Origin of the sequence: Cellulosimicrobium cellulans, from assembly GCF_006539945.1 — a bacterium.
Classification (GTDB): domain Bacteria; phylum Actinomycetota; class Actinomycetes; order Actinomycetales; family Cellulomonadaceae; genus Cellulosimicrobium; species Cellulosimicrobium cellulans.
In genome coordinates, this window is the sequence record NZ_BJNZ01000025.1 from 1 (window position 1) to 57,671 (window position 57,671).

Genomic DNA, 57,671 nt, shown 5'->3' on the forward strand with positions numbered 1-57,671 from the left:
CCGCTCCGTCGGCGCCGGCCGCGGCGAGCGCGTCGCCGAGGACGCCGAGGCGCGCCTGGTAGCCCGAGCCGCGCTGGAGGGCGACCAGGTCGTCCCACCCCTCGACCTGCGCCCCGTCCGCGCCGTCGGGGGCGGGCTGCGGCGTCGGGCACGCCCATGCGCCGTCGGCTGCGCGCTCGGTCGCGACCTCGGCGAGCTGCCCGGCGGAGAGCGCGAGCCAGCCGCCGACGGTGCAGCGGCTCGCCGCCCCCGTGGGCTGGGAGACGCCGCCCGCGCCCGCGCCGTCGGTGAGCAAGGCGTGGAGGGTGGGGGTGGCCGACGACGTGACGTCGCCCCACGTGACGCCCGTGGTGCCGACGACGACGATCGGCCGGTCCGTCGCGATCGCGTCCGAGCGGGTCACCGAGGCCTCGCCGCCCGCCGGGGCGGCGCTGGCCGCCGGCCGGAGCCCCGACGAGGCGAGCACCGTCGAGGCGAGCAGGAGGACGAGCAGGAGCCCACCCCCCACGGTCGCGAGCATGGTCGGCATGCGCCGGATCCCCGGCTCGGGCACGGCCCGCACGGTCTGCGGGGGCGCGGGGCGCGCGAGGAAGCCGGGGACGATCATCGCGGTCGCGACGACCACGACCATGACCGCGATGATGACGCCCGAGTCGTTGAGGACGGAGCCGACGCCCGCGACGACGACGAGCGCCACGACCAGCGGGCGCAGCAGCGGCCAGGTCTCGTAGGCCCGCGCGACCTCCGGCAGGCGGAACCGCTCGGGGCGCAGCACGGCGACGGCGAGCAGCACCACGAGGACCGCCGCGACCGCGCCCAGCGGGTTCGCGAGGGTGGCCCACGCGCCGAGCGCCTTGCGGCCGATCACGTCGAGCGCGGCCCCGTCCACGACGGTCTGGACGAACCCGCCGAGGTGTGACCTCCCGCCCGGCAGCAGCCAGTCCACGACCGCGACGACCACGACCACGAGCACCGTCGCGAGCGCGACGACGAGCGCGCGCAGCCACGTGATGCGCACCCGGCCCACGAGCAGCGCGAGGACGGCGAACGCGGGGACGAGCGCGAGGATCCCGCCGAAGTCGGCGCCGAACGCGGGCCAGCCGTCGATGACGACCGTGACCGCCCCGACGGCGACGACGGTCCAGGCCGCGAGGCGGCGTCGTCCGCGGGCGGTCGCGGCCGACGCGAGGCCGCCCGCGAGGACGAGGCCGGCGACGGCGTACACGGCGAAGGTGACGTTGTTGAAGCCGTAGAAGCGCGTGAAGCCCACGACGGCCGACGTCCCGAGCAGGGACGCCTGCTGGAGCGTCGTGCCGGTCGCGCCGTCGACGGTGAGCACGAGCCACGTGACCCCGGCGAGCGCCGACGGCAGTGCCCACGGGCGTCGCGGCAGGAGGCGCGAGACGACCCACGCGACGAGGGCGACGACGACCGCGCTCACCGCGAGCGCGAGCGTGAGGGCCGGCGCGGGCGCGCTCCACACCCACCAGCGCGACAGGCTCGCGAGCGACGCCGCGACCGGCGCCGCCGCGACCACCATGAGCACGGCGGAGAGCACGCGCAGGCCGCGCGGCCCCGGGCCGGGCTCGCGCCCGCGGCGGACGGCGGCGCGACGCGCCCACAGGGCGCCGCCGAGCGCGAGGACCAGGGTGCCGACGAGGAGCCCGACGAGCACGGGGTAGAGGGTGGGGATGGTGCTGGTGAGGACGTTCAGGTACTGCCGGTTCTCGACCGTCCGGGCGACGTCCATGCGCCGCACCTCGCCCTGCTCCAGGGCGGCGCCCTCGAGCCCTTCCGTGCTGCCGCCCGCCGACTCCACGACGGTCGCCGTCAGGTCGGTGAGCTGGACGATGCCGTCCTTCTGCGTGCTGGGCGAGTGGAGCCAGCGGCTCGTCGGCTGCCCCTTGCGCCAGTCGACGACGACCTGGAGCCCCGTCTCGCCGACCGGTCCTGCCGACACGCCGGCCACCAGGACGCGCGTGCCCCGGTCGGCCTCGTCCATGACCCGGGCGAGCGCCTCGTCGAGCTCGTCGAGGCTCTCGCCGCGGCCGGTGGCCGAGTCGACGATCTCGCCCTGGTCGACGACCGTCACGTCGCACGCGTCGAGGCCGTCGTCGGGGAGCGCGGCGAGCGAGGGCGCGTACCGCTCGACGCGACCGGCGGCGTCCGCGAGCATCACGGCGGCACCCGGCCCGACGGCGGTCGTGCAGACCCCTGTCTCGGCGAGCCGGGCCGCGGCCGTCCCGGGGTCGTGCCGCGCCGCCTGCGCGGGCGTCTCCTCCGCGGCCGGTGCCGTGAGCACGGCCCAGCCGGGGACGTCGGCGGGGCGCGCGTCGGGCGTGGTCGCCCCCGTCGGCGTGACGTCGGGCACGGGCAGGGGGAGGCAGCCGCTCGCGGGCTCCTCGGCGTCGGCGGGGAGCGGCTCCGCGGGCGGCTCGTCCGCCTGCGCCGACACCATGCGCCCCGCCGAGAGCGTGAGCCACGCGTCGGTCGTGCACGCCGTGCGCCCGAGGTTGAGGGAGGCGACGGACCCCGTGCGGATCATCGACCACAGCGTGGGCGTCGCGGTGGGGGAGACGTCGCTCCAGTACAGGCCCGCCACCGCGACCAGCACGACGGGCCGCGGGTCGTGCGCGGGATCGGCGGCGAGCGGGCCGGCGGCGACGGTGTCCTCGGTGGTCGCCGCCGCCGCCGAACCGGCCGTGGTGGTCGCCGCCGCCGGGCCCGCCGTGGCGAGGAGCGTCAGGAGCAGCGCGACGGCCGTGGCGAGCGCCGCCGTCCGCGGCCCGAGGCCCCGGTCCCGGCGGGCGGGCTGGGTGCGGGCAGGGGGGAGCGCGGCGGCCGGGAACGTCACCGGACCAGCCTACGGGGGTGCGTCACGCCGCCCCCGACCGTGGCGGCAGCGTCGTCGCAGGTCCGCGCGCGACGCTCACGCGGCCTCCACGCCGGCTGCGCGCAATCTGCTGGACGCACCAACTTGGCACCGTGTACAACTTGTATCCATGTACAACTTCCAGGACCGACCGTGCGCGCGCTGACCCGCGCCGAGGCGCGGGCCGCGATCGTCAACGTCGACCCGGCGGAGGGGAAGGTCCGCCTGCCCGGCCACTTCGACGACCTGCGCTGGGAGGAGCTCGACTACCTCGGGTGGCGCGACCCGCGCGCGCCCTCGCGCGCGTTCCTCGTCGCGGACGTCGACGGGCGCGCGGTCGGGGCGCTCCTGCGCCAGAGCCCGAGCCACGCCGAGGTCGGGTCGCGCGCCGTGATGTGCGCGCTGTGCCGGTTCTCGCGGCGGTTCAACGAGGTCGCGCTCTTCGCGGCGCACCGGCCGTCGCGGGACCCGAGGAAGCGGCTCAGCAGCGTGGGCCTCCTGCTGTGCACCGACCTCGACTGCCACCGCAACGTCCGGACCGTCCGGTCGGGCGGTCCGATCGACCCCCCGCCCGACGAGGTCGTGCGAGCTCGTCGGGAGGGCCTGCGGGCGCGTACCGTCGCGTTCCTGCACACCCTGACCGACGGCGCCCCCCCGGCGCGGACGAGGAGTCGTTGATGGCCTACCTGCCGCGCGCGGAGCGTCGGGACTCCATCGTCGCCGCAGCCGCGGCCGTCGTGCGCCGCGACGGTCTCGGGGCCGTCACCGCGCGCGTCGTCGCCGACGAGCTCGGCGGGTCCCCTGGGCAGATCCACCACCACTTCGCGTCGACGGACGAGCTCGTCGCCGAGGCGTGGCGGCGGTACGCGGACGTCGAGATCGTCCGGTTCGAGGACGCGGCCCGTGGTCGCACCGCCCGCGCCGCGCTCGAGCTCTTCTTCGAGGACCTGCTCGGGCCCGCGGGTGACGGGCAGGCGCTCGCCCGGTGGGCGGAGGCCGGGGCGCACGCGCAGCTGCGGCCCGTCGTCGCGCGGGCCTACGTGGAGACGCTCGGGCTCCTGACCGACGTCCTGGCGGACGCCCTCGGCGACCGGGGTGACGCGCGACGCCGGGAGGCGGCGGGGCGCCTGCTCATGGTCGGTGTCGGGCTCGCCGCCCTCACCCGCGTCGGCGGGGAGCAGGTCGTCCCCCCGGCGGCGGTCATGCGGTCGGCGATCGACGCGGAGACCGCCTGCGGGGACTGACCGCGTGGACCGACCGCGCGGCGCGGACCGGGTGTGCGTCGTCCCCCGTCGCAGAGCGTCAGGCCGTGCGCACCACCAGGGCACCGGGGTCGACGCGCGCCTCGATCTCGACCGCGAGGCCCAGCACGTCGCCGTCGACCTGCGCCTGCTCGCCGCCCTCGACCCGCACGCGGACGCGGCGGGCGCGCGCGTGGTCGATGCGCCCGATCTTGGCGGGGAGGTCGTTGCGCACGCCGAGGCCCTGCATGACGACCTCCCCGAAGAGCTGCGCCCAGCCCACGACCCCGCCGCGCGTGTCGATCGCCGCGATGTCCAGGATCCCGTCGTCGATGACGGCGTCGGGCAGGAGGGTGAGGCCACCGGGGAGCCGCCCGCAGTTGCCGATGAGGAGCGAGCGCAGGCGCGCGTCGACGGGCGGCGTGTCGTCGAGCTGGAGCTGCGCGCGCATGCGGCGCCCGTGCAGGTGCCGGATGCCGGCGACGAAGTAGGCGACCCAGCCCACCTTCGCCTTGAGGTCGTCGTCCGTGTCGGCGACCATCGCGGCGTCGAACCCCAGGCCCGCGATCACGAGGAAGATGTGCTCCTTGCGCACGTCCCTGGTGGACCCGGGCTCCGCCCCCTCGGCAACGTCGGGATCCTCGGCCCAGCGCAGGACCGTGGCCCAGCCCACGTCGACGGGGCGGTCCGTCCCGGCGATCACGACGGCGAGCGCGGCGCGCGCGTCGCCCACCGGGAGGTCGAGGTTGCGCGCGAGGAGGTTGCCCGTGCCCACGGGCACGAGGCCCATGGTGCGGCCGCTGCCCACCATGCCCTCGGCGACCGCACGGACCGTGCCGTCCCCGCCCACGGCGACGACGACGTCCGCGCCCTGCGCGAGCGCCGCGCGCGTCTGCCCGACGCCCGGGTCCTCCACCGTCGTCTCGAACCACAGCGGGTCGGGCAGGGCCGCGTCCGCGAACGCGGCACGGACGACCGTCTCCAGTCCCGCGACGTCGGGCTTCGACGGGTTGGCGACGAACGCGACGAGCTCGCGGGGGTCGTCCTCGACCGGGGCCTCCCCGGCGGGCGGCGCGTCGCCGTGCGCACGGCGCTGCCGGGTCTGCTGCGCGCGCAGGCCCAGCGCGACCACGAGTGCCACGACCGCGACGGCGAGCGCCGCGATCGCGAGCCAGAGCGTCCAGGACATGGCGACACCGTAGCGGGGCCGGGGCGGGAAAGGGCTGCGGCCTCGGAGCGCGCAGTTCGTTAGGCTGCTGGCGTGATCGACCTCCGCCTCCTGCGCGACAACCCCGACATCGTCCGTGCCAGCCAGGTCACCCGTGGTGACGACCCCGCGCTGGTGGACGCCGCCCTCGACGCCGACGCCCGCCACCGCGCCGCGCTGAGCGAGTTCGAGAGCCTGCGCGCCGAGCAGAAGTCCCTCGGCAAGCAGGTCGCCCAGGCGCAGGGGGAGGAGAAGCAGGAGCTGCTCGCGCGCACCAAGCAGCTCTCCGCCGACGTCAAGGCGCGCCAGGCCGACGCCGACGCCGCGGCGGAGGAGCTGCGCGGGCTGCTCTACCGCATCTCGAACGTCGTCGCGGGCGCGCCGGCCGGCGGCGAGGACGACTACGTCGTGCTGCGCGAGGAGGGGACCATCCGCGACTTCGCCGCGGAGGGCTTCACCCCGCGCGACCACCTCGACCTCGGCGAGGGCCTGCGCGCGATCGACACCGAGCGAGGCGCCAAGGTGTCGGGCGCACGCTTCTACTACCTCACGGGCGTGGGCGCGCGCCTCGAGCTCGCGCTGCTCAACGCCGCGATGGACACGGCGGTCGCGGCCGGGTTCACGCCGGTCATCACGCCGACGCTCGTGCGGCCCGAGGTCATGCAGGGCACCGGGTTCCTCGGCGCCCACGCGGACGAGATCTACCGCCTCGAGAAGGACGACCTCTACCTCGTCGGGACGAGCGAGGTGGCGCTCGCGGGCTACCACGCGAACGAGATCGTCGACCTGTCGGCCGGGCCGCTGCGCTACGCCGGCTGGAGCGCGTGCTACCGCCGCGAGGCCGGCTCGCACGGCAAGGACGTGCGCGGCATCATCCGCGTGCACCAGTTCCACAAGGTCGAGATGTTCTCCTACTGCGACCCGGCGGACGCCGAGGCGGAGCACCAGCGCCTGCTCGGCTGGGAGGAGCAGATGCTGCGCCTCGTCGACCTGCCGTACCGCGTCATCGACACCGCCGCGGGCGACCTCGGGTCGAGCGCCGCGCGCAAGTTCGACTGCGAGGCGTGGCTGCCCACGCAGCAGCGCTACCTCGAGCTCACGTCGACGTCGAACTGCACGACGTTCCAGGCGCGCCGCCTCAACGTGCGCGAGCGCGTCGAGGTCGACGGCAAGAACGAGACGCGCACCGTCGCGACGCTCAACGGCACGCTCGGCACGACGCGCTGGATCGTCGCGATCCTCGAGAACCACCAGCAGGCCGACGGCTCGGTCCGCGTACCGGAGGGCCTGCGTCCGTACCTCGGGGGCCTCGAGGTGCTCGAGCCGGTGGTGGCGTGACGGGTCCGCTGGTCCCGGACGACGCGTCCGGGCCGATGCTCGTCGCGCTCGACATCGACGGCACCCTCATGTCGTACGACCAGGAGCTGTCGGAGGACGTGCGCGACGCCGTCGCCGGCCTGCGCGCGGCGGGTCACCACGTGGTGCTCGCGTCCGGGCGCTCGCTCATCGCGATGACGCCCGTCGCGGAGATCCTGGGGATCGACCGCGGTTGGGTCGTCGCGTCGAACGGCGCGGTGACCGCGCGGCTCGACCCGGAGGAGCCGGACGGGTACGCGCTCGAGGACGTCGTGACGTTCGACCCGGGCCCGGCACTGCGGCTCCTTCGCGAGCACCTGCCCGACGCGCGGTACGCCGTCGAGGACGTGGGCGTCGGGTTCCGCATGAACGAGCTCTTCCCCGACGGCGAGCTCGACGGCGTGCACCGCGTCGTCGAGTTCGACGAGCTGTGGTCGGGCGAGGTGACGCGCGTGATCGTCCGCTCGCCAGGGTCGACGAGCGAGCAGTTCCACGAGCTCGTCGAGCACCTCGGCCTGGACGACGTGACCTACGCCGTCGGTTGGACGGCGTGGATGGACATCGCGCCGCTGGGCGTCACGAAGGCGACCGGCCTCGAGCTCGTGCGGCGCGCGCTGCACGTCCAGCCCCACCGGACCGTCGCGGTCGGCGACGGTCGCAACGACGTCGAGATGCTCCGCTGGGCGGCGCACGGCGTCGCGATGGGCCACGCGGACGCCGTCGTGCAGGCCGCCGCCGACGAGGTCACCGGCTCGATCGACGACGACGGCGCGGCCCCCATCCTGCGCAGCCTCCTGCCCTGACCGCGAGGTAGCTCCGTGGTCGCCGAGGTAGAGCCCTGGTACCGCGAGGTAGAGGCGTGGTCGTGACCTGGCCTCGACGTCGACTCGATGGCGTGGCCGTCCGGGGTGCGCTGCCCGACGACGCGGACGCGGTCTGGCGGCTCGTCGTCGCCTTCGCGACGTCGTTCGTCCCGGAGCGTGCGTCTTTCGACGCGTCGTTCGCGTCGCTCCTCGCGGACGACGACGCGCTGGTGCTCGTCGCCGAGGTGGGGGACGACGTCGTCGGCTACCTCGTGGCGCACCGACACGCGACGCTCTTCGCCAACGCTCCTGTCGGGTGGGTCGAGGAGGTCATGGTCGACGACGCCGCGCGCCGTCGCGGGACCGGGCGCCTGCTCATGGAAGCGGCCGAGGAGTGGGCCGCCGCGGCGGGGGCGGCGTACGTCGCTCTCGCGACTCGGCGCGCCGCGCCGTTCTACGCGGCTCTGGGCTACGACGAGTCGGCGGCGTTCTTCCGGAAGGTTCTTCCGCCGAGGTAGAGGCGTGGTCATGACCACGCCTCTACCTCGCGGTACCACGCCTCTACCTCGCGGTACCACGCCTCTACCTCGCGGTACCAGGGCTCTACCTCGGCGGACCGGGGCTCTACCTCCCGGTGCCGGGGACTCCCACGCGGGGGGGGGAGGACGGCTCAGTCGCGGGGCTCGCGCGCGGTGAGGACGACCGGCCCGTCGGGCGTGATCGCGATGGTGTGCTCGCTGTGGGCGCCGCGCGACCCGTCGGCGGAGCGGAGGGTCCAGCCGTCGGGGTCGGTGTAGATCTCGTCCGTGGTCTCGAGGAACCAGGGCTCGATCGCGATGACGAGGCCCGGCTTGAGCGGGAACCCGCGCTTGCGGCGGCCGTCGTTGGGGATGTGGGGCTCGCCGTGCATCGTGCGGCCCACGCCGTGCCCACCGAAGTCGGTGTTCACGGTGTAGCCCGCGGCGTGCGCCACGTCGGCGATGGCGGCCGAGATGTCGCCGACCTTCTTGCCCGGCTGCGCGGCCGCGATGCCGGCCTCGAGCGCGCGCTCGGTCGTCTGGATGAGCTTCGCGTCCGCCTCGCCGAGCGCGCCCGCGCGCGGCGTGCCGACGACGAACGACAGCGCCGAGTCCGCGACCCACCCGTCGACGGACGCGGCGAAGTCGATGCTCAGCAGGTCGCCGTCGCGCAGCGCGTAGTCGTGCGGGAGGCCGTGCAGCACGGCGTCGTTGACGGACGTGCAGATCACCTTGCCGAACGGGCTCGCGCCGAACGACGGGTGGTAGTCGATGTAGCAGGACTCGGCCCCGCGGTCGCGGATCATCTGGTGCGCGACCTCGTCGAGCTCGAGCAGGTTCGTCCCGACCTTCGTGGCGGCGCGCACCGTGGTGAGGACGTCGGCGACGAACCGTCCTGCGGGTCGCATCTGGTCGATCTCCCGCGGGGTCCTCAGCTCGATCATCGTGGTCCTTCCGGTTCGCAGGTGGGGTGCCCGACGGCGGCGCGGCCGGCTCGCGCAGCGCCTGAAGTGCCGAGCGGTGCCGCGCGGGCGGGCCTCCCCACGATATCGGTCCCGGCCCCGCCGCCGCGGCCCGGGGCGTGGTGCCGGGAGCGCAAGCGCTTGCATCGATCTGCTCACGATGCGGCACGGCGCCTCGCCACGCGGCCTCCGGGCGTGGCAGCATCACCCGTCGTGGCAGGTATCGACGACGTCGCCCAGGCCGCCGGGGTGTCCACGGCGACCGTCTCGCGCGCCCTGCGCGGCCTGCCCAACGTGTCGGAGGCGACGCGCCTGCGCGTGCTCGCGGAGGCGGCGCGGCTCGGCTACGTGCCCACGCCGTCGGCGTCGTCGCTGGCCACCGGCCGCACCCGCACGATCGGCGTGCTCACCCCGTGGGTCAACCGGTGGTTCTTCGCCAACGTCATCGAGGGCGCCGAGCGCGCGCTGCGAGACCTCGGCTACGACGTCCTGCTCTACACGTTCGACGTGCGCCGCGCGTCGGCCCGGCGCCGGGTGGACCCGAGCGTCCTGCGTCACCGCGTGGACGGCACGCTCGTCGTGGGCCTGCCGCTGGACGACGACGAGGTGCGCTCGCTCGTCGGGCTCGCCCGGCCGCTCGCGTTCGTCGGGTCGGGGCCGGCCGACCAGGTGACCGTCCGCCTCGACGACGTCGCGACGGGCCGGGCCGCCACACGCCACCTGCTCGAGCTGGGACACCGGGTGATCGGTCACGTGACCGGGGTGCCGGACCTCGTGTCGTCGTGGTCGCCGCCGGTCGAGCGCGCGCGGGGCTACGTCCGCGCGCTGGAGGAGGCGGGGATCGTCTTCGAGCCGGACCTCGAGGTGAACGGCGACTTCGACGTCGCCGGAGGGCGCGAGTCCACCGCGGAGCTCCTGCGCCGCCGGCCGGACGTGACCGCGGTCTTCGCGGCGTCGGACGAGATGGCGATGGGGGCGATCCTCGCCGCGCGCGACCTGGGGCTGCGGGTCCCGGACGACCTGTCGGTCGTCGGGGTGGACGGCCACGACCTCGGGGAGCTCGTCGGGCTGACGACGATCGCCCAGGACGCGTACCAGCAGGGGTTCGACGCGGCGCTCCTCCTCCTCGAGATGATCAACGGCGCCCCGGTGCCGGAGAGCATCACCTACCCGACCGAGCTGGTGCGGCGTGGTTCGACCGCACCCCCGCGCGACCGTCGCTAGGAGCAGACGGCGCCGCCCTCGTCGCGCGGTCGGGCTCGGCCCGTGGGAGCGTGGCCAGGGGAGCGGGGCCGAGAGAGCGCGTACCCGGCGCACGTGACGGAATCGTTACGCAAACTCGCCTCTCCTGTGCTTGCGGCACCGCGATGCAACCGCTTGCATGGTGCCTAGGGCGAGAGCGCACCCGCGCTCGCGACGTCGCGATGCGCCCGGTCCGCACCGGACCGGGGTGACGGCGTCCGTACCCACGACGAGGTGGAGGCTGACATGACCAGGACCACGAGGACCAGCGCGGCACGTCGCCGCACGCTGGTGGTCGCCGCCGGCGGCGCGAGCCTCGCGCTCGTGCTCGGGGCGTGCAGCGGCGGAGGGGACGGCGGAGGTGACGGTGGCGGTGACGGTGGCGGCGACGCCGCCACGCCCGAGATCGACTGCAGCGTGTACGAGGAGTTCGGTGACCTCGAGGGGACGGAGGTCTCCGTCTACACCTCGATCGTCGAGCCCGAGCAGGCGACGCAGGAGGCGTCCTACGACCCGTTCGAGGAGTGCACCGGCGTCACCGTCAACTACGAGGGGTCGCGCGAGTTCGAGGCGCAGCTCCTCGTGCGGATCCAGGCGGGCAACGCGCCCGACATCGCGTACCTGCCGCAGCCCGGTCTGCTGAAGACGATCGTCACGGACTTCCCGGACGAGATCGTCCCGGCGCCCGACCAGACGTCCGCGAACGTCGACGAGTTCTTCAGCGAGTCGTGGAAGGAGTACGGCACCGTCGACGGCACGTTCTACGCCGCTCCCCTCGGGTCGAACGTGAAGTCCTACGTCTGGTACTCGCCGTCCATGTTCGAGGACGCCGGCTACGAGGTGCCGACCACGTGGACCGAGATGATGGACCTCTCGGAGCAGATCGTCGAGGACGGCTCCATGCCGTGGTGCGCGGGAGTGGAGTCCGGTGACGCGACCGGCTGGCCTGCGACGGACTGGATCGAGGACGTCGTCCTGCGGACCGCTGGGCCCGAGGTGTACGACCAGTGGTACACCCACGAGATCCCGTTCAACGACCCGCAGATCGTCGAGGCCTTCGACACCGCGGGCGAGATCCTCAAGAACCCCGAGATGGTCAACGCGGGTCTGGGCGGCGTCGACTCGATCGCGACGACGACGTGGACCGACGCGGGCTTCCCGATCCTCGACGGCACCTGCTGGCTGCACCGTGCCGCGAACTTCTACCAGACGCAGTGGCCCGAGGGCACGGAGGTCGCCGAGGACGGCGACGTCTACGCCTTCTACCTGCCGACCGACCAGACCGACATCAAGCCGGTGCTCGGCGGCGGCGAGTTCGTCGCGGCCTTCGACGACCGCCCCGAGGTGGCGGCCTTCCAGACCTACCTCTCGAGCGCGGACTGGGCCAACACCAAGGCGCTCACGACGCCTCAGGGCGGGTGGGTCAGCGCCAACAACGGTCTGGACCCGGAGAACCTGGCGACCTCGTTCGACCAGCTCTCGGCGGAGATCCTCGCCGACCCGGACGCCGTGATCCGCTTCGACGCCTCGGACCTCATGCCCGGTGAGGTCGGTGCGGGGACGTTCTGGACCGGCATGGTCAACTGGTTCACCGGCTCGGACACGCAGGAGGTCGTCGACACGATCGAGGCGTCCTGGCCGTCGTCCTGACCCGGCAGACCGACGGGGCGCTCCCCGTCTGAGGCACGCACTGCCGGACGGGGGGTCCGCCCACTGTGGCGGGCCCCCCGCTTCCGGGGCCAGGATGTAGACCACTCTCGCCCTCGATGCCGCGGGCGACCCGACCGGAGGCCACCATGGACTGGTTGACCGAACCGAGCTCTCCCGTGGAGAAGTTCGGCCTGATGTTCCTCGCGATGCTGCTCTTCGTCGTGGTGATGGGGGCGATCCTCCTCGCGGTGGACCGGCCCAAGCGGATCCCGCGCTGGGTCGTCGTGCTCGCCTTCGTCGGTCCGGCGGTGCTCGGGCTCGCCTGGGGACTCGTGCGGCCCGCGCTCATCACCATCTGGAACTCCCTCTTCGACCGCCGCGGCAACGAGTTCGTCGGGCTCGACAACTACGTCACCGCGTTCACGACCGACCAGTTCCAGCTCGTGCTGCGCAACACGGCCATCTGGGTCGTCGTCGTCCCGCTGCTGTCGACGTTCATCGGCATCGTCTACGCCGTGCTCGTCGACCGCTCCCGCTTCGAGAAGTTCGCGAAGGCGCTCGTCTTCCTCCCGATGGCCATCTCGATGGTCGGGGCATCCATCATCTGGGGCTTCGTCTACGAGTTCCGGCCCGACCAGCCCGGTGTCAACCAGATCGGGTTGCTCAACCAGGTGCTGGTGTGGCTCGGGCTCCCGCCGCAGCAGTTCCTCATCGGCCAGCCGTGGAACACGTTCTTCCTCATCGTGGTGATGATCTGGATCCAGACGGGCTTCGCGATGACGATCCTCTCCGCCGCGATCAAGGCGATCCCCGACGACATCGTCGAGGCCGCCCGGCTCGACGGCCTCAAGGGCTGGGGGATGTTCCGGTACATCACCGTCCCCAGCGTCCGCCCGGCGCTCGTCGTCGTCCTCACGACCATCGCGATGGCGACGCTCAAGATCTTCGACATCGTGCGCACGATGACCGGTGGACAGTTCGGCACGCAGGTCGTCGCGAACGAGTTCTACACGCAGGCGTTCCGGCAGAACAACCAGGGCCTGAGCTCAGCGCTCGCGGTCATCCTGTTCATCCTGGTCATCCCGATCATCGTCTACAACGTCCGTCAGATGCGGCTCGCGGAGGAGATCCGATGACCAGCACGCCGATCCCTCCGGTCGTCCCCGACACCGATCTCACCACAGAGGCGGAGCTCGAAGGGACGAGCCGCCCTCGCAAGCTGACTCGACTCGAGAAGCGAGCGATCGCGGCGAAGGGCAAGCTCAGCTCACCCTGGGCGTCGTTCCTCGCGATCCTCATCGCGATCCTGTGGACCATCCCCTCGATCGGCCTCCTCGTGACGTCCTTCCGCCCCGAGCTCGACATCCGTCGGAGCGGCTGGTGGACCGTCATCCCGGGTCTCTTCAACGGCGAGGCAGAGTTCACGCTCGACAACTACGACCAGGCGCTCTACGGCAGCGGGAGCAACCTGTCGACCTACTTCGTCAACTCGTTCGTCATCACGCTCCCGGCCGTCGTCATCCCGATCACTCTCGCGCTCCTCGCGGCGTACGCCTTCGCGTGGATCGAGTTCCGGGGTCGCGAGATCCTCTTCGTCGCGATCTTCGCGCTCCAGGTCGTACCCCTTCAGGTGGCGCTCGTCCCGCTGCTGCGCGACTACGTCAACGTGGGCCTCAACGGGACGTTCTGGACCGTCTGGTTGTCCCACTCGATCTTCGCGCTGCCGCTGGCGATCTTCCTCCTCCACAACTTCATGAAGGACATCCCGCGGTCGCTCGTCGAGGCCGCGCGCGTCGACGGCGCCGGTCACGTCAAGATCTTCTTCCAGGTGCTCCTGCCCCTGCTCGTGCCCGCGATCGCGTCGTTCGCGATCTTCCAGTTCCTCTGGGTCTGGAACGACCTGCTCGTCGGCCTGACGTTCGCCGACACGACGTCCTACCCGCTGACGGTGCGTGTGGCGGAGATGGCCGGGTCGCGCGGTGGCGACTGGCACATCCTCACGGCCGGTGCGTTCATCTCGATCATCGTGCCGCTCGTCGTGTTCGTCGCTCTGCAGCGGTACTTCGTGCGCGGGCTGCTCGCGGGCTCGGTCAAGGGCTGACGCCCCGCCTCGCCGAGCATGCGGTCGCGGACCGTCCGACTCCTCGGGCGGTCCGCGACCGCGTGCTCGGGGAGACCGCCCCGTATCGGTCGGCACCTAGAGTCGTCAGGTGCTCCGACCTCGCGCCACCGCCCTCGACCGCGTCCCGGTGCCGGCGCTGTTCGTCGTCTCGGGGCTGACGCAGTACCTGGGCGCGGCGATCGCCGTCGGGCTGTTCGCCGTGGCCGGGGCGATCGAGATCGGGTGGCTGCGCATCGCGGCGTCCGCGGTGCTGCTCCTCGCGTGGCGCCGCCCGTGGCGTCATCGGTGGACCCGGCACGACCTCGCGTGGGTCGCCGTCTTCGGCGTCGCCCTCGCCGCGATGAACCTCGCGTTCTACGTCGCGATCGACCACCTGCCGCTCGGGACGGCCGTCGCGATCGAGTTCCTCGGTCCGGTCGCGGTCGCTGCGATCACGGGCAGCGGGTGGCGCGAGCGGGGCGCGATCGGGGTCGCCGCGGCGGGGGTCGTGCTGCTCGCGGGCGTGACGATCGAGTCCGACCTCCCGCGGGACGACGCCGTGCTCGGCCTGGCCGCGATCGGCGTCGCGGCCGCGTGCTGGGCGGCGTACATCCTGCTGGGGCGGCGGGTCGCCGTCTCCGGGTCGGGCGTGACGTCGCTCGCGGTCGCGATGACCGTGGGCGCCCTCGTGTTCGCGCCGTTCCTCGCGCCCGGCGCGGTCCCCGTGCTCGGCGACTGGCGGCACGTCGTCGCGATCGCCGGGATCGCCCTCTTCTCGTCCGTCGTCCCGTACGCGCTCGAGCAGGTCATCCTGCGCCGGGTCAGCGCGGCGACGTTCTCGGTGCTGCTCGCGCTGCTCCCGGCGACGGCCGCCGTCGTCGGGGCCGTCGTGCTGCGCCAGGTGCCCACGGTCCCGGAGCTCGTCGGCCTCGTCCTGGTGTCCGGGGCGATCGCCATGACCGCCGCGCGCCCGGGCGGCCGGGACGCGACCCCGCCCGACGACGCCGCGCCGCTCGACCCGCCGCCCGCCTGAGCGCCCGGCCCGGACGGGCGGGCGGGTCGCGGTGCCTCAGAGGTACTGACCCGGTGAGGGGCGCCCGTCGTGCTCGTCCGCCCGGCCGGGGTGGCCCGGCATCCCGCCCGGCGCGCCGGGGCCCATGGGCGGCAGCGAGCCCGGCGGCAGGGCGCGACGCATCTGCGAGAGCTGCGCCTGGGCCGCCATCTGCTGGGCGACGAGCGCCGTCTGGATGCCGTGGAACAGGCCCTCGAGCCAGCCGACGAGCTGCGCCTGGGCGACCCGCAGCTCCGCGTCGGTCGGGACCGTGTCGTCCGAGAACGGGAGCGTGATCCGGTGCAGCTCCGCCACCAGGTCGGGAGACAGGCCGTCCTCGAGCTCGGTGAGCGAGCGCTCGTGGATCTCGGCGAGGCGCGACCGCGCCGCCTCGTCGAGCGGGGCGTCCCGGACCTCGTCGAGGAGCTTCTTGATCATGCCGCCGATGCGCATCACCTTGGCCGGCTCCTCGATGACCGTCGCCGGGTTGCGGTCGGGGTCGGTCGAGTCGTCGCTCTCGACGACGCTCACCCCCGTCCCGTCCGGCATCACGACCGTGGAGCGGGCGGGCTCGTCGGAGTCGTCGACGGCGTCCTCCGCACCGTTCACGGGCTCGGGGGCGGTGGGCTCGTCGGGGCGGGGGTCGCGGGGTTCGTCAGCCATGGGTCCAGTCTGGCGCGGGGTGCCCACGCGCGCACCGACGGCGCGTGATCTCCTGTGCCGGGCCGTGGTCAGGGGACGAGGAGCACCTTGCCGAAGACCGCGCCGGAGTCGAGCAGCTCGTGCGCACGCGCGGCCTCCTCGAGCGGGAGACGCGTGTGCACCACCGGGCGCACGCGCCCGTCCTCCACCATCGGCCAGACGTGCGTGAGGACCTCGTGCACGATGCGCGCCTTCTCGGCCGGGGGACGCGCCCGGAGCGTCGTCCCGGCCACGGTGGCGCGCCGGGCGAGGAGGAGGCCCAGGTCGAGCTCCGCGCGTCGTCCCTTCTGCATGCCGATGACGACGAGGCGCCCGCCCGTGGCGAGCACCTCCAGGTTGCGCGGCAGGTAGGCGGCGCCGACGACGTCGAGCACGACGTCCGCGCCGTGCCCGCCGGAGGCGTCCCGCACCGCGGCGACGAAGTCCTCCTCGCGGTGGTCGACGGCGAGGTCCGCCCCGAGCGCGAGGCACCGGTCGGCCCGGTCGCGCCCGCCGGCGGTGACGGCCACGCGGGCGCCGAGCGCGGCGCCGACCTGCACGGCGACGGTCCCCACACCGCCCGACCCGCCGTGCACGAGCAGCCACTCGTCCGGGGCCAGGCGACCGACGTCGACGACGTTGCTCCACACCGTGCACGCCGCCTCGGGGAGCGCGGCGGCGTCCACGAGGTCCACGCCGTCGGGGACGGGCAGCACCTGTGTCGCCCGGACGCGTACCTGCTCGGCGTAGCCCCCGCCGTCGAGCAGCGCGACCACGCGGTCACCCTCGGACCACCCCGTCACGGACTCCCCGACGGCCGCGACCGTGCCCGAGACCTCGAGCCCGGGCCAGTCGGGTGCGCCGGCGGGCGGCGGGTAGGATCCGGCGCGTTGTAGCAGGTCAGCGCGGTTCACGCCAGCGGAAGCGACGTGGACCACGAGCTCGTCCGGTCCGGGGGTCTGGTCAGGGAGCGCGGAAACCGTTAGTTTCTCAGGGCCACCGGGGGCCGATATCGTGACGCCTCGCACATCGCCGAGACTACGCGGACGGCCCGGGAGGCGCCGGTTCGCCGACGGGGCGTCGCGGGAGCGGGGACGAAAGTTCACGCTCCTCGCGGATTAGGTGTCCGGGGGATGTGCACCGATAGTTAGTACGCACGACCGGGGAGCGGAGCCCGGGAGGCGACGCTGCCACGCGCGCCGACCGCGCCGCCGAACGGGTGGACCAGGGTGATGGAGGCAGGTTCGTATGCTCCGCAGGTTGAGCGTTCGCGGGAAGATCCTTGCGGCTCTCGCGGTGCCCGTCCTCGTCCTCTTCGCGGCCGCCGCGATCATCTCGGCACAGGCCATCGGGTCGGCGCGCGACGCCAGCCAGACGAGCGCGCTCGTCGGGGCGCTCGCGGCACAGGACGTCGCGGGGACCGAGATCGCGGCCGAGCGCACGTACTCCTTCCTGGACGCGACCGCCGGGACCGAGGACAGCGAAGCGCAGATGATGGCGCAGCGCGAGAAGACGGACAAGGCGCTCGACGCGCGCGACCGCGCGTACGAGAGGCTCGACACGTCGGCGCTCGACCCGCGCGTGCGAGAGGCGGTCGCCGACACGATCGCGGACCGGAACGACCTGACGGCGGTCCGGCAGTCCATCGACCGGTCGTCCATCGGCCAGCTCACGCGCATCTCGCAGTACAACGCGCTCATCGACGCAGCGCTCGACGTGCCCCGGACGCTCGCCGACACCGCCCCGGACCGCGCCCTCGCGCAGTACCTCGACGCCTACGTCCTCCTCGACGAGCTCCTCGCGCAGCAGGCGCTCGAGCAGCCGCTCGCCGGTGCGGTCCTCGCCGCCGCACAGGTCGGCCAGGAGAGCAACGAGACGAGCCAGCAGGCCGCGGTCCTGGTGACCAACGGTGATGCCCTCACGGCGCGCACGGGCACGGCCGTGCGGCGGCTCCCGGGAGACTTCCGACTGGTGCCGCCGGGCGCGACGTACAACCAGATCCGACAGAACCTCGCGGGTTCCCGGCCCAAGGCGACGCCTCCGAGCCAGGCCGCGCAGTGGCCGGACCTGTCGCAGGCGGACCGCGACCAGACGAGCCCGGTGCGCGACGACGTCCGCTCCGCCACCGCGGAGAAGGCCTCCGACCTCGCGGGTGCGGCGACGACCCGCGCGGTCGTCACGATCCTCGCGACCCTCGCGGCGGTCATCGCCTCGATCCTCGTCGCGGGTCTCATCGCCCGCGCGATCGTCAACCCGCTGCGCCGCCTCACCGACGCGGCCGAGGACGTGCGTGACCAGCTCCCACGGCTCGTCGAGCAGGTCGCCGTCCCGGGCCAGGGCCCGGGCATCGACCTGGCGCCCATCACCGTGGAGTCCACGGACGAGGTCGGCCAGCTCGCGACCGCGTTCAACGACGTGAACCAGACGACCATCAAGGTCGCGCGCGAGCAGGCCGCCCTCCGCGGCTCGATCGCCGAGATGTTCGTCAACGTCGCGCGTCGCGACCAGGTGCTCCTCAACCGTCAGCTCGCGTTCCTCGACGACCTCGAGCGCTCCGAGGAGGACGCGGGCACCCTGTCCAACCTCTTCCGCCTCGACCACCTCGCGACGCGTATGCGCCGCAACGCGGAGTCCCTCCTCGTCCTCGCGGGCATCGACTCGGGCCGCCGCGTGCGTCAGCCCATGCCGGCCTCGGACGTCATCCGTACGGCATCCTCCGAGATCGAGCTGTACGACCGCGTCCGCCTGAACCTGGTCGTCGACCCGCTCATGCTGGGGCACAACGCGCTCAACGCCGCCCACCTGCTCGCCGAGCTCCTCGAGAACGCGACGATGTTCTCGGAGCCGCACACGCCCGTCGAGGTCACGACCGGCCGCGACGAGAACTTCGTCTACGTGACGGTCCGCGACCACGGTCTCGGGATGACGCCGGACGAGATCGCGGAGGCGAACCGCAAGGTCGCCACGCACGCGGCGTCGGACGTCGTCGGCGCACAGCGCCTGGGCCTCTTCGTCGTCGGTCGCCTCTCCGACCGTCTCGGCGCGAAGGTCCGGTTCAGCGCGGGCGGCGACGACCAGGGGACCGAGGTCGTCGTGTCCTTCCCGGCCGCCCTCTTCGTCCCCGACTCGAACGTGCCGCTCCCGCAGCCGACGGACCCGCTCGAGACGAGCACGCAGGCGGCGGCCCAGCAGCTCGCCGGCTCGGGCGTCGTCCCGGCGCTCCCCGCCGCGGACGTCGCGGCTCCGTCGATCCCGGCGCCCGCCGCGACGGCGTCGTTCCCGACCGTCGAGCCCGAGGCTCCCGCCGCCGTGCCCGTCGACCTCGACGCGCTCACGGACGGCACCACGCAGACCGGGATGCCCCGTCGTCGCTCGCGCACGGTCGACCCCGCCGCCGCGGCGCCGAGCGCGTCCTTCGCGTCGGGTCCCCAGACCGGCGCGATCGTCCTGCCCCCGCTCGCCACGCCGGCACTGCCGGAGCAGCTCCCGGCGGCGGACGAGGCGTGGAGCCCGCCCGCCGAGGTCGCCGACGCCGGCGCCGCGCTCCCGAGCAGGTCGCGCCCGGCCACGAGCCCCGTCGAGCCGGTCTCCGCCGAGATCCCGGTCCTCGACGTGAGCACGCGCAGCGCGCTCTTCTCGAGCTTCCGCCCGGTCGGTGACCGTCCTGCCACCGAGAACCCGGTGGAGCTTCCCGTCGCCCCGGACGTCACGGCGACGGACATCCCGCTCGTCTCCGAGGCCCCGGCCGACACCCCGGTCCAGCAGGACGTGTGGACGCCGCAGGATCCCGCCGTCGCGCCGGCCCCGGACACCTGGGCCCCCTCGCAGGCGTGGGCGCCGGAGCAGCCCGCCGAGCAGACGTGGACGCCGGAGCCGGCCCCCGCGCAGGCGTGGACGCCGGAGCCGGCTGCCGACACCTGGGCGCCCGAGCAGCCTGCTGAGCAGGCGTGGACGCCCGAGCCCGCCGCCGAGGCGTGGGCGCCGTCGTCCGTGGCCGACGCGCCGCTCGACGCGACCCGGGTCGTGCCCGCTGTCGCGGCCCAGCCCGTGGACGAGGCGACCGTCGCGCGCGTCCCGCTCGTCGAGCGTGCCCCTGCGGCCGCGGAGCCGGCCCCGGCCCACGTACAGGCCCCGGCACCGTTCGTGGCCCACGGCGAGGCAGCGTCGGTCCCCGTCGTGTCGGCGGGCGACGAGGCCGAGGCGGCGGAGGACATCCCCGCGGAGCTCACCTTCGAGGCGCTTCCCCGCTTCGAGGAGCTGATGGCCGACCTGCCGACGCGTCGCTCGCTGCGCGAGAGCCAGGCGCGCAAGCGTGGGCTCTTCGGCCGGCGCCCCCGGACGACCGCGACGCCGCAGGCGCGTCCGGCCGGGCCGTCCGCCGAGGCCCTGGCGTCGCGCCCCGCGGGAGCTCCCGCAGCTCCGGCTCCGGCAGCGCCGACGCCGGAACCCGTCGTCGCGACGTCCCCGGTCGCTGCTCCTCCGGTCGCTGCTCCTCCGGTGGCGGCCCCTTCGCAGGAGCACCAGGCCCCCGCGCGGTCGTCGGCGTTCGCGCCGCGGACCGGGCAGCCTGCGGGCGGTGCGAGCGCGGCGTCGTTCACCCCGGAGCAGTTCGCCCCGGAGCAGTTCGCCGCCCCGGTGCAGGAGACGCGCACGCTCGCCCCGGTGCAGGACGTGCCGCCCGCGGACAGCGGCTACGCGCCGCAGGCGTCCTTCGCTGCCCCCGAGGCCGCGCCGACCCCGGCTGCGGGCGGGTACGGACCGCCGACGCCGCTCGTCCGGCGGCAGGTGGGTGAGGCGATCGAACCGTTGGAGGCCGGGTACATCGCCGACTCGGTCGAGGCGCGTTCGGACTGGATGGCGTCCGCGGTGCTGTACGAGGAGATGTCCACCCTGCTGCAGGGCAGCACCGACTTCCAGGAAGCGACCTTGGCGGACCCGAACGACGGCATCTACCAGCCCCTCCAGGTCGACGGCACGACGGCGGCGGGCCTGACCCGACGCGCGCGCGGCGAGGAGCGGGAGGGCTACGTCGACCGCTTCACGGCCCGCATCGACCGTGACCCGGAGCAGCTCCGGGCCCGGCTGTCGGCGTTCCAGTCGGCCACGGCCCGCGGCCGTGTCGAGGGCCAGGACGAGACGAGTTCGACCTGGACCCCCCAGGGCATGGATTATGTCCCTGATTCAGCGCCGCAGGCGCGGTGACGACATGCCGTCTGCGGCAACTGACGAGGAGGAAGAGTGAACGCGCTCAGCACCGAGGCAACCAACTTCGGGTGGCTGCTCGACAACTTCGTGCGGACGGTCCCGGGCAGCCGGCACACGCTCGTGGTGTCGGCGGACGGCCTGCTCATGGCGATGTCGGACCAGCTCGACCGGACGAGCGGTGACCAGCTCGCGGCGATCGTGTCCGGCATGTCGAGCCTGACCCGTGGGGCGGCCCGGCAGCTCAACGGAGGGAACGTCCGCCAGGCCATCATCGAGATGGACAACGGGTTCCTGTTCCTGATGAACGTCTCGAACGGGTCCGTCCTGGGAGTCGTGGCGGAGGCCAACTGCGACATCGGCCTCATCGGCTACGAGATGGCGCTCCTGGTCTCCCGCACCGAGGCGACACTGACGCCGCAGCTCATCTCGGAGATGCGGGGTAGCCTTCCCGTCGACGGCGCGACGCGAGCCCCGGTGGGATGAGGACTGATCGATGACGAACGTACCTTTCGGCAGCATGGGAGCACACGACGGGTACGAGGCGGCGACGGTCCGCCCGTACGCGGTCACGGGTGGTCGTGTGCGCTCCGCCACGTCCGACCTCCCGCTCGAGGCGCTCGTCGAGGTCATGCCGGGCGCCGTGAACAGCTTCGGGCTCCCGCCCGAGAAGCGCTCCATCCTCCAGCACGCCGCGCACACGTACGTCTCGATCGCCGAGCTCTCCGCGCTCCTGCGCCTCCCGCTCGGTGTGACGAAGGTGCTCGTCGCGGACCTCCAGGAGGACAACTACATCACCGTCCACACGTCGACCCCGCTCAACGTCCACACGGGCCACGGCAGCAACCACTCGGGTCTGTCCCTGAGCGTCTTGGAGAGTGTTCTCAATGGCATTTCCACCCTCTGACGGCTCGGGCAGCGCGCCGCAGGCAGGGCAGCCGTCCGGGGTGATCGGGGGTGTGCCCGGTGGCCAGTCGGCGGTCCGTCAGACGGCGTGGGCACCGGTGAGCGCGCCGGTCGGCGTGCCCACCCAGGCTCCGGCGGCGGCCGTCCCGGCCCGCCCCGCCGCCCCGGCGGCACCTGCGGCACAGCCGGTGCCGACCGTCTCGGCTCCCGCTCCGACGGCGGCGGCCCCGGTCGCTCAGGCAGGCGCTCAGCCGCGCACCGCGCCGCAGCCCGCCGCCCCGGCACAACCGACCGCCCCGGCCCAGCCCGTCGCCGCCGCGCAGCCCGCCGCCCCGGCGCAGCCCGCCCCCTCCGTGGCGCCGGCGCAGCCGGCCGCTGCGGCGCAGGCCCCGGCCGCGCAGCCCGCAGCAGCCACGTCGGCCGCACGGACGGCGCCGACGGTCGTCAAGATCGTCGTCGCCGGCGGGTTCGCCGTCGGCAAGACGACGTTCATCGGGTCGATCTCCGACGTCGAGCCGCTCAACACCGAGGCTGCGATGACGGAGCACTCGGTCGGCGTCGACGACGCGGGCGGCGTCTCCGACCGCAAGACGACGACCACCGTCGCGATGGACTTCGGCCGCGTGTCGCTCCCGGGCAACCTGTGGCTGTACCTGTTCGGCACGCCGGGCCAGGACCGCTTCCTCTTCATGTGGGACGACCTGGTCCGCGGTGCGATCGGCGCCGTCGTGCTCGTGGACACCGACCGCCTCGAGCAGTGCTTCCCGGCGATCGACTACTTCGAGTCGCGCAACATCCCGTTCGTCGTGGGCGTGAACTGCTTCGACGGCGTGGCCAAGCACAAGCTCGAGGACGTGCGCGAGGCGCTGCAGATCCCCACGCACGTGCCCATGCTCTACACGGACGCCCGCTCGCGGGCGGCGACCAAGCAGACGCTCATCGCGCTCGTCCAGCTCGCGATGCGCCAGCTCCGCGGGGCCGCCTGACGGCCCGTCGCCACTCGGCACGACCGCACGACGGCGGGTCGCCCTCCATGGGGTGACCCGCCGTCGTCGTGCACCGGCACGGCATGCCACAATGGCTCGCCGGGAGGGCTGACAGAGCGGCCTAATGTGACGGTCTTGAAAACCGTTGTGCGGCAACGCACCGGGGGTTCGAATCCCTCGCCCTCCGCTTCCGACGCGGGGCACCGGAGACCGGGCCCCGCGTCGTGCCGTCAGTCCTCGTCCACGTCGAGCACGGCGAGCGTCCGGTCCGCCGAGGTGCCGACGACCGCGAGATCGAACGTGTAGGGGCTGACCGACGACCACCCGCGGATCTCGTCGACCGGACCGTCGTCCGGGCAGAGGACGACGTTGGTGGACCACCGCGCGTCCGACGGCATCTGCCCGACGAGAAGTGCGGCGGCCGCTGCCGCCTTGGCGACGGGCATGCGCACGTCGTGGTAGGCGAGGTGCCGGTGGAACGCTCGCACGAGGACACGCTCGGCGTGGGACCGGGTGCACGGCTCGAGGGCGTGAGCTCCTGGGCGCTCGCCGGGGTCGGGCGGATGCTCCGGCGGCCCCCAGTCGAGGAAGGCGCGGCGCAGAAGCTCGTCGAGGACGTCCGTCTGCTCGCGAGAGCGGTCGTCGACGACGACGTAGGGCAGGTCGGCCTCCTTGCCCGCGACGAACGGGTCGAGGGCCCGGCGGAGGCCGGACGGCCCTACCCGCCAGCGCACCGGTGCTGGCCCGGGTGCTGCGTCTGTCACGCCCGTGTCGCGCGCCTCTTCGACCATGGCCGGACGATATCGCGGCGGTCGCGGCCCGCGGGCCCCGCGCGGAGGGACCTTCGGCGAGTGCCGGGCGGAGAGGCGTACGGGATCATGGCCTCGTGACCCCTGAGCCCTCCCCGGCCGACGAGGCCGGTCTCGAGCCCGTCGACCTCATCCGCCGGTCGGGCACCGTGCTGCGGATCGGCCGCCTCGCGCTCTCCGCGGGTACGGGCAGCTACCGCGTGAAGTCGCACATGACCCGCGCGGCGAGGGCGCTGGGGCTCGACCACATCGCCGCCCACGTGACGCTCACGGAGATCACGGCGACGTCGTACCGGGGCCCGATCTTCCGCACCGAGCTCACCGAGGTCCGGTCCATCGGGATCAACGCCGACCGCCTGGCGCAGCTCGAGCGGTTCTCCGCGGCCCTGCCGGCGGGTGCGGACCTCGACGCCGTCGACGCCGAGCTCGACCGCATCGCGCGCCGACCGCCGCTGTACGGCGCTCTCCTCAACGCCCTGTGGGCGGGGATCGCGTGCGCGGCCTTCGCGTTCCTCAACAACGGCGGCCCGGTCGAGTGCGGCGCGGTGCTCGTCGCCGCGGCGCTGGGCCAGGGCGTGCGGCGCGCGATGCTGCACCGCGGGATCAACCAGTTCGGCGTGACGATGCTCGCGGCGGCGGTCGCGAGCCTCGCCTACCTCGTCCTCGTCCTGGCGCTGTCGGCGCTCGCGGGCGTCGACGGCGGGCACGAGGCCGGGTACGTCTCCGCGGTGCTCTTCCTCGTGCCCGGGTTCGCCCTCGTCACGGGCGCGCTCGACCTCGCGAAGCTCGACTTCTCCGCCGGGGTCGCCCGGGTGACGTACGCGCTCATGATCCTCGCCTCGGCCGCGCTGGCCGTGTGGGGGGTGTCGGCCGCGGCGGGGCTCGCCCCGGACCCGGTGCCGCCGCCCGGTCTCGCGGAGCCGCTGTTCCTCGGCCTGCGGAGCGTCGCGAGCTTCCTCGGGGTGCTCGGGTTCGCCCTGATGTTCAACAGCCCGTGGGCCATGGCGCTCGGTGCCGCGTCGATCGGGATGGTCGCGAACGTCGGGCGGCTGCTCCTCGTGGACGCCGACGTCGTGCCCCAGGCGGCCGCGGCGGCGGCCGCGCTGCTCGTGGGCCTGCTCGCGGCCACGGTCGCCCCGGCGCTGCGCGTCCCGCGCATCACGGTGTCGGTCCCGGCGGTCGTCATCATGGTCCCGGGGGTCACGGCGTACCGCGCGGTCTACGAGTTCAACACCGGCGCGACGGCGCAGGCGCTCGCCTACGCCGTCGAGGCCGGGCTGGTGATCGTCGCGCTCGCGATCGGTCTCGCCGTGGCCCGCATGCTCACGGACCGCGAGTGGACGTTCGAGCGCTAGGCACGGACGGCGGCGCGACGCCGTCGGGCCCGGCGGTTTGGTCTCGCGGCGGCGCCCTTGTACCCTGGGCGACGCAGGCCCTCCCGTCGAGCCTGCGAGGAGACGTCGCATAGTCAGGTCTAGTGCGCCACCCTGCTAAGGTGGTAACGGAGCAATCCGTTCGAGGGTTCAAATCCCTCCGTCTCCGCTCAGGAAGGTCCCGGTGCTCAGCGCCCGGGGCCTTTTCTGTTGCCCGGCGGGGCGCTGTCAGCGCCCCACGGGTCCGGAGACCCGCGGGGTGCTGACTCGTACGGGGTGGCTACGCGCTCCCCGTGGTCGCGAGCGCGGACCGCACGACGAACCGCGACGCCCCCGCACCGGCCAGCACGAGGGCTGACGCCGCCGCGACGCACAGCAGGAACTGCACGACGACCTCGACGTTCGCGAACGCGTTGAGACCGATCACCGGGACCATGAACAGCAGCGCAGCGAACGTCGAGACACCCACGCTCACGACGAGCGGGACGAGCGTCTCGCGGAAGCGCGCCTGGTCGAGCGTGCGCAGGTCCGTGCCGGACAGCACGAGCGTGCGGTACTCGTTGCGCTGGTCGATGACGCGGCCCGCCTGCATGACGCCCGTCGAGACGGCGGCGAGCACGCCCGCGATGGCGAGGGTGAGGAACCCGCCGGTCTTCATGTCGGTGAGGTACTGCACCTCGTCCGGGTCGGCGCCCAGGCCGGGGTCGAGGAGCGCGAAGATGCTCGTCAGTCCCGCGATGAACGTCGCGAGCGCGACGCCGCCGACGGAGCGCCACGCCGTCTTCGGGTTGTCCACGATCCGCCGCCCGGCGAGCAGCGTCGGCACGCGCCGTGCGCTCCCGGCCGTCATCTTGCCCACGAGCCAGATGACGAACGGACCCACGACGTTCACCGTCGCGAAGCCGACCAGCAGGATGACGGTGAGGACGGTGAGGACGACCGCCACGGACCCGAAGGACAGGTTGGTCGCGATGATCAGCGCGACGAACGCGACGCCCATCGACAGCAGCCGGACGGCCTTGAGCCCGGGCGGCGTGACGCGGGCCGCGACCCCGAGCGGGGTGATCGCGACGCGGCGCAGGCTGACGAGCGCGGAGACGAGTGCGATCGCGACGACGAGCACGACCGCGCCGAGCAGCGCGGGCACCCCCACCCAGAGCTCGCCGATCGCGAAGGTGCGTCCCTGGAAGCGGAGCTGCGCGACGAGGGGCAGCAGCGCGCCGTAGCCGAGCAGGCCGGCGAGCGCGCCGATCACGGCCTGCGCGGCGGCGTCGAGGGCGGTGAGAGTGGTGACCTGGCCCGTCGTCGCCCCCGCGAGGCGCAGAGCCGCGAGGCGGGCGTCGCGGCGCGCGACGGCGAGGCGCGCGGCCGCCGCGCCGAGCGTCACGAGCGGGATGAGCAGCAGGAGCGACGCGACGCCCGCGAGGAGCGGGTACTGCGTGGCGTACGGCGTGATGGCCGAGTCCATGCCCTCGCGCATGCCGTCGATGCCCCCGGCGCGCTCGAGGAACGCGTGGAAGCCACCCATGACGACGAGCAGGATCGCCGTCGTCACGCCGAAGGCGATGATCGCGAGGACGTTCGTCAGGCCCTGCGGGTCGCGCTCGTCGGCGCTGCGGCGGCGCAGGAGCCACCAGAGGTCGACGGTCCTCATCGCGCGCTCTCCTGGCTCGGCGCGCTCGGGGTCGCGGGCTGGGCCCCGGGGGCGAAGAACTCGCCGGAGATGCGGCCGTCGCGCATCGTCACGGTGCGGGTGCAGTGGCGCGCGACGCCCGCGTCGTGCGTGACGACGACGAGCGCGGCGCCCGAGTCGCGGGTGGCGCGCGTGAGCACGTCGAGCACCTCGGCACCGGTCGACTGGTCGAGCGCGCCGGTGGGCTCGTCGGCGAAGACGACGCCGGGCGACCCGACGAGAGCGCGCGCGATCGCGACGCGCTGGGCCTGACCGCCGGAGAGCTCGCCCGGGCGGCGCTGCTCCATCCCGGCGAGGCCGAGGTGCGCGAGCCACCGCGCAGCGACGGCCGTGGCCTCCGTGCGTGCCGTGCCCGCGAGCATGAGCGGCAGGGCGGCGTTCTCGACCGCGGGCAGCTCGGGCAGGAGCTGGCCGGACTGGAAGACGAAGCCGAAGTCCTCGCGCCGCAGGACCGTGCGACGCGCCTCGGAGAGCGTCGTCACGTCCTCGCCGCGCCACGACACCGAGCCGGACGTCGGGGTGATGATGCCCGCGAGGACGTGCAGGAGCGTCGTCTTGCCGGACCCGGACGGGCCCATGATCGCGAGCGACTCGCCCGGGTGGACCGTGAGGTTCACGCCCGCGAGGGCGTGCGTCGCGGTCTGGGCGGAGCCGTAGACCTTGGTGAGCGCGCTCGCGACGAGGGGCGAGCCGCCGGGGGCGGGGGAGGGGCCGGTGAACGTCATGGATCGATCGTCCGACGGTGGCCGGTCCTGCCGCGTCGGGCTGGGGACGGGACGTCGGGAAGCTCGCGTCCGACCCAGGGGGGACCGCCCGAGGCGTCAGGTGCGGCGAGGGTCGGACGGCGTGGCGTCCGTCACCCCGGCCCGTCCAGGGCCGGATCGGTTTGGGTTCGGGGCGGGGACACGGTAGTGTTCTCGACGGCCGGTGAGCGATCAGCGGCCAAGCAGGACCGGCGCCCGTAGCTCAACGGATAGAGCATCTGACTACGGATCAGAAGGTTGGGGGTTCGAATCCCTTCGGGCGCACAGCAGAAGCCCCGGAACCACGTGTGGTTCCGGGGCTTCGTCGTTCCTGAGCAGAGCTCATCCGCCGCGCCGACCCGACCCTTGGACGGTGCGGGCACGTCGGCGCGGCCGCCGACGGGATCCGCCGGTGCCACCTTCCCCGGTATCTCACCCACAGAGACGTGGGGCGCGGGTGCGCCGACTGCTGACCAGAACCGGCCTTCCGCATGATCCTGCGGCTCTTGTGGGTGATCTGACGCCCGATCGAGCCGTCGAACAGTCATGCAAGGGTGCAATATCACCGGGAGAAGGCCTAGGGTCGTCAACGGTATGGACACGACGACGAACGCCGCGCCCACCGACCCTTCGACCTCGAACGCCGCCGACGCGCCGTGGGCCCCGCCCCGCGCCGGGGTGCGACGGACCGCCGTACGCCGTCCCGCACCGGACGACGGCGCGGCCATGTGGCGTGTCGCGCGTGACTCCGGCGAGCTCGACCTGAACTCGTCGTACGCGTACCTTCTCCTCGCCCAGCACTTCGCCGACACGTGCCGCGTCGCCGTCGTCGAGGGAGAGGTGGTCGGGTTCGTCTCTGGCTACCTGCTCCCCGATGATCCGTCCCGCCTGTTCGTCTGGCAGGTCGCCGTGGCCGAGGAGCATCGCGGGCAGGGCGTCGCAGGTCAGCTCCTCGACTCGGTCGTCGACGCGTCACCCGGTCTGGTCTCCGTGATCACGACCGTCGCTCAGGAGAACGTCGCCTCGCGCGCGCTGTTCGTGCGTTGGGCCGCCCGGCGAGGAGCGACGATCACGACGCGACCGCTGTTCACCGCGGACCAGTTCCCCGACGCGCACGTCGACGAGCCGATGCTCGTCATCGAGGGCGTGCACGCACGCTGAGCCCCTGGCCGGCGGGAGCCGGCGCAGGACGTGGGCTACGCCGGTCCGGCGCACGGGTGACGCCGTAGCCCCTCGCACTCTCACGCACCCGAGCGCACCACCCCAAGGAGAGTCCTTCGTGACGATCTCGACCGTCCCTGCCTCCGAGGCGTACGCCGCCGACGACCCGACGGGCTTCACGGCCCTGGAGTCCGGCGTGCGCAGCTACTCGCGCGCCTGGCCCGCCGTGTTCGACCGTGCGGTCGGCGCGACCGTCCGTGCCGAGGACGGCACCGAGTACCTCGACTTCTTCGCCGGGGCCGGGTCGTTGAACTACGGGCACAACGAGCCACGGCTCAAGCAGGTGCTCCTCGACTACCTGGCCGACGACCGCATGGTCCACTCGCTCGACATGCTCACCACGGCGCGCCGGGACTTCCTCGAGACGTTCCACGACCGGATCCTGCGTCCGCGCGGCCTCGACCACAAGGTCGTGTTCCCCGGCCCGGGCGGCGCGAACGCCGTGGAGGCGGCACTGAAGCTCGCCCGCAAGGTCACGGGGCGTGAGTCGGTCATCACCTTCACCAACGCGTTCCACGGGATGACGCTGGGCGCGCTGTCCGTCACGGGCAGCTCGATGAAGCGAGGGGGCGCGGGGGTCCCGCTCGTGCACGCGACGCCGATGCCGTACGACGACTACTTCGACGGCGACGTCCCGGACTTCGTGTACCTGGAGCGGCTGCTCGCGGACGGCGGCAGCGGGCTCAACGAGCCCGCCGCGGTCATCGTCGAGACGGTCCAGGGGGAGGGCGGCATCAACGCGGCGCGCGCGGAGTGGCTGCGCGGGCTGGCCGACCTGTGCTCCCGGCACGGGATCCTCCTCATCGTCGACGACATCCAGATGGGCTGCGGGCGCACGGGCGGGTTCTTCTCGTTCGAGGACGCCGGCATCGTCCCGGACATCGTCTGCCTGTCCAAGTCGATCTCGGGCTACGGCCTGCCGATGGCGCTCACGCTCATCCGCCCGGAGCTCGACGTGTGGGAGCCGGGGGAGCACAACGGCACGTTCCGGGGGTTCGCGCCGGCGTTCGCGACGGCGGCGGAGGCGATCCGCGCGTACTGGTCGGACGACGCGCTCGAGCGCTCGACGCTCGCCAAGGGCGCCCTGGTGGAGGCGCACCTGAACTCGGTCGTCGCGCGCTACCCCGACCACGGGCTCGTCTCGAAGGGCCGCGGCCTCGCGCGCGGCGTGCAGCTGCCCGACGGCGACCTGGCCGGCACGGTGTGCGCGGAGGCCTTCGCGCGCGGCCTGCTCGTGGAGACGTCCGGTCCGTCGGGCGAGGTGGTCAAGCTCCTTCCGCCGCTGACCCTCACGGATGCCGAGCTGCGTCGCGGGCTCGCCGTGCTGGACGACGCGCTGGCCGCCGTCCTGCGCTGAGACGCTCCGTGCCGGGCCCGTCGTGGCGCCCGGTGCCGGAGCGCCGACCGACCTGGCTCGAACCCGACCTGGAGGAACACCCATGATCGTCCGCACGCTCGACGAGATCACCGGCACCGAGGCCGACGTCCGCAGCGAGAACTGGCGCAGCAGGCGCATCGTGCTCGCGAAGGAGGGCGTCGGGTTCTCGGTGCACGAGACCACGCTGTACGCCGGTACCGAGAGCACGTTCTGGTACGCCAACCACGTCGAGGCCGTGTTCGTCACGTCCGGCGAGGGGGAGATCGAGGACCTCGGCACCGGCGCGGTGCACCCGCTCGCCCCGGGCACGCTGTACCTGCTGAACGACCACGACAAGCACGTCGTCCGGCCGCGGACGGAGATCCGGTGCGTGTGCGTCTTCAACCCGCCCGTGACGGGGCGCGAGGTCCATGACGAGAACGGCGTGTATCCCCTCGTCACGGAGTCGCCCGCGCCCGCCTGAGCGGCGGTGGGAGCGCCGTGACCCCGGGCCCGTGTCGGCCCGACCCAGGCTCGGGGTCGCGGTCCGCCCGGTCGCGCACGGAAGGTTTTCAGCACGACCGTGCTACGGTCGGGATGTGACCAAGGGCGACGAGACGCGGCAGGCGATCTTGCACCGTGGCGTGGAGGCCGCGTACCGCGTCGGGCTGACCGGGCTCACCATCGGCGAGCTCGCGTCGGCCACGGGCATGTCGAAGTCCGGCCTGTACGCGCACTTCCGCTCCAAGGAGTCGCTCCAGCTCGCGGTGCTCGGCCAGGCGCGCGCCGAGTTCATCGACACGGTGGTCGCGCCCGCGCTGCGCACCCCGCGCGGCGAGCCGCGGATGCGGGCGCTGTTCGAGGGGTGGCTCGCGTGCGACCTGCGCCAGGACCCCGGCGGGTGCCTGTTCGTCAAGGCGGCGACCGAGCTCTCCGCGCAGCAGGGTCCCGTCCGGGACCAGCTCGTCCGTGACCACCGCGACCTCTGCGACGCCGTGGCGCAGGTCTTCCGCACGTGCGTCGCGGAGGGTGGCTTCCGTGCCGACGTCGACCCGGAGCAGTTCGCCTCCGACCTCTACGGCGTCATGCTCGGGGTGAACCACGCGCACGTCTTCATGGCCGACCCGCTCGCCGAGGAGCGCGCCCGGCGTGCGTTCGAGGCCCTGCTCGACGCGGCGCGCACGCCGGCGCCGGTCCCTGTCCGCTGACCGCATCCGTCTGCACCACCGACCGAGAGGAACCTTCCGTGGGCGTCTCAGGCTCGAAGAAAAGCACGACCGTTCGTGCTGACCGCCGTCGTGCGGCACGGCGGCGCAGGGCCGCTCTCCAGCTCGCGCTCGTCCGCACGCGCCTCGCCGCACTCCAGGCGGTCTCGCCGCGCCGTGCCGCGAGCCTCGCGCTCGACCTGTGGTGCACCCCGCCCGACGGAGCCGGGCGACGCCGGGACGACCGCACGATCCCTGGCAGGCTCACCACGGTGACGACCGACGCCGGGGCACGCGTCGTCGTCGAGACGTGGGCCGCGGCCGGAGGCGGCGGCGAAGAACGGGCGCGCCATGACGGTGGCCCGACGGCGAGCGGCTCGCGCGCCGGGGCCGGCGTCGTCTACCTGACCCACGGGTGGGGCGGGTGGCGCGGGCAGCTCGGCGCGTTCGTCGAGCCCCTGCGGGCCGCCGGCTACCGCGTCGTCGCCTTCGACGCGCCGAGCCACGGCGACGCGGGGCCCGGCCGGCTCGGCCCGCGGCGCAGCACGATGCCCGAGCTCGCGGACGCCCTCGCCGCGGTGGTCCGCGAGCACGGCGACGCGACGGCGGTCGTCGCGCACTCGCTCGGCACCGCGACGACCGTCCTCGCCGTCCGTGACGGGCTGCCCGTGGAGCGGCTCGTGCTCGTCGCGGCGATCGCGGACGTGCTGGGCGAGCTCGACGGGTTCGCCGACCTGCTCGGGCTCTCACGCCCGACCCGTGAGCTGCTCCGGGGTCTGCTCTCCGACGTCGCCGGTCGGCCGCTGGCCGAGCTGGACGTGCGCGAGACCCTGCGGACCCACCCGGTCCCGCCTGCGCTCGTCGTGCACGACCGAGCGGACAAGGAGGTCCCGTACCCGGTCGGCGCAGCGCTCGCCGCGGCCTGGCCCGAGGGCGAGCTGCTCACGACCCAGGGGCTCGGCCACCACCGCCTGCTGCGCGACCCCGAGGTCGTGCGCGCCGTCGTGGACTACGTGACGCCGGTGCGCCCCGCCGAGCCCGTCGAGCACGACCTCGCGCGCCGCGGGGCCTGAGCGGTGCGTCCTCCGAGCGTCCGGGACGAGGACGACCTCGCGTCAGGGGGGCGGCAGGTACCCGGTGGCCCGCGTGAGGGCGCGGGCCCGGTTCGAGCGGGAGAGCATCACGCAGCCAGGGATGAACGCGCCGAGCAGCACGGGCCCGCCGACGAGCATGACGCCCCAGACGACGATCGCCAGGTAGCCCGCCGCGGAGTTCCGCGACGGGTCGCTGTCGGCGTACGCGAGCAGGACGATGCTGAGGACCGCCGCCGCGACCATGAGCGCGACCGGCACCCAGATGAGCGCCCACGCCGTCGTCCGGTACCGGCGTGTGAACGCCGCCGGCGGGAGGGGCGGCAACGGGGGGTAGCCCGCGTGCGGCGATCCGGGCGGCGGGGACCCCTGGTGCGGGTGTCCGGGCGGGGGCGTGCCCGGAGCGGGACGCCCGGGCGGGTACGCGGCGCGGGGGTCCCGCTGCGGGTACGGGGGCGGCGAGGCGGTCACACCGTGTGGATACCAGCCGCCGGACGGGGGCGCCAGCGCCGTCCACGCCGGGGTGGCCGCGCGGCGGGTCGGACGGGCGGGCGGGCCGTCGTCGGGGGCGGCGGGTAGCGTCGGGCCATGCCCTCGGACAAGGTGGACCTCAAGGCGCGGTACCGCGAGCTGTACGCCCCGCCGCGGGGCCGGTTCGTCGAGGTGGACGTCCCGACTCTCGCCTACCTCGCGGTCGACGGCGAGGGCGACCCGAACACCTCGCCCGCCTACGCGGCGGCGGTCGAGGCGCTCTTCTCCGTCTCGTACGCGGTGAAGTTCGCGAGCAAGCGGGAGGGTCGCGACTACGTCGTCGGGCCGCTGGAGGGCCTGTGGACGGCCGAGGACCCGGGCACGTTCGTGCGGCGCGAGAAGGACGCGTGGCGCTGGACGCTGCTGGTGCTCCAGCCGGACTGGGTGGACGAGGACCTCGTCGTCGCGGCCACGGAGACGGTCCGCGCGAAGAAGGACGCCCCGGCCGCGCTCGACCTCGTGCGACGCACGAGCCTCACCGAGGGCCGGTCCGTGCAGACCCTGCACGTCGGCTCGTACGACGACGAGGGCCCGGTGCTCGCGGAGCTGCACGACGTCTACCTGCCCGAGCACGGGCTGACGTTCGCCGGGCCGCACCACGAGATCTACCTGAGCGACGTGCGGCGCACGGACCCGGCGAGGCTGCGCACCGTGCTGCGCCAGCCCGTCCGCCCGGCCTGACGCTCGACGCGACGCCCCCCGACGCCCCCCCGCGACGCCCCCGACGCCCCCCCCGACGACCCGCCGACGACGCGGCCGTCACGCGGCCGAGCGGCGGCGTGCCCAGGCGAGGTCCGTGTCGTCGAGCACGTCGGCGAGGCGGCGGCCCGCGAGCGTGCGGGTCCACGCGGCGGCTGCGCCGTCGGGCACGGCCTCCTGGAGCACCCACTCACGCACCCCGAGGCGACGCAGGTGCGTGCCGAGCGCGAGGAGCTCGGTGCGCGAGTGCACGCTCGGGTCGACCGTGGTGCGCACCTCGTGGTCGACGCCGGAGCGCAGCAGCACGGTCAGCGCCTCGAACGCGCGACGCCCGGACGGGATCGTCCCGGTGACGACGGGGTAGCGCGACGGCAGGTGCTTGATGTCGAGGCCCACCCAGTCCACGAACGGCAGGAGCCGCGCGAGCCGCGCGGGCCAGGGGCCGGCGGTGTGCAGCCCGACGCCGAGGCCGAGGCCGCGCACGTCGTCGATCGCGCCGAGCAGGCCGGGGTGGAGCGTCGGCTCGCCGCCGGAGAACACGACGCCGTCGAGCAGCCGACGGCGGGGGGCGAGGAACGCGACGACCTCGGACCACGGGACGGCGTCACCGGGCGGCGGCGACCCGTGGGCGGCGACCGCGCACAGGCCCGGGTGGTGGCAGTACCCGCAGTGCCACGGGCAGCCCTGCGTGAGGACCGTGGCGACCCGCCGCCCGGGCCAGTCCGTGACGGACAACCGGTTCACTCCGGCGACCACGAGGCCGGGGCGGGTCATCGGCGGCTCCTTCCGACGCACGACTGCCCGGTAGTCCGGCGGGTCGGGTCGCCCGCCGCGCTGCCAGGACCTCGAACGTAGCGCCGCCACCCGGTGCGCCGGACCGGTCGAAGGTCCCGACCTGCGGGCACGCGCCGCCCCGACGCGCCGAACCCGGGGCCGCTCCCCGATCCGGAGGTGGATCGGGGAGCGACCCCGGGTTCGGGGTGCGTCAGCCGCAGGTCGGCGAACCGTGCTCCGGTGTCGCGACGGTCTCGCGCTCGTCGGCGTCGTCGGCCGGCGCGACGGTGACCTCCACCGCGCCGTCGACGTCGCCGCGCACGGCGAACGACTGGTACGCGTTCTTGCCGGGCGCCACGGACGGGAAGCTCTTCGAGCCCCACGGCGTGGCGACCTCGACGTCGAGGCGCGCGTCGTCGTCGTTCACGACCCGCACCGCGACGTACGGCTTGCCGCCGAGGCACCGGACCTCGGCGGTCGCGGTGACGGCGACCGCCGCCGGCGACTCCGGGTCCGCCGCGCCGGGCGCGAGCACCCGGAGCGCGGTGAGTCCCGGGTCGCCGTCGGCCCACGCCGTGCTCAGCGCGACGTACCGGGCCGTGCGGTCGACGGCGAGCGTGCCGCGGACGTCACCGGCGCCGATCGTGCCGACGTCGGTGAAGGTCAGGCCGTCGTCGCTCACGGACACGACCGACTCCGGCGCACCGCCGCGCTCCCACGCGGCGACGACGGTGCCGATCTCGCGCGGCGCGCCCAGGTCGGTGACCATGCGGCCGTCCGTCCCGGGGACCCACGCGGTCGTGGCGTCGCCGTCCACCGCGAGGGCGGGCGACGTCATGCCCTCGGGCAGCACCGACGCGGGGAACGTGAGCGTGCTCAGCGCGCGGTCCGCGACCGGGAACGGCGTCGCGTCCCGGAAGGTGACGCGCGTGCCCGACGGCGCCGCCCCGACCGTGCGGGTCGCGCCCGTCTCGGCGTGGCGCAGCTCGACCGGCGTCCCGTCGCCGCTCACGCGGAACGAGCGGGCGTCCGCGACGGCGACCGTCACCCCCGCAGGAGTCTGCCCGGCGGGCGTGGCGACCGTCGCGCGCGGCGCGAGGACGACCGCGTCTCCCGCGGGGACCGTGACGTCGAGCGTCGAGGCGTCCGCCCCGACCGTCTGCGTGCCGGCGTAGACGGGGACTGCGCCACCCTCGTGCGGGACGGTGAGCGTCGTCGCGACGTCCGCGCCCGTGAGGTTGAACGCCACGACGTACCCGTCGACGGCGCTCACGAGCACCGCGGGGTCCTCGGCCGTCGGCACGCGCGCCCCGGCCTGGGCGGCGGTCGCCGCGGCGTCGCCCGGGACCATCTCGACGAGCCGGGGACCGGTCGCGCCGTCCGTGAGCCGGACGACGTGGCGCGTGTCGGTCGCGCGCGACACGGTCACCGGCGCGTCCGAGCCGCGCACGACGAACCCGGCCTCGCCCTCGACGTTGAGCCAGTCGCCCTCGCTGCGCAGCACCTCGTCGCCCGTGTACCGGAACGACGCGGCGTCGTGCCACGTCTGCCCGTCGAGCGACGTCTGCACGCGGTACTCCTGACCCGCGGCGACCTCCCAGCCGAGCTGGACCTGGCTCACCGCGGTAGGTGCGCCGAGGTCGACCTGGACCCAGGAGTCGGGCTTGGTGCGGTCCGCGACCGACACGGCCCAGCGGGTCGTGGCGGAACCGTCGGTGACGGCGCTCGCGGGGTTCGACCCGTTGGCGCTCGACGCGGTGGCCGGCTTGCCCGCAGCGACGTCCGTGCCCGCCGGGGAGAACGCGCGCAGGTGGTAGAGCGAGTAGCCGTATGCCGCGTCGCCGCGCACGCCCTGCATGCGGACGTAGCGGGTGGTGACCGGCGCGGGCTCGTCCGCGCCCTCGGGCGTGAGGTCCACGGTGTCGAGGCGCGCGACGTTCACGTCCGCCGGGGCCTTGCCGTACGCGGTCGCCGTGGTCCAGGTCTGGCCGTCGGTCGACGTCTGGACGAGGTAGCGCGCGCCCGCGCTCGCCTCCCACGCGAACCGGACGCCGCCCACGGTGGTCTCCTCGCCGAGGTCGACCTGGATCCACGAGTCGGGGCGCGTGCGCTCGCCGACCGCGACGGCCCAGCGGGTCGACGGGTTGCCGTCCGTGACGCGCGCGGCCTGGCGGCCGCCCGCGACGTCCTGGCTCGACGCCGTCGCGACCTTGCCGGCCGCGAGGTCGGTCGCCGACCCCTCGTCCGCGCCGTACGCGTGGAACGCGAACATCGAGTAGCCGTACTGCGGGTGGCCCTGCTGGCCGAGGAGCCGCACGTACCGGGCAGTGACCGGCGCGAACGACAGGTCGTCGACGCGCGCGGCCTTCGCGTCCGCGGGGTCGGCCGGACGCGTCACGGGGAGCGTCGCGGTGGTCTCGCCCTCGGCGGTCGTGTAGGTGCGCGAGCCGTCGAGCCCGGAGTACCCGTTCATGTCGAGGTTGCGGACGGACAGGCTCGCGTCCTCCGTGCCGGCGCCCGTCGACGCGTAGACGGCCGCACCGGTCGGGAGCGTGACCTGGCCCGCGTAGCCGCTACCGACCCGGAACACCGACGACGTGCCCTCGAACCCGTCGCGCGGCTCCGTGTACGTCGACACGTGCCGCTCGTCGACGGTCGCGCCGGTCGTGGGGTAGAGGTACGGGGTCGAGCCCGAGACGTGGAACAGCCACGAGTCGTGCGACGGGACCCACGGGAACTTGACGAACCCCTTGCGGCTCGAGGCCGCGGCCCAGGCGTCGGCGGACTGCTGGACCGTCAGCCCCGGCCCGGCGCCGAAGTCGCGTACACCGGCGAGACGCTCGAAGAACTCGTCCTGCGGCGTCGGCTCGACGGGACCCTCGGGGGACTCGGCGGCCTCGACGTGCAGGAGGTAGGAGATGGCGATCTCCGCGCGCGCCTCGGGCTCGTACTTGGGCTCGCCCGAGAACTTCGCGAGCCGGTAGACCGGGGCGTAGGACTGGTAGTCCGCGAGCGCCGCGGCGAGGTTCGCCTCGGTGCGCGCGGCGTCGGGGTCGCGCAGGACCTGGCCGAGGAACGCCATGGGGATGGCGTCGCGGCCGTAGAGGAACTCGCGGTCGGCGACCATCGGCATGAACGGCTCGCCCGCGTCGGACATGACGAGCTTGATCGACTCCCACAGCTCCGCCGAGTTGGGCTGGTGCGTGAGGATCTCCGGCAGCGGCTCGTCGCGGAGCAGGAAGTGGATCGCGTTGCGGCCGCCCGAGCGCCAGATGTCGGACTGGTAGTGCGGACCGAACGACCCGTGGTTCTCCACGAGGTAGGTGTCGTGGATGGTCTGCATGGTGTTCGTCGACACGGGCTTGCCCGCGACGACGGCCGGGTTGTTCCGGTCGGCCGTCGGCTGGCCCGCCGCGTTGCGGCCCCAGTCGGCGAGCTGCTCGGCCCAGCGCGCCGCGTCGGGGGCGTCGGGTGCCCAGGCGAGCCCGGGGGCGAGCGCCTGCGTGTAGACGCCGGCCTCCTCCTGCGCGGTGTCGCCCTCGTGCTTGCCCGTCGGCCAGTCGGCGGTCCAGGAGCCCGAGAGCGGGTCCTTGCCGAAGTCGAGGTCGGCGGTGTACTTGGACTGCCCCGTCGCGATGGTCGTGAGGTTCGTCTGCGTCGTCGCGTCGAGCTCGTCCCAGAGCAGGGTCCCGGCCGCGAGGAAGTACGACTGGAACGTCGAGTCCCAGAACAGCTTCTTGCCCCACGTGCCCGCCGGGTCGACGAACCGGTTGGTGGCCGCGTAGTGCCGGATCGTGGCGAGCGTGTGCGCGCGGAGCGTCTCCTCGGAGACGCCCGCGAGCTCGGCGTCGTACTCGCCGTGGGTCAGGAGCACGGCGTTGCCCAGCACGACGGCAAAGTTGAAGTCCTTGAGCTGGTACACCCCGGCGGACTCGTCCCAGACGGACTCGACCCAGCGGGTGTGGCGCAGCAGCGCGCCGTAGTAGTCGGCGGCCGTCGCGTCGGGGGCGCCGAACGCGGGAGCGGCGTCGCCCACGGCGGTGGCCGACCCGGAGACGGGCGACGCGGTGGACGACGGCGCGCCCTGCGCGACCGCGGGCGCGAGCAGGAGGGCCCCGGCGGTGGCGAGCGCGACGGCGGCGGACGCACGGCGTCGTGCGCGCCGCCCGGGCGGTGGGGCGGGTGGTCGGGTCATGGGGGCCTCCGGGCGTCGTCGAGCGGCAACGGTGCTGGTGCTCGGGCGGGTGGTGCGGGAGCTCGCGCGGGGAGCGCCGGTCCAGGGTCGGACGGCCGGCGCCCCCGCGCGGGTCGGGGGTGCTGTCAGGCGGGGTGGGGGGTGTTCACGCGGTGCGTCCTCTCGGGGTGGTGCGACGTCGCACACCGTGGCACGAGGCCACCTGACAGCGCTGTCGAAATGGAGTATAGGCCGCGATCTCCCGGGAGTGAAGGGAGCGGTGCGGACTTCGCCCGGTCGGTCGTCGTGCGGCGGGCGGTGGGACGAGGCGGGGGCGGGCGGGGCCCGGTACCACCAGGTCCCGCCCGCCCCGCGTGCTGGGCTCGGGTGAGGTCAGCCCTTGACCGAGCCGGACATGAGGCCCCCGACGAAGTACTTGCCGAGGACGATGTACACGAGCAGCGTCGGCAGCGAGGCGAAGAGCGCGCCGGCCATGGAGACGCCGTAGTTCTGCAGGAGTGCGCCGTTCGCGAGGTTGTTCAGCGCGAGCGTCACGGGGCCGTTCTGGCTGGACGAGAAGAACACGGCGAAGAGGAAGTCGTTCCACGCCGACGTGAACTGCCAGATGAGCACGACCACGAAGCTCGGGATCGAGATCGGCAGGATGATCGACCAGTACGTGCGGAACATCCCGGCGCCGTCGACGCGCGCGGCCTCGATGAGCTCGTGCGGCACCGTCATGTAGTAGTTGCGGAAGATGAGCGTCGTGATCGGGATGCCGTACACGACGTGCAGCAGGATCAGCGACGGCACGCCGCTCGGGATGCCCAGGTCGAGGACGAGCTGGTTGAGCGGGATCATCACGGCCTGGTACGGGATGAACATCCCGAAGAGGATGAGCGTGAAGACGAGGTTCGAGCCCTTGAACGACCAGCGCGAGAGCACGAAGCCGTTGAGAGACCCGAGGAACGCCGCGATGATCGCGGACGGGATGACCATCTGCAGCGTGCGCAGGATGGCGGGCGACAGCGCCGTCCACGCCGTCTGCCAGTTCTCCAGGGTCCAGATCTCGGGGAGCGACCACGCGCGCGCCGGGGACGCGTCGCCCGTCCCCTTGAAGCTCGTCACCAGGAGCACGTACACCGGGATGAGCACGATGACGACGAAGAAGATCAGCGCCGCGTACTTGAGGGTGCGGCCGACGGAGAAACGCTCGCGCGGTCGACGGCGCGTGGCCTCGCGCGGGGTGCCGATGACGTCAGGAGTGGGGACGGCCGGCGTCGAGGTGGTCGTCATCGCTTCTCCTGGCGGTTGGTGCGGATCAGGTAGGGCACGATGACGACGGCCACGATGATCAGCAGGATCGAGCCGACCGCCGCCGCGTTGGCGTAGTCGAAGCTCGACTTGAAGACGTACATGTCGACGGCGGGAACCTTGGTCTGGTAGTTCGCCGGCTTCGAGATCGACATGATGAGGTCGAAGGACTTCAGCGACATGTGGCCGATGATGATGAGCGCCGAGAGCGCGACCGGCGACAGCTGCGGGAAGAGCACGTGCCGGTAGAGCTTCCACTCGCTCGCGCCGTCCATGCGGGCTGCCTCGCGCAGCTCGTCGGGGATCCCGCGGAACCCGGCGAGGAACAGCGCCATGACGTAGCCGGAGAGCTGCCAGATCGCGGGGATCGCGATGGCCGTGATGCCCCACGTGACGTTGTTCCACCAGTTGTTCTGCAGGAAGTCGAGCCCGATGATCTGGAACAGCCGGTTGAGGCCGCTCGCCTGCGCGTCCTGGTTCGAGTTGAGGAGCCAGCGCCACACGACCCCGGAGGCGACGAACGACACGGCGAAGGGGAACAGGTAGACGGAGCGGAAGAACCCCTCGCCCTTGACCGGCTTGTCCATCATCCACGCCCACAGGAAGCCCATGACGAGGGTGCCGGCGAGGAAGACGACGGTGTAGAGGACGAGGTTCTTCAGCGAGTGCTGGAACGCCTCGCTGCCGAGCAGGTCGGTGTAGTTCTCGAACCAGACGACGACGGACGGCTTCTGGCCCGTGGCCTGCGCGGCGGTGTGGTTGTCCGTGATCGACGTCTGGAAGTTCGCGCCGATGAGGCCGTAGACGAAGACGCCGACGAGGATCAGCGAAGGGGCGAGCATCAGCAGCGCGGGGCCGGCTCGCCGCAGGGACTTGAGCATGGTGGGTCTTCCCGGTCGTGGGGCGTGGGACGGCGCTCGGCGTCGTCCCGGGGAGGGGTCCGGTCGCGCGGGGCCGCCGCGCGCCGTCGGGTGACTCCCGACGACGCGCGGCGGATCCGGTGGACGGGTGTCAGCCCTCGGTGGCGGTCACGAGCTCGGACTGGAAGGTCGCGAGGTCGGAGCCGCCGGACGTGAACTTGCTCGTCGCGTCGGAGATCGCGTTGAGCGTCGCGACCGGCGCCGCGGCACCGTGCGCGAGCGAGGACACGATCGTGTCCTGGCCGAACGACTCGATCGCGGTCTGCTGGTACTCGGAGAACTCCGAGGCGTCGGCGTCGGTGCGGGCCGGGATGGAGCCCTTCGCCTTGTTGAACGCGACCTGGCCCTCGAGCGAGCCGACGGTCTCGAGCCACGCCTTGGCGCCGTCGGGGTGCGGCGCACCCACCGGGAGGGTGAACGAGTCGGCGAGGAAGTCGAACACGCCGTCGGTGCCCGGGACAGGGGTGGCGGTGAAGTCGGTACCGAGCGCCTTGCCCTGCTCCTCGAACGCCGCGACGGCCCAGTCGCCCATGACGTTGAATGCGGCGGTGCCGTCGATCACCATCTGGGTCGCCTCGGGCCAGTCGAGCCCGTCGCGGTCGGTGTTGGTGTAGCTCATGAGCTTCTCGAAGTCCTCGAGAGCCGCGGTCACCTCGGCGCCGGACCAGTCGGTCGAGCCGTCCCACAGGCCGTTGTACGCCTCCGCGCCGAGGTCGGCGAGGAGCACGGTCTCGAGCAGGTGGACCTGGGTCCACGTCGTCGCGACCGACAGCGGCGTGACGCCCGCGGCCTTGAGCTTGTCGAGGTCCGCCATCCACGCGTCGAGGTCCGCGTACTCGGCCGCCGGGTCGATGCCGTTGGCCTCGAGGACCGTCGGGTTGGCCCACACGACGTTCGCGCGGTGGATGTTCGACGGGATCGAGTAGATCGCGCCGTCGTCGGACTTGAGGCGGTCGACGAGGTCGGCCGGGAAGACGTCCGTGAGGCCGAACTCGTCGTACAGCGACGAGACGTCCTCGATCTGCGCGGCGTCGATGTAGTCCTGGAGCTCCGCGCCGGCGTGCGCCTGGAACGTGTCCGGCGGGTCCTGCGCCTGGAGGCGGGACTGGAGGAGGTCCTTCGCGGCCGAGCCGGCGCCGCCGGCGACCGCGCCGTTGATGAACTCCACGTCGGGGTGCTGCTCGTTGAACACGCCGACCAGCGCGTCCAGACCCGCCTTCTCCGAGCCCGCGGCCCACCAGGTGAAGACCTCGACCTCGTCGCCGCCCCCCGAAGCGCCCCCGTCGCCGGTTCCCCCGTCACCGGAACCACCGCCGCTGCACGCGGCGAGTGCGAGACCCACGAGGGCGGCCGTCGCCACCGTCGCGCTCGTCCTGCGATCGATTCGCATCGTGATATCCCTACGCCTTCTTCGGTCGTGGGGGACCGGTGGACGACCACGTCGCACCGGCCGGGCGCACCGGCGCGCCCTCGAACCCGCTGCCCATACAACGACCCGTCCGTCTTGATGTCAAGAAATGAACGCAAGCGTCGCCGAATCGTGATCTTCGCGTCAGGTTCTGCACGCAACCAGAGGTTCGGTCGAGTCTGACCCAGGGTGACAGCGCTGTCCAGTTCGTTCAGGAGATCGGCTCAGCGTCCACGCCCGGCCTGTCCCACCTGGACGGGGGTGCCCCGGCGGTATCCTGACCTGCGTGCGCGCTGACCGGGTGACCCCGGGCTCGCAGACTTCACTGCGTGAGGCCAACCGAGCTCGGATCGTGAGCGCCGTCCAGCAGCGTGGCTCCCTCACGCAGATCGAGCTGGCCGGCGTCACCGGGCTGTCCCCGGCCACCGTCTCCAACATCGTCAAGGAGCTCACGGGCGCGGGCGTGCTGCACACCTCGCCGTCCACGCGCAGCGGGCGGCGCGCGCTCCAGGTCACCCTCGCGCGCAACCTCGGGCTCGTCGCGGGCGTCCACTTCGGCACCCGGTCGATGCGGGTCGCGCTCGCCGACGCGTCCATGCGCGTCCTCGCCGACCAGCGCATGCCGCTCGCCCCCGACCACCGCGCCGACACCGGGCTGCAGCGTGCCGCGCTCCTCGTCGAGGAGATGGTCGCGTCGGTCGACGCCGCCCCGGACGAGCTGCTCGCCGTCGGCGTCGGCGTCCCCGCACCCGTGGACGTGCGCGCGGGCCGCATCGCGACCGTCGGGATGATGCGGGGCTGGGACGGCGTCGTCGTGCCAGAGATGCTGGAGGCCGAGCTCGGCGCCCCCGTGACCGTGGACAACGACGCCAACCTCGGCGCGCTCGCCGAGACCCGGTTCGGGGCGGCGGTCGGGCACGACGCTGTCGCGTACCTGCGGGTCTCCCACGGCGTGGGCGGCGGGCTGGTCCTCGGGGGGCGGGTCGTGCACGGGCGCGCAGGGGTCGCGGGCGAGATCGGGCACGTGACGATCGACGAGAACGGCCCGGTGTGCCGCTGCGGCAACCGCGGCTGCCTCGAGATGTACGTCGGTGCCGGGGTCCTGCTGTCCATGCTCTCCGAGAGCCGTGGTCCTCTCACCCTGCGCGACGTCATCGCGCGCGCCCAGGAGGGCGACCCCGGGTGCCGGCGCGTCCTGTTCGACGCCGGCCAGCACCTGGGGGTCGCGGCCGCCAACCTGTGCAACCTGGTCGACCCCGAGATCGTCGTCGTCGGGGGACAGCTCGCCGAGGCGGGCGAGGCCCTGCTGGGTCCCCTGCGCACCGCGCTCGAGCAGCGCACGGTGCCGAGCACGGCAGGCCCGGTCCAGGTGGTCGCGTCCGAGCTCGGGTCCGCCGCCGAGGTGCGCGGCGCGCTCGCCGTCGCGCTCGACCTCGCGCGCGTCAGCGGGTCGCTGGGGGTGAGCGCATGACCGGGACCGGCGTCGCCCCGACGGGACCCGCCCGCCGTCGGGCGCGCGGCGCCGTGACGGCCGCGCTCGCGACCGTCGCCGTCGCGCTGCTCGCGCTCGCCGGGTGCGCGGCGCCCGAGGAGCCGGCCGGCCCGTCCGAGGGGACCATCGGCCTCCTCCTGCCCGAGGCGAAGACCGCGCGGTACGAGACGTCCGACCGCCCGACCTTCGTCGGCGTGGTCGAGCAGCGCTGCGCCACGTGCGAGGTCCTGTACGCCAACGCCGCCCAGGACGCGGCGAACCAGCAGCAGCAGGCCGAGTCGATGCTCGCGCGCGGGGCCGACGTCCTCGTCCTCGACGCCGTGGACGCCGTCGCCGCGGTGAGCATCGTCGCGGAGGCCCAGCGGCTCGGGGTGCCCGTCATCGCCTACGATCGCTTCGTCGAGGGCGCGAACTACTACGTGTCGTTCGACAACGAGCTCATCGGGTACCTCATGGGGGAGGCGCTCGTCGGTGCGGTGCTCGACCGCGCGGAGCAGGACCCACCCCCCGACGGGCGGCGGCCGGGGGTCCTGTTCGTCCAGGGCTCGCCGACCGACCCGAACGCGGCGGAGTACGCGGCGGGTGCCCACCGAGCCTTCGACGGAGAGGACATCGACGTGCTCGCCGAGTACGACACCCCCGACTGGAGCCCCGACAAGGCGACCGAGTGGGTCGAGGGGCAGCTCACGCAGTACGCCGGCCGCGTCGACGGCGTCCTCGCGGCGAGCGACGGCATCGCGGGCGGCGCGATCGCCGCGATGAAGGCCGCGGGGCTCGACCCCGTGCCGCCCACCACGGGCCAGGACGGCGAGCTCGCAGCGGTCCAGCGCATCGTCTCCGGCGACCAGTACATGACCGTCTACAAGGCGACCGCCCAGCAGGCGCGCACGGCCGCCGAGCTCGCCGTCCGCGTGCTGCGCGGCGAGGACCCGCGCGCGACCGCGAGCATCGACGGCGTCCCCAGCCTCCTCCTCGCGCCGCGCGCGGTCGGGGTCGACGACGTGCAGCGCGTCATCGTCGACGGCGGCGTCCACACCGTCGACGAGATCTGCACGCCGTACTACGTCGACGCGTGCGTCGAGGCGGGGCTCCTGGAGGCCGCCCCGTGAGCGCGCCCGTCCTGTCCCTGCGCGGGGTCTCCAAGAACTTCGGCGGCGTCCGCGCGCTCGTCGACGTCGACGTCGACGTGCGCGAGCACGAGGTGCTCGCCGTCGTGGGAGACAACGGCGCGGGCAAGTCGACGCTCGCCGGCGTCGTCGCGGGCGCGTTCCGGCCCGACGCGGGCGAGGTCCTGCTCGACGGCTCGCCCGTCGTCCTCGACTCGCCCGCGGCGGCGCGCGCGCACGGCATCGCGGCGGTGTTCCAGCAGCTCGCGCTCGTCGACGACCTCGACGTCGTCGAGAACGTGTTCCTCGGCCAGGAGACCTTGCGCGGCCCGTTCCTCGACGAGATCGCCATGGAGCGCGAGGCCTGGGGGCTGCTCGACCAGCTCGCCGCGACCGTCCCGTCCGTGCGACAGCCCGTGCGCACGCTGTCCGGCGGGCAACGCCAGGTCGTCGCCGTGGCCCGGGCCCTGCTCGGCGCGCCGCGCGTGCTCGTCCTCGACGAGCCGACGGCGGCCCTCGGCGTCCGCCAGACGGCCGAGGTCCTCAACCTCATCGAGAAGCTGCGCGAGCGCGGGCACGCGGTCGTGCTCATCAGCCACCAGGCAGGCGACCTCCAGGCGGTCGCCGACCGCATCCTCGTGCTGCGGCTCGGGCGCGTGCACGGCGAGTTCGCGGGCGACACGTCCTACGAGGACCTGCTCGCCGCGATGACCGGCGCGGTGCGGCCCGCCCGGACGAGCGGCACGAGCCGCCCGTCCACCGGCCCGGGGCACGAGCGGCGATCCGGCGGCACCGGGGCGGTGCACCGATGAGCGTCCCCGGCCGCACCTCCGGCGCGGCGCTCGACCGCTCGGGCGTGCTGTCCGGCAGCGTCGTGCGTCAGCTCCGCGGCGCCCACCTCGGCATGCTCCCGATCGTCGGTGCGCTGCTGCTCATCTGGGTCGTGCTCGGCGCGATCAACCCGGCGTTCCTCTCGGCCGAGAACCTGGTCAACCTCACGCTCCAGAGCGCGCCCACGGGGATCATCGCGCTCGGGGTCGTGCTGGTGCTGCTCGTCGGCCAGATCGACCTGTCCGTCGGCTCCGTGAGCGGGCTGGCCGCGGCGGTGCTGGCGGTCGGGACCGTCAACCTGGACTGGCCCGTCGGGCTCGCGATCCTCGCGGCGCTCGCGGTCGGTGTCGTGGTCGGCCTCGGGTACGGGCTGCTGTCCACGCGACTCGGGCTCGCGTCGTTCGTCTTCACGCTGGCCGGGCTGCTCGTCCTCGCGGGCGTGCAGCTCCGCGTGCTCGGCCCCTCGGGCTCGATCAACATCCCGTTCGAGTCCTGGCTCGTGCGCACGGTGCAGCAGGGCTTCCTCGCGCCGGTCGCCGCCTGGGGCCTCGTGGTCGTGGTCGTGGTCGGGTACGCCGCGCTGCGCGTCGTCGACCACCTGCGTCGCGTGCGCGCGGAGCTGCCGAGCCCCGGGCTGGGCCGCATCGCGATCCGCACCGCCGTCCTCGCCGCGGTCCTGGTCGGCACGGTCGCGTACCTGGGGACCGCGCGCGGCATCGGCTACACGGTCGTGCTGTTCGTCGCGCTCGTCGTGGTGGTGGACGTCCTGCTGCGCCGTACCCGGTGGGGCCGCTCCGTGCGCGCGGTGGGCGGGAACCGGCGCTCCGCGCTCCTCGCCGGTGTCGCGGTGCGCCGGACGGTCGTCTCGTGCTTCGTCGCGTGCTCCACGTTCGCGGCGCTGGGCGGCATCCTCGCGGCCGGGCGCCTCGCCGCCGCGAACCAGGGCACCGGGGCCGCGGACACCTACCTCACCGCGATCGCCGCGGCGGTCATCGGCGGGACGAGCCTGTTCGGCGGGCGGGGGAGCGCGTGGTCCGCGCTGCTGGGCGTGCTGGTCATCCAGTCGATCGCCAACGGGCTCACGCTGCTCAATCTCGACACGGCGACGCGGTACATCGTGACCGGAGCGGTGCTCCTGCTCGCTATCGTCGTCGACATGCTCATCCGCGGTCGACGGGAGGTCTGATGATGGTGATGCAGGGGGAGAGCGCGGGGACGCTCCCGCCGGGCGAGGTCCGGGCCACGGGCTCGGACGGCCCGACGGACACGGCGGCGCGCCCGCACTCGGGGCGCGGCGGCCGACGGCCGACCCTCGCTTCCGTGGCGGAGGTCGCCGGCGTCAGCCTCAAGACGGCGTCACGCGTCCTCAACGACGAGCCGAACGTGGCGCCCCAGACGCGGGCCAAGGTGCAGGAGGCCGCGCAGCGGCTCGGCTTCCGCCGCAACGCGGTCGCGGCGGACCTCGCGCGCGGCGGCTCGTCCCGGCTCGTCGGGTTCGTCACCGGCGACCTCGCGAACCCGTTCTACTCCGCGCTCGCGAGCGGGATCGAGCGCGAGCTGCGCCACCACGGGCTCCAGCTCATCACGACGAGCTCCGACGAGGAGCCCGAGCGCGAGCGCTCGCTCACGGAGGCGCTCGTCGAGCGCCGCGTCGGCGCGCTCGTGGTGACGCCCACGTCGACGGACCACTCGTCGCTGCGCCGCGAGCTCGACGACGGCCTGCCCGTCGTGTTCATCGACCGTCCCGCGCAGGGCGTCGACGCGGACACCGTCGTCATCGACAACCGTGGCGGCGTGCGCGACGCCGTGACGCACCTGCTCGCGCACGGGCACCGGCGGATCGCGCTCGTCGGGGACGTGTCGCGGCTGTGGACGTTCCAGGAGCGTCGCGACGAGTTCGTCGCGACGCTGCGCGGCGCGGGCGTCGAGGACCCGTCGCGGTACGTGCGCGACGGCGCCCACGACGCGGAGCTCGCGCACGCGTTCGTGGCGGAGCTCCTGGCCCTGCCGGAGCCACCCACGGCGTTCGTCACGGCGAACAACAAGATCACGGTCGGCGCGCTCCACGCGTTGCGCGACCGCGTGGCCGCGGGGGGCAAGGCGGACGTCGCGCTCGTGGGGTTCGACGACTTCGAGCTCGCGGACCTGCTGGACGTGACCGTCGTGGGGTACGACGTCGTGGAGATGGGACGCCAGGCCGCGGCGCTCGCGGTGTCGCGGGCCGAGAACCCGGAGCTCGCCCCGCGCCTGGTCGTGGTCCCCACGCGGCTCGTGGTGCGCGGCACGGGCGAGATCCCCGGTCCCGGCGCGTAGCGGCGGCGTCGCCCCGGGCGTCCCCGGGGCCGCCCCACGCGCCGTCGGCGGGTGCTCCCCGGGCACCCCGTTCCGGCGTCCGGCCGCGTTGACAAAGCGCTCGACCGACACATAAGTTCAGGTCGCCCCTGACAACGCTTCCCCCCTGCGCGTTGTCAGGGGCACCCCTGCAGCCTGACAGCGCTGTCACGATCGAAGGAGATCGCGAGCATGACCAGACCACAACCGCCCGGACGCGTGGTGGCCACGCGTGCCGGCAGCCGCCGCGCACGGCCCCTCGGCCTCGCGCTCGCCGCGGCACTCACCGTCCCCCTCGCCGTCCCTCTCGGAGCACTCACCGCTGCGCCCGCCGCCGCGGCCGAGCCGGGCGACTTCTCGTCGTCCTTCGAGTCGGGAGATCCGGCCGCGCTCGCCTCCACGGTGGCCGAGCGCGACGGCGCCCCCTGGCAGGCGAACGTCGGGTCGTTCACGAGCGGCCTCCCCGGCAGCGTGCTCGGGAAGCTCAAGGCCGTCACGGCGAGCGCCCAGAACCTGCCGAACGAGGGCGCGGCGAACCTCGCCGACGGCAGCTCGGGCACCAAGTGGCTCGCGTTCGCCTCGACCGGCTGGGTCCGGTACGAGTTCGCCGAGCCCGTGTCGTTCGTCGCCTACTCGATGACGTCGGGTGACGACGCGGCGGGCCGTGACCCGAAGAGCTGGACGATCGAGGGCTCGAACGACGGCTCCACGTGGACCCCGCTCGACCAGCGCACCGACGAGGACTTCCCGAGCCGGCAGCAGACGCGCACGTTCGAGCTCGAGGCGCCGACCGCGGCGTACACGTACCTGCGTCTCAACGTCACGGCGAACTCCGGCGACTCCATCGTCCAGCTCGCCGGGTGGGACCTCTCGGGCGACCTGAGCGCCGGTCCCTCCGCGGCGCCCATGAACACCAAGGTCGGCACGGGCCCGCGCGTGAACTTCACGAACAAGGCGGGCGTCGGGTTCTCCGGCCTGCACTCGCTGCGGTACGACGGCTCGCACCTCGCCGACGGCGAGACCCACGCGACCAACGTGCTCTACGACGACGTGGACGTCGTGGTCGGCGAGGACACGCGCCTGAGCTACACGATCTTCCCCGAGCTGCTCGACGACCTGCAGTACCCGTCGACGTACGCGGCCGTGGACGTGCTGTTCACCGACGGCACCTTCCTGTCCGACCTCGGCGCGCGCGACGCGCACGAGACCGTCGCGACGGCGCAGGCGCAGGGCGAGGGCAAGATCCTCTACGCCGACCAGTGGAACTCCGTGCGGATCGACCTCGGCGACGTCGCCGCGGGCAAGACCGTCGACCAGGTGCTCCTCGGCTACGACAACCCGGCCGGGCACGCAGGGACCAAGTTCGCGGGCTGGCTCGACGACGTCGCGATCACGGCGGAGCCGGCGACGATCGACGGCTCGAGCCTCGCCAACTACGTGGACACGCGCCGCGGCACGCTCGCGTCGGGCAGCTTCTCGCGCGGGAACAACATCCCGGCGACGGCCACGCCGAACGGTTTCAACTTCTGGGTGCCGTACACCAACGCGTCGTCGCAGAGCTGGCTGTACGAGTACCACAAGGCCAACAACGCCAACAACAAGCCCGTCCTCCAGGGCTTCGGCGTCTCGCACGAGCCCAGCCCGTGGATGGGCGACCGCAACCAGCTGACGTTCCTGCCGTCCACGGTCTCCGGGACGCCGAACGCCACGCTCTCGACGCGTGGCCTCGAGTTCGACCACGCCGACGAGACGGCGCGGCCCGACTACTACGGGGTCACGTTCACCAACGGCTCCGCGATCGAGGCGACGCCCACCGACCACGGCGCGGTCCTGCGCTTCTCCTACCCCGGGAGCGCCGGCCACGTGCTCGTGGACAAGGTGGACGGCTCGTCCAAGCTCACGCTCGACCAGGCCACGGGCACGGTGTCCGGCTGGGTCGAGAACGGCTCGGGCCTGTCCGTGGGCCGCACGCGCATGTTCGTCGCCGGCACCTTCGACCGTAGTCCGACGGCGGTCGGGACGGCGGCGGGCAACCGTGCGGACGCGCGGTTCGCGACGTTCGACACGTCGTCCGACAAGACGGTCGAGCTGCGGGTCGCGACGTCGTTCATCAGCCTCGACCAGGCGCGCAAGAACCTCGACCTGGAGGTGACCGGCAAGACCTTCACGGAGGTCAAGGCGGCCGCCGCGCAGGCGTGGAACGACCGCCTGGGCGTCATCGAGGTCGAGGGTGCGAGCGAGGACCAGCTCGTCACGCTGTACTCCAACCTCTACCGCCTCAACCTGTACCCGAACTCGCAGTTCGAGAACACGGGGACGGCGCAGGCGCCGGTGTACCGGTACGCGAGCCCGGTCTCGGCGACCACGGGCTCCGCGACGGACACGCAGACGAACGCGAAGATCGTCGACGGCAAGATCTACGTGAACAACGGGTTCTGGGACACGTACCGCACGGCCTGGCCGGCGTACTCGCTCCTCTACCCGGAGCTCGCGGGCGAGCTGATCGACGGGTTCGTCCAGCAGTACCGCGACGGTGGCTGGATCGCGCGCTGGTCCTCGCCGGGCTACGCCGACCTCATGACGGGCACGAGCTCCGACGTCGCGTTCGCGGACGCGTACCTGAAGGGCTCGCTCCCGACCGACTCCGCGCTCGAGGCGTACGACGCCGCGCTCCGCAACGCGTCCGTCGCGCCGCCGAGCAACGCCGTGGGCCGCAAGGGCCTGCAGACGTCGCCGTTCCTCGGGTTCACCCCGGAGTCGACCCACGAGTCCGTGTCGTGGGGCCTCGAGGGTCTGATCAACGACTTCGGCATCGGCAACATGGCCGCCGCCCTCGCGGAGGACCCGGCCACGCCGGACGAGCGTCGCGAGACGCTGCGCGAGGAGTCCTCGTACTTCCTCGAGCGCGCCACGCACTACGTGGAGCTCTTCGACCCCGAGGTGGACTTCTTCGTGCCGCGGCACGAGGACGGCACGTGGGCCGTCGACCCGGAGACCTACGACCCTGAGGCCTGGGGCGGCGGGTACACCGAGACGAGCGGCTGGAACTTCGCGTTCCACGCGCCGCAGGACCCGCAGGGTCTCGCCAACCTCTACGGCGGCAAGCAGGGCCTGGAGGACAAGCTCGACCTGTTCTTCTCCACGCCGGAGAAGGGCGCCGGCAACGGCGGCATCCACGAGCAGCGCGAGGCGCGCGACGTGCGCATGGGCATGTGGGGCATGAGCAACCAGGTGTCCCACCACATCCCGTGGCTGTACGACGCCGCGGGCGCGCCCTCGAAGGCCCAGGAGAAGGTCCGTGAGGTCACCCGCCGCCTGTTCGTGGGCAGCGAGATCGGCCAGGGCTACCCGGGCGACGAGGACAACGGCGAGATGTCGTCGTGGTGGATCTTCGCCTCGCTCGGCTTCTACCCGCTCCAGGTCGGCTCCGACGAGTACGCGGTCGGCTCGCCGCTCTTCGACAAGGCGACCGTGCACCTGCCGGACGGCGACCTCGTGGTCAACGCCGAGAACAACTCGGTCGACAACGTCTACGTGCAGTCGCTCGCGGTGGACGGCGAGGCCCGCACCTCGACGTCGCTCTCGCAGGCCGACCTCTCGGGCGGCGCGACGCTGGACTTCGTCATGGGTCCGGAGCCGTCCGACTGGGGCACCGGCGAGGACGACGCGCCGCCGTCGCTCACCGAGGGCGACGAGCCTCCGGCGCCGGTCCAGGACGCGACGACGTCGGGCCTCGGCACGACGACGGTCGCGGACGGCGACGCGTCGACGAGCGCCGCGGCGCTGACGGACAACACGTCCGGCACGCGCACGACGTTCGCCACGGCGACCCCGTCGATCACGTGGCAGGGCAACGGCATCCGGCCGACGGTCGGGTCGTACACCCTCACCTCCGGGGCGAGCGGGACGGCGTCGCCGTCCGCGTGGACCCTCGAGGGCTCCGACGACGGCGAGACGTGGACGACGCTCGACGAGCGGTCCGGCGAGCAGTTCCGCTGGGCCCTGCAGACGCGGCCGTTCACGATCGCGGAGCCGACGGCGTTCGCGCGGTACCGCGTGACGGTCACCGCGACGGCGGGCTCCGGCGCGCTGTCGCTCGCCGAGGTCGAGCTGCTCGCCGACCCGAGGGACTCCGGGGCCGAGGAGCTGACGCTCTCGGCCGCGCCCGACCGCGACACGGTCACCGGGCGCGAGGTCTCGGGCTCGTTCGCGACCCTCACCGGGGTCGAGGGCGACGTGGCGGCGCTCGACGTGCAGGTCGCGTTCGGCGACGGCTCCGAGCCGGTCGCGGGCTCGCTCCAGGCGGGTGCGTTCGGCGGGTACGCGGTGAACGCCGCGCACTCGTGGGCCGACCCGGGCGTCTACCCGGTGACCGTCACGGTCTCGGGCGAGGGGATCGAGCCCGTCTCGACCACCTCGTACGTCTCCGTCTCGCTCCTGCGCGAGGGCTCGCTGCTCGGTGCGTACGACAACGTCTGCATCGGCGACCTCGGGACGACCGTCGGCTCGTGCGACGGCCAGGGCGTGTTCTTCGACCGGGCCCAGCTCGCGGCGAAGGGCTTCGTCCAGGGCGAGCGCGGGACGGTGCCCGGCACCGACCTCGCGTTCGACGTCCCGGCGGTCCCCGCCGGCCAGCCGGACAACGCGACCGGTGACGGCCAGACCATCGAGCTCGAGGTGCCCGCGGACGCGGAGCAGCTCTCGGTGATCGGCACGGGCACGGAGAAGAACCAGCAGGCCCAGGGCGTGCTGACCTTCGACGACGGCTCGTCCCAGCCGATCGACCTGAGCTTCGGCGACTGGTCGGGCGCGGCCCGCAACCCCGTGTTCGGCAATGTCCCCGTCGCCGTGACGGACAGCCGCCTCCGTGGCGGCAGCCCGCAGACCGGCACCCCCGCCGCGTTCTTCGCGACGGCGCCGATCACGCTCCCCGAGGGCAAGCGGGCCGTGAGCCTCACGCTCCCGGACCAGCCGGGCGAGCTCTCGCGCGACGGCCGCATCCACGTGGTCGCGGTCGCGCACGACGGCACCTTCGCCGAGCACCCCGCGCTCGAGGTCACGGCCGCGGACGGCGTGGCTCTCGCCGTCGGACAGTCCACGGACGTGGTGCTCGCCCAGGTGACCGGCGGTCGCGAGGGCGCCGAGCTCCGTGCGGCGGTCACGTGGGGCGACGGGTCCGACGTCGCGGGGGGCACGGTGACGGACGGGTCGGTCTCCGGCTCGCACGCCTACACGGCGGCCGGGACGTACACCGCGTACGTCGTGGTCGACGACGGCTGGACCAGCCAGGTGGTCGAGGTCCCCGTGACCGTGACCGAGGGCCAGCCGACGCTCGCGATCGACGTCACCGTGAGCACGCGCTGCCTCGCCGGCAAGGCGTACGTCGCGGTCCGCGCCGAGAACGGTGAGGACGCGCCCGTCGCGATCCGGCTCGTCACGCCGTTCGGCACCAAGGAGGTCGCGGCCGTCGCGCCGGCGGCCAACGCCTACCAGTCGTTCGCGACGCGGGCGACGTCGGTCGAGGCCGGCACGGTCACCGTCGAGGCGACCCGAGGAGACCAGGGGGTGACGGCGTCGATCACGGCGGACTACGCGGCCGTGACCTGCGGCTGAACCCCTGAGCCCATCTCGCGCCCCGGTCTCCGGGGCGCGAGGTGAGCATGCACCACCGGCGGTGCCCCGGGATGATCGTCCCGGGGCACCGCGCCGTACCGGCACCGCGCCCGGTGCGGCACCACGTTCCCAGCACGAGAAGGACCGAGACATGACCGAGCACCCGTCCGCGCAGCCCACGCCTGCCCTCGACTCGCAGGGCGATCCCACAGCAGGCAGCGCTCGCTGGCGACGCGACCAGCTGGCCGACCTGCTGCGCTTCGGCGAGGCGTCGCTGCGCGCGGACGGGGCCGCGCAGTGGCTCGACGACGACGGGCGCCCCGACCTGTCCCAGCCGGTGCACACGTGGATCACGTCGCGCATGGCGCACGTCTACGCGTTCGCGTCGCTGCTCGGGGTGGCCGGGGCGGGGGAGCGGGCCGACGCCGCGCTGCACGGCCTGCGCGCGGTGCTCGTCGACGCCGAGAACGGCGGCTGGGTGTCCTCGCGCGGCCCGGCGCGCCGCCCGGGCGACCTCGACGTGGGCGAGGGAGTCCCGGTCGACGGGACGAAGAGCGCGTATGCGCACGCGTTCGTGGTGCTCGCCGCGGCGTCGGGGACGATCGCGGGCCGCGAGGGCGCACGCGAGCTGCTCGACGCGGCGCTCGCCGTGCTCGACGAGCGGTTCTGGGAGCCCGGGCCCCGGATGCACGCGGACGAGTGGTCGCGCGACTGGACGACGCTCGACGAGTACCGCGGGGTCAACGCCAACATGCACGCGGTCGAGGCGCTGCTCGCGGCCCACGACGCGACGGGCGACGCCGAGTGGCTCGGCCGCGCCGCGTCGATCGCGGACCGCGTGATCGGCTGGGCGCGCGAGAACGAGTGGCGCATCCCGGAGCACTTCGACGCGGACTGGAACCCGCTGCCCGACTACAACGCCGACCGCCCGCGCGACCCGTTCAAGCCGTACGGGTCGACGCCGGGCCACGGCCTGGAGTGGGCGCGACTGCTGCTCCAGGTCGACGTCGCCGCCGGGACGCCGGGCGCGCGCACGGACGCGGCCGTGGCGCTGTTCGACCGCGCCGTCGCCGACGGCTGGGACGGTGCGCACGACGGCGGGTTCGTGTACACCGTCGACTGGTCCGGCACGCCGGTCGAGCCGCGCCGCTACCACTGGGTCGCGGCGGAGGCCGTCGCGGCCGCCGACGTGCTGGGCCGCGTCACCGGCGACCCGCGGTTCGCCGGGGCAGCCGCCGGCTGGTGGGAGTGGATCGACCAGCACCTCGTCGACCACGAGCGCGGGTCGTGGCACCACGAGCTCGACACGGCCAACCGGCCCGACGGCGTCACGTGGGTCGGCAAGCCCGACGTCTACCACGCGGCCCAGGCCGTGATCCTGCCCGACCTGCCGCTCACCGGCTCCCTCGCCGCCTCGGCCAAGGCCGCCGGCAGCATCCTGGGCTGACGCCCGGGCCACCGAACCGCCGAACCCGGGGTCGCGCGCCACGTCACCGTCGCCGTGGCGCGCGACCTCGGGCTCGGCATGAAACCCCCATCAGGTTTACTATTCTTGATGGGGGTTCAATCAGAGGGGGTCTCATGGCGGGATTCGTCGGGCGCGCGACGGAGATGCGGGAGCTCGCGCAGCAGCTGGACGTCGTCCGGACGGGCGGGCGGGCGGACGCCGGCGTCGCGGTGCTGCTGCGAGGCCGCCGCCGCGTCGGCAAGTCGCGGTTGGTGACCGAGCTCATCGAGCGAGAGGCGGTGCCGTCCGTCTACTTCCAGGCGGCGCGGCACGCTCCCGCGGGCGACGAGCTCGCGGCGTTCGCCGAGGCCGTCGCGCAGTCCGACCTGCCCGGCGCGGTGGTCGCCGAGGGGAACCGGCCCGACTCCTTGACCGCCGCCCTCCGGCTGCTGGTCGCTGCTCTCCCTGCGGAGTCCCCGGCGATCGTCGTCGTGGACGAGCTGCCCTGGCTGCTCGAGGGGATCCGGGGCGGTGCGGGGGAGCTGCAGCGTGTCTGGGACCGGGAGCTCTCGCGACGCCCCGTGCTGCTGCTCCTCCTCGGGAGCGACCTGGCGATGATGGAGGCGCTCGGGCGTCCGGACCAACCCTTCCACGGGCGCGCGACCGAGATGTTGCTGCGCGCGCTGTCTCCCCGGGACGTCGCTCGGATGACCGGGCTGACAGGACTCGATGCGTTCGACGCGTTCCTCATCACCGGTGGTCAGCCCCTCGTCGCGCAGGAGTGGCAGCCGGAGGAGCCGCCCGTCGCCTTCGTGCGGCGCGCGTACGAGCGGCCGACGAGTGCGCTCGTCGTCTCCGGGACGAGGGTCCTCGACGGCGAGCTGCCCTCCACGTCGCACGCCCGGCTGGTGCTGACGGCGATCGGCGGCAAGGGCGAACGTACCCACTCGCGGATTCTCCGGGCACTCGACGGCTCGATCTCCCCGACCACGCTCGACCGGTCGCTCGGGCTGCTGACCGAGAAGCGCGTGATCGCCGCCGACGAGCCGCTCGCCACCCGGTCGGCGACGAAGGACCGGCGCTGGCGCGTCTCCGACCCGGCGCTGCGGTTCTGGCTCGCGATGGTCGAACCCGCCCTCCCGGACATCGACCGCGGTCGACCCGACCTGGCTGCCGCCCGGTTCGAGGCGGCGTTCTCGTCCTGGCGCGGACGCGCGATCGAGCCCGTGGTGCGAGAGGCGCTCGCACGCCTGCTCCCGGACGAGACGTGGCCCGCTGCCCGCGAGGTCGGAGGGTGGTGGCCGCGGAACAACACTCCTGAGATCGACCTCGTCGCTGCGGACTCGCGCCCCGCGCGCACCATCGCGTTCGTCGGGAGCATCAAGTGGCACGCCCGCACGCCGTTCACGGGGCGGGACGTCGCCGCGCTCGCAACCGACGCCGTCCACGTGCCCGGGGTCGGTGCCGCGACCCCGCTCGTCGCGGTCTGCCCGGCCGGTGCCGACGACGACCCGCGCCTGTCCCGGGTGTGGACGGCCGACGACCTGCTTGCCGCCTGGTCATGACGAGAGAGAGCCCCGCACCGGTCCGGTGCGGGGCTCTCGAGCGCTGAGCGGGTGACGGGAATCGAACCCGCGCTATCAGCTTGGGAAGCTGAAGTTCTACCATTGAACTACACCCGCGCGGCGCTGGTGGCGTCCGCCCCGGGCCCTCTGGGAGGATCCTCGGCGAACCAGCGCGCGCCCCGATCATAGCGGACGTCGCCGGTGATGCCAGAACCCGACCGCACGACGACCCGATCCGCGCCCATGTCCGGCGCACGCCGAGGAGCAGCCTTGTCCGAGAACCCGTACCAGCAGCAGCCCGACCCCGCGCAGGGGACCCCGGCACCGGGCGACCCGGTCTACGGGGGCGAGGCGACGCCGTCGGGCACGACGCCGGGCCACGACCAGCAGCCCGGCTACGGCGACGCGTACGGCCAGCCGCAGCAGGGTTACGGGGACGCCTACGGCCAGCAGCCGTACGGGACACCCGGCGCGCAGGCGGGCTACGGCCAGCCGCAGGGGCAGCCCTATGGCGCCGCCCAGCAGCAGGGCTACCCGCAGGGTTACCCGCAGCAGGGCTACGGCCAGCAGCAGGGGTACGCGCAGCCCGGTGCGTACGGGCAGCCGGGCTTCGACCCCGCGTACGACCCCCAGGCGAAGTCGCGGCTCGCCGCGGGCCTGCTCGGCATCCTCGTCGGGAGCCTCGGCATCCACCGGTTCTACCTGGGCTACACGGGCATCGGGCTGACGATGCTGCTCGTGTCGGTGCTGTCGTTCGGCTTCGCCGCGCCGGTCATCGCGATCTGGGGCCTCGTCGAGGGCATCCTCTACCTGACGTCGAAGACGGGCTACTACTCGGTCGACTCGACGGGCCGCCCGCTGCGCGCCTGACGCCTCGCCGAACCCGGGGTCGCGCGACGTCGCGATGACCCGCGACCCCGGGTTCGGCGGCGTGGGGTGACCGCGGATCCAGGGTTCGGCGACCGGTCCGGGCACGCGCCGTCGTCGGCTAGCGTGGGCCCGTGCTGCTCTCCGACCGCGACATCCGGGCCGAGCTCGACGCCGGCCGCGTCCAGCTCGAGCCGTACGACCCGTCGATGCTCCAGCCGTCGAGCATCGACGTGCGCCTCGACCGGTTCTTCCGGCTGTTCGACAACCACAAGTACCCGTTCATCGACCCGTCGCAGGACCAGCCGGACCTCACGCGCCTGGTCGAG

General features: G+C 73.6%; 44 protein-coding genes, 4 tRNA genes and 1 pseudogene (1 of these 49 running past the window's edge). 34 read left to right on the forward strand and 15 right to left on the reverse strand.

Annotation, left to right across the window (positions count from 1 at the left end):
• A pseudogene (locus CCE02nite_RS15895) lies at positions 1 to 2,854 on the reverse strand (hypothetical protein); the annotation flags it as partial.
• A 171-nt stretch (positions 2,855 to 3,025) separates the two neighbouring features.
• On the opposite strand from CCE02nite_RS15895, the gene CCE02nite_RS20665 reads away from it, so the two are divergent.
• Both CCE02nite_RS20665 and CCE02nite_RS20670 read left to right on the forward strand, forming a co-directional pair.
• Complete coding sequence (locus CCE02nite_RS20665; RefSeq protein ID WP_174774926.1) at positions 3,026 to 3,550, forward strand: FBP domain-containing protein; 525 nt, start codon at positions 3,026 to 3,028, stop codon at positions 3,548 to 3,550.
• Positions 3,550 to 4,116, forward strand: coding sequence for a TetR/AcrR family transcriptional regulator (locus CCE02nite_RS20670; RefSeq protein WP_034603319.1), 567 nt, complete (start codon positions 3,550 to 3,552; stop codon positions 4,114 to 4,116). Before CCE02nite_RS20665 ends, CCE02nite_RS20670 begins: the two co-directional genes overlap by 1 nt.
• A gap of 58 nt (positions 4,117 to 4,174) precedes the next feature.
• Here CCE02nite_RS20670 and CCE02nite_RS15910 read toward each other — a convergent pair whose 3' ends face one another.
• Positions 4,175 to 5,302, reverse strand: coding sequence for a diacylglycerol/lipid kinase family protein (locus CCE02nite_RS15910; protein ID WP_141390612.1), 1,128 nt, complete (start codon positions 5,300 to 5,302; stop codon positions 4,175 to 4,177).
• A 72-nt stretch (positions 5,303 to 5,374) separates the two neighbouring features.
• On the opposite strand from CCE02nite_RS15910, the gene serS reads away from it, so the two are divergent.
• From serS to CCE02nite_RS15925, 3 genes are all read left to right on the forward strand, one after another.
• A complete protein-coding gene (gene serS / locus CCE02nite_RS15915) occupies positions 5,375 to 6,658 on the forward strand; it encodes a serine--tRNA ligase (RefSeq protein WP_141390613.1) in 1,284 nt (427 codons plus the stop codon).
• A 35-nt stretch (positions 6,659 to 6,693) separates the two neighbouring features.
• Positions 6,694 to 7,479 (forward strand): HAD family hydrolase, encoded by a 786-nt coding sequence (locus CCE02nite_RS15920; protein WP_141390654.1) that lies wholly within the window; start codon positions 6,694 to 6,696, stop codon positions 7,477 to 7,479.
• 92 nt (positions 7,480 to 7,571) lie between these two features.
• A complete protein-coding gene (locus CCE02nite_RS15925; protein WP_255318909.1) occupies positions 7,572 to 7,997 on the forward strand; it encodes a GNAT family N-acetyltransferase in 426 nt (141 codons plus the stop codon).
• Positions 7,998 to 8,149: 152 nt separating this feature from the next.
• Here the strand turns inward: CCE02nite_RS15925 and map are convergent, their stop codons facing one another.
• Positions 8,150 to 8,941 carry a type I methionyl aminopeptidase gene (gene map, locus CCE02nite_RS15930; RefSeq protein WP_141390615.1) on the reverse strand — a complete coding sequence of 264 codons (792 nt, stop codon included), beginning with the start codon at positions 8,939 to 8,941 and terminating at the stop codon, positions 8,150 to 8,152.
• Between the two features lie 231 nt (positions 8,942 to 9,172).
• On the opposite strand from map, the gene CCE02nite_RS15935 reads away from it, so the two are divergent.
• The 5 genes from CCE02nite_RS15935 to CCE02nite_RS15955 all read left to right on the forward strand — a co-directional run bounded on the left by CCE02nite_RS15935 (position 9,173) and on the right by CCE02nite_RS15955 (position 14,985).
• Complete coding sequence (locus CCE02nite_RS15935; RefSeq protein ID WP_141390616.1) at positions 9,173 to 10,183, forward strand: LacI family DNA-binding transcriptional regulator; 1,011 nt, start codon at positions 9,173 to 9,175, stop codon at positions 10,181 to 10,183.
• Positions 10,184 to 10,447: 264 nt separating this feature from the next.
• The gene (locus CCE02nite_RS15940) at positions 10,448 to 11,851 is read left to right on the forward strand and encodes an ABC transporter substrate-binding protein (RefSeq protein WP_141390617.1); all 1,404 of its coding nucleotides are present in this window, start codon (positions 10,448 to 10,450) and stop codon (positions 11,849 to 11,851) included.
• Between the two features lie 146 nt (positions 11,852 to 11,997).
• Entirely contained in the window at positions 11,998 to 12,987 is a 990-nt protein-coding gene (locus CCE02nite_RS15945; protein WP_141390618.1) for a carbohydrate ABC transporter permease, read from the forward strand.
• Entirely contained in the window at positions 12,984 to 13,952 is a 969-nt protein-coding gene (locus tag CCE02nite_RS15950; RefSeq protein ID WP_141390619.1) for a carbohydrate ABC transporter permease, read from the forward strand. Before CCE02nite_RS15945 ends, CCE02nite_RS15950 begins: the two co-directional genes overlap by 4 nt.
• Before the next feature lie 109 nt (positions 13,953 to 14,061).
• Positions 14,062 to 14,985 carry an EamA family transporter gene (locus CCE02nite_RS15955; protein WP_141390620.1) on the forward strand — a complete coding sequence of 308 codons (924 nt, stop codon included), beginning with the start codon at positions 14,062 to 14,064 and terminating at the stop codon, positions 14,983 to 14,985.
• Between the two features lie 36 nt (positions 14,986 to 15,021).
• Here CCE02nite_RS15955 and CCE02nite_RS15960 read toward each other — a convergent pair whose 3' ends face one another.
• Both CCE02nite_RS15960 and CCE02nite_RS15965 read right to left on the reverse strand, forming a co-directional pair.
• Positions 15,022 to 15,666 (reverse strand): bacterial proteasome activator family protein, encoded by a 645-nt coding sequence (locus CCE02nite_RS15960; protein WP_304363337.1) that lies wholly within the window; start codon positions 15,664 to 15,666, stop codon positions 15,022 to 15,024.
• Between the two features lie 68 nt (positions 15,667 to 15,734).
• Positions 15,735 to 16,712 (reverse strand): NAD(P)H-quinone oxidoreductase, encoded by a 978-nt coding sequence (locus CCE02nite_RS15965; RefSeq protein ID WP_141390621.1) that lies wholly within the window; start codon positions 16,710 to 16,712, stop codon positions 15,735 to 15,737.
• Positions 16,713 to 16,944: 232 nt separating this feature from the next.
• On the opposite strand from CCE02nite_RS15965, the gene CCE02nite_RS15970 reads away from it, so the two are divergent.
• The 5 genes from CCE02nite_RS15970 to CCE02nite_RS15990 all read left to right on the forward strand — a co-directional run bounded on the left by CCE02nite_RS15970 (position 16,945) and on the right by CCE02nite_RS15990 (position 22,965).
• Complete coding sequence (locus CCE02nite_RS15970; RefSeq protein ID WP_170227342.1) at positions 16,945 to 20,886, forward strand: sensor histidine kinase; 3,942 nt, start codon at positions 16,945 to 16,947, stop codon at positions 20,884 to 20,886.
• 36 nt (positions 20,887 to 20,922) lie between these two features.
• A complete protein-coding gene (locus CCE02nite_RS15975) occupies positions 20,923 to 21,372 on the forward strand; it encodes a roadblock/LC7 domain-containing protein (RefSeq protein ID WP_024839165.1) in 450 nt (149 codons plus the stop codon).
• A 34-nt stretch (positions 21,373 to 21,406) separates the two neighbouring features.
• Positions 21,407 to 21,793, forward strand: a complete 387-nt coding sequence (locus tag CCE02nite_RS15980; protein ID WP_031317001.1) for a DUF742 domain-containing protein — start codon at positions 21,407 to 21,409, stop codon at positions 21,791 to 21,793.
• A gap of 448 nt (positions 21,794 to 22,241) precedes the next feature.
• Complete coding sequence (locus tag CCE02nite_RS15985) at positions 22,242 to 22,778, forward strand: GTP-binding protein (protein WP_141390656.1); 537 nt, start codon at positions 22,242 to 22,244, stop codon at positions 22,776 to 22,778.
• A 102-nt stretch (positions 22,779 to 22,880) separates the two neighbouring features.
• Positions 22,881 to 22,965 (forward strand) — tRNA-Ser (locus CCE02nite_RS15990).
• Positions 22,966 to 23,008: 43 nt separating this feature from the next.
• Here CCE02nite_RS15990 and CCE02nite_RS15995 read toward each other — a convergent pair.
• On the reverse strand, positions 23,009 to 23,569 hold the full coding sequence (locus CCE02nite_RS15995; RefSeq protein WP_141390623.1) for a hypothetical protein: 561 nt from the start codon (positions 23,567 to 23,569) through the stop codon (positions 23,009 to 23,011).
• Between the two features lie 95 nt (positions 23,570 to 23,664).
• Here CCE02nite_RS15995 and CCE02nite_RS16000 point away from each other — a divergent pair, with 95 nt between their 5' ends.
• Both CCE02nite_RS16000 and CCE02nite_RS16005 read left to right on the forward strand, forming a co-directional pair.
• Complete coding sequence (locus CCE02nite_RS16000) at positions 23,665 to 24,942, forward strand: threonine/serine exporter family protein (protein ID WP_141390624.1); 1,278 nt, start codon at positions 23,665 to 23,667, stop codon at positions 24,940 to 24,942.
• A gap of 98 nt (positions 24,943 to 25,040) precedes the next feature.
• A tRNA-Ser gene (locus CCE02nite_RS16005) sits at positions 25,041 to 25,129 on the forward strand.
• Positions 25,130 to 25,240: 111 nt separating this feature from the next.
• Here CCE02nite_RS16005 and CCE02nite_RS16010 read toward each other — a convergent pair.
• The gene (locus CCE02nite_RS16010; RefSeq protein ID WP_141390625.1) at positions 25,241 to 26,614 is read right to left on the reverse strand and encodes an ABC transporter permease family protein; all 1,374 of its coding nucleotides are present in this window, start codon (positions 26,612 to 26,614) and stop codon (positions 25,241 to 25,243) included.
• Complete coding sequence (locus tag CCE02nite_RS16015; RefSeq protein WP_141390626.1) at positions 26,611 to 27,378, reverse strand: ABC transporter ATP-binding protein; 768 nt, start codon at positions 27,376 to 27,378, stop codon at positions 26,611 to 26,613. Before CCE02nite_RS16015 ends, CCE02nite_RS16010 begins: the two co-directional genes overlap by 4 nt.
• 230 nt (positions 27,379 to 27,608) lie before the next feature.
• Between CCE02nite_RS16015 and CCE02nite_RS16020 the strand changes: the two genes are divergently transcribed.
• The 6 genes from CCE02nite_RS16020 to CCE02nite_RS16045 all read left to right on the forward strand — a co-directional run bounded on the left by CCE02nite_RS16020 (position 27,609) and on the right by CCE02nite_RS16045 (position 32,252).
• Positions 27,609 to 27,681: transfer RNA gene (locus CCE02nite_RS16020), tRNA-Arg, on the forward strand.
• Between the two features lie 309 nt (positions 27,682 to 27,990).
• Entirely contained in the window at positions 27,991 to 28,557 is a 567-nt protein-coding gene (gene ectA / locus CCE02nite_RS16025; RefSeq protein WP_141390627.1) for a diaminobutyrate acetyltransferase, read from the forward strand.
• 118 nt (positions 28,558 to 28,675) lie between these two features.
• Positions 28,676 to 29,974: a diaminobutyrate--2-oxoglutarate transaminase gene (gene ectB, locus CCE02nite_RS16030; protein ID WP_371861933.1), complete on the forward strand. Its 1,299-nt coding sequence runs from the start codon at positions 28,676 to 28,678 to the stop codon at positions 29,972 to 29,974.
• Positions 29,975 to 30,056: 82 nt separating this feature from the next.
• Positions 30,057 to 30,458 carry an ectoine synthase gene (locus CCE02nite_RS16035; RefSeq protein WP_141390628.1) on the forward strand — a complete coding sequence of 134 codons (402 nt, stop codon included), beginning with the start codon at positions 30,057 to 30,059 and terminating at the stop codon, positions 30,456 to 30,458.
• A gap of 115 nt (positions 30,459 to 30,573) precedes the next feature.
• Complete coding sequence (locus tag CCE02nite_RS16040; protein ID WP_141390629.1) at positions 30,574 to 31,182, forward strand: TetR/AcrR family transcriptional regulator; 609 nt, start codon at positions 30,574 to 30,576, stop codon at positions 31,180 to 31,182.
• A gap of 38 nt (positions 31,183 to 31,220) precedes the next feature.
• A complete protein-coding gene (locus CCE02nite_RS16045; RefSeq protein ID WP_170227343.1) occupies positions 31,221 to 32,252 on the forward strand; it encodes an alpha/beta fold hydrolase in 1,032 nt (343 codons plus the stop codon).
• A 42-nt stretch (positions 32,253 to 32,294) separates the two neighbouring features.
• Here CCE02nite_RS16045 and CCE02nite_RS16050 read toward each other — a convergent pair whose 3' ends face one another.
• On the reverse strand, positions 32,295 to 32,741 hold the full coding sequence (locus tag CCE02nite_RS16050; protein ID WP_141390631.1) for a hypothetical protein: 447 nt from the start codon (positions 32,739 to 32,741) through the stop codon (positions 32,295 to 32,297).
• 117 nt (positions 32,742 to 32,858) lie between these two features.
• Between CCE02nite_RS16050 and CCE02nite_RS16055 the strand changes: the two genes are divergently transcribed.
• The gene (locus tag CCE02nite_RS16055) at positions 32,859 to 33,482 is read left to right on the forward strand and encodes a GyrI-like domain-containing protein (RefSeq protein WP_141390632.1); all 624 of its coding nucleotides are present in this window, start codon (positions 32,859 to 32,861) and stop codon (positions 33,480 to 33,482) included.
• Between the two features lie 78 nt (positions 33,483 to 33,560).
• Here the strand turns inward: CCE02nite_RS16055 and CCE02nite_RS16060 are convergent, their stop codons facing one another.
• The 5 genes from CCE02nite_RS16060 to CCE02nite_RS16080 form a co-directional block, all read right to left on the reverse strand.
• Positions 33,561 to 34,274, reverse strand: coding sequence for an anaerobic ribonucleoside-triphosphate reductase activating protein (locus CCE02nite_RS16060; RefSeq protein WP_141390633.1), 714 nt, complete (start codon positions 34,272 to 34,274; stop codon positions 33,561 to 33,563).
• A 211-nt stretch (positions 34,275 to 34,485) separates the two neighbouring features.
• Positions 34,486 to 38,469: a discoidin domain-containing protein gene (locus tag CCE02nite_RS16065; protein WP_141390634.1), complete on the reverse strand. Its 3,984-nt coding sequence runs from the start codon at positions 38,467 to 38,469 to the stop codon at positions 34,486 to 34,488.
• 372 nt (positions 38,470 to 38,841) lie between these two features.
• Positions 38,842 to 39,744, reverse strand: coding sequence for a carbohydrate ABC transporter permease (locus CCE02nite_RS16070; protein ID WP_141390635.1), 903 nt, complete (start codon positions 39,742 to 39,744; stop codon positions 38,842 to 38,844).
• On the reverse strand, positions 39,741 to 40,643 hold the full coding sequence (locus CCE02nite_RS16075) for a carbohydrate ABC transporter permease (RefSeq protein ID WP_141390636.1): 903 nt from the start codon (positions 40,641 to 40,643) through the stop codon (positions 39,741 to 39,743). The genes CCE02nite_RS16070 and CCE02nite_RS16075 overlap by 4 nt, the downstream gene beginning before the upstream one ends.
• A 130-nt stretch (positions 40,644 to 40,773) precedes the next feature.
• Positions 40,774 to 42,072, reverse strand: a complete 1,299-nt coding sequence (locus tag CCE02nite_RS16080; RefSeq protein WP_141390637.1) for an ABC transporter substrate-binding protein — start codon at positions 42,070 to 42,072, stop codon at positions 40,774 to 40,776.
• A gap of 370 nt (positions 42,073 to 42,442) precedes the next feature.
• Here CCE02nite_RS16080 and CCE02nite_RS16085 point away from each other — a divergent pair, with 370 nt between their 5' ends.
• The 8 genes from CCE02nite_RS16085 (at position 42,443) to CCE02nite_RS16120 (ending at position 56,475) form a co-directional block, all read left to right on the forward strand.
• Positions 42,443 to 43,561 (forward strand): ROK family transcriptional regulator, encoded by a 1,119-nt coding sequence (locus tag CCE02nite_RS16085; protein ID WP_141390638.1) that lies wholly within the window; start codon positions 42,443 to 42,445, stop codon positions 43,559 to 43,561.
• A complete protein-coding gene (locus CCE02nite_RS16090) occupies positions 43,558 to 44,691 on the forward strand; it encodes a substrate-binding domain-containing protein (RefSeq protein WP_141390639.1) in 1,134 nt (377 codons plus the stop codon). The genes CCE02nite_RS16085 and CCE02nite_RS16090 overlap by 4 nt, the downstream gene beginning before the upstream one ends.
• Entirely contained in the window at positions 44,688 to 45,500 is an 813-nt protein-coding gene (locus tag CCE02nite_RS16095; protein WP_141390640.1) for an ATP-binding cassette domain-containing protein, read from the forward strand. Before CCE02nite_RS16090 ends, CCE02nite_RS16095 begins: the two co-directional genes overlap by 4 nt.
• Positions 45,497 to 46,705, forward strand: a complete 1,209-nt coding sequence (locus tag CCE02nite_RS16100) for a sugar ABC transporter permease (RefSeq protein ID WP_141390641.1) — start codon at positions 45,497 to 45,499, stop codon at positions 46,703 to 46,705. Before CCE02nite_RS16095 ends, CCE02nite_RS16100 begins: the two co-directional genes overlap by 4 nt.
• The gene (locus tag CCE02nite_RS16105) at positions 46,705 to 47,832 is read left to right on the forward strand and encodes a LacI family DNA-binding transcriptional regulator (RefSeq protein WP_218027136.1); all 1,128 of its coding nucleotides are present in this window, start codon (positions 46,705 to 46,707) and stop codon (positions 47,830 to 47,832) included. The genes CCE02nite_RS16100 and CCE02nite_RS16105 overlap by 1 nt, the downstream gene beginning before the upstream one ends.
• 240 nt (positions 47,833 to 48,072) lie before the next feature.
• A complete protein-coding gene (locus CCE02nite_RS16110) occupies positions 48,073 to 53,463 on the forward strand; it encodes a GH92 family glycosyl hydrolase (RefSeq protein WP_255318910.1) in 5,391 nt (1,796 codons plus the stop codon).
• Between the two features lie 151 nt (positions 53,464 to 53,614).
• Positions 53,615 to 54,910 carry an AGE family epimerase/isomerase gene (locus CCE02nite_RS16115; protein ID WP_141390643.1) on the forward strand — a complete coding sequence of 432 codons (1,296 nt, stop codon included), beginning with the start codon at positions 53,615 to 53,617 and terminating at the stop codon, positions 54,908 to 54,910.
• Between the two features lie 134 nt (positions 54,911 to 55,044).
• Positions 55,045 to 56,475 carry an ATP-binding protein gene (locus CCE02nite_RS16120; RefSeq protein WP_141390644.1) on the forward strand — a complete coding sequence of 477 codons (1,431 nt, stop codon included), beginning with the start codon at positions 55,045 to 55,047 and terminating at the stop codon, positions 56,473 to 56,475.
• A 46-nt stretch (positions 56,476 to 56,521) separates the two neighbouring features.
• On the opposite strand, the gene CCE02nite_RS16125 is transcribed toward CCE02nite_RS16120, so the two are convergent.
• Positions 56,522 to 56,592: transfer RNA gene (locus CCE02nite_RS16125), tRNA-Gly, on the reverse strand.
• Positions 56,593 to 56,745: 153 nt separating this feature from the next.
• Here CCE02nite_RS16125 and CCE02nite_RS21070 point away from each other — a divergent pair.
• Together CCE02nite_RS21070 and dcd are read left to right on the forward strand one after the other, a co-directional pair.
• Positions 56,746 to 57,345: a TM2 domain-containing protein gene (locus CCE02nite_RS21070; RefSeq protein WP_255318911.1), complete on the forward strand. Its 600-nt coding sequence runs from the start codon at positions 56,746 to 56,748 to the stop codon at positions 57,343 to 57,345.
• A gap of 131 nt (positions 57,346 to 57,476) precedes the next feature.
• Positions 57,477 to 57,671, forward strand: the start of a protein-coding gene (gene dcd / locus CCE02nite_RS16135; protein ID WP_141390646.1) for a dCTP deaminase. The gene runs 381 nt beyond the window's last position; the window shows 195 of its 576 coding nt (coding positions 1–195); it begins with the start codon at positions 57,477 to 57,479; its stop codon lies beyond the right edge, outside the window.

Bases quoted from the DNA above. Each gene is read 5' to 3' on its own strand.
- CCE02nite_RS16090 (WP_141390639.1), top strand. From the start codon at position 43,558: ATGACCGGGACCGGCGTCGCCCCGACGGGACCCGCCCGCCGTCGGGCG.
- CCE02nite_RS16080 (WP_141390637.1), bottom strand. From the start codon at position 42,072: ATGCGAATCGATCGCAGGACGAGCGCGACGGTGGCGACGGCCGCCCTC.
- CCE02nite_RS16035 (WP_141390628.1), top strand. From the start codon at position 30,057: ATGATCGTCCGCACGCTCGACGAGATCACCGGCACCGAGGCCGACGTC.
- CCE02nite_RS16120 (WP_141390644.1), top strand. From the start codon at position 55,045: ATGGCGGGATTCGTCGGGCGCGCGACGGAGATGCGGGAGCTCGCGCAG.
- CCE02nite_RS16015 (WP_141390626.1), bottom strand. From the start codon at position 27,378: ATGACGTTCACCGGCCCCTCCCCCGCCCCCGGCGGCTCGCCCCTCGTC.
- CCE02nite_RS16055 (WP_141390632.1), top strand. From the start codon at position 32,859: ATGCCCTCGGACAAGGTGGACCTCAAGGCGCGGTACCGCGAGCTGTAC.
- CCE02nite_RS15920 (WP_141390654.1), top strand. From the start codon at position 6,694: ATGCTCGTCGCGCTCGACATCGACGGCACCCTCATGTCGTACGACCAG.
- CCE02nite_RS16065 (WP_141390634.1), bottom strand. From the start codon at position 38,469: ATGACCCGACCACCCGCCCCACCGCCCGGGCGGCGCGCACGACGCCGT.
- map (WP_141390615.1), bottom strand. From the start codon at position 8,941: ATGATCGAGCTGAGGACCCCGCGGGAGATCGACCAGATGCGACCCGCA.
- CCE02nite_RS16075 (WP_141390636.1), bottom strand. From the start codon at position 40,643: ATGCTCAAGTCCCTGCGGCGAGCCGGCCCCGCGCTGCTGATGCTCGCC.
- CCE02nite_RS15980 (WP_031317001.1), top strand. From the start codon at position 21,407: ATGGGAGCACACGACGGGTACGAGGCGGCGACGGTCCGCCCGTACGCG.
- CCE02nite_RS16070 (WP_141390635.1), bottom strand. From the start codon at position 39,744: ATGACGACCACCTCGACGCCGGCCGTCCCCACTCCTGACGTCATCGGC.
- CCE02nite_RS16100 (WP_141390641.1), top strand. From the start codon at position 45,497: ATGAGCGTCCCCGGCCGCACCTCCGGCGCGGCGCTCGACCGCTCGGGC.
- ectA (WP_141390627.1), top strand. From the start codon at position 27,991: ATGGACACGACGACGAACGCCGCGCCCACCGACCCTTCGACCTCGAAC.
- CCE02nite_RS15960 (WP_304363337.1), bottom strand. From the start codon at position 15,666: ATGGCTGACGAACCCCGCGACCCCCGCCCCGACGAGCCCACCGCCCCC.
- CCE02nite_RS16105 (WP_218027136.1), top strand. From the start codon at position 46,705: ATGATGGTGATGCAGGGGGAGAGCGCGGGGACGCTCCCGCCGGGCGAG.
- CCE02nite_RS16115 (WP_141390643.1), top strand. From the start codon at position 53,615: ATGACCGAGCACCCGTCCGCGCAGCCCACGCCTGCCCTCGACTCGCAG.
- CCE02nite_RS15950 (WP_141390619.1), top strand. From the start codon at position 12,984: ATGACCAGCACGCCGATCCCTCCGGTCGTCCCCGACACCGATCTCACC.
- CCE02nite_RS15940 (WP_141390617.1), top strand. From the start codon at position 10,448: ATGACCAGGACCACGAGGACCAGCGCGGCACGTCGCCGCACGCTGGTG.
- CCE02nite_RS15995 (WP_141390623.1), bottom strand. From the start codon at position 23,569: ATGGTCGAAGAGGCGCGCGACACGGGCGTGACAGACGCAGCACCCGGG.
- CCE02nite_RS16060 (WP_141390633.1), bottom strand. From the start codon at position 34,274: ATGACCCGCCCCGGCCTCGTGGTCGCCGGAGTGAACCGGTTGTCCGTC.
- CCE02nite_RS15910 (WP_141390612.1), bottom strand. From the start codon at position 5,302: ATGTCCTGGACGCTCTGGCTCGCGATCGCGGCGCTCGCCGTCGCGGTC.
- CCE02nite_RS15945 (WP_141390618.1), top strand. From the start codon at position 11,998: ATGGACTGGTTGACCGAACCGAGCTCTCCCGTGGAGAAGTTCGGCCTG.
- CCE02nite_RS20670 (WP_034603319.1), top strand. From the start codon at position 3,550: ATGGCCTACCTGCCGCGCGCGGAGCGTCGGGACTCCATCGTCGCCGCA.
- CCE02nite_RS16010 (WP_141390625.1), bottom strand. From the start codon at position 26,614: ATGAGGACCGTCGACCTCTGGTGGCTCCTGCGCCGCCGCAGCGCCGAC.